The following is a 57,671-nucleotide window of genomic DNA, read 5'->3' on the forward strand; positions in this document are numbered from 1 at the left end:
GCTGGCCGACCGGCCGGCCGCTTCCCAGATCGAGATCCGGGCCTCCTGGACGCCCCGCGAGGGCATCGGCGGGGTGCCGGACACGGCCGCCCACCTGACCTCCTGGTGCGATCTGCTGGCGCAGGTCGCGGGCCTGCCGCCGGCCGGTCCGGGGGACGCGTCGGTGGTGACCCTGCCGCAGCGCAGGGGCCCGCAGTCGCGCTGAGCCGACCGCATCGTTTCGCCGGCTTGATCCCCATGGGCGCCTTGTTGACCATCTCTTTGTCGATACGGCCACTTTCCGCACTGAAAGTGCGTCCGTGCGAACCGACTCGGTCTTCGGATGATCGATCGCGTGTCCGAATTGCACGGATTGTTACTCACTAGATCGTGATCACTCTCTAAAGGCGGACGAGTTTGCTGCCGAAGACGACTGTGACCTTGAAAGCACGGTTCGTCCCGGCTTCATCCCCACAAGCCGGCCCCGTCCCCCACCCAGGAGGCCTGGTGTCCGTTCTCCTCGAGCAACCCGCAAGCCTGGTCGCCTACCGCCCGAACAAGCCGACCGCCATGGTGGTCGTGGCCGACCCGCGCGTCCGCTCCACCGTCACCCGCCATCTGTGGGCGCTCGGCGTGCGCGATGTCATCGAGGCCTCGTCCATCGCGGAGGCTCGTCCCCGCATCGGCAACCCGCGCGACATCTGCGTCGCCGACGTCCACCTGCCCGACGGCTCCGGCCTGACCCTGCTGTCCGAGACCCGCGCCGCGGGCTGGCCCAACGGCCTCGCGCTCTCCGCCGCCGACGACATCGGCGCCGTCCGCAACGCGCTGGCCGGCGGCGTCAAGGGCTACGTCGTCACCGGCACCCGCACCAACATCGGGCTCCCCACCCGACCCGGCGCCGCTCCCCTCGGCGCCGCCCGCATGCACCGCCGCCCCCCGGGTGCCCCGAGCCACCCGGGCGGCTACCGCGAACTGTCCGGACGCGAGGTCGAGGTGCTGCGGCTGGTCGCGGAGGGCCAGTCGAACAAGGCGATCGGCGTGTCCATGGGCCTGTCCGCCCTCACCGTGAAGAGCCACCTCGCCCGCATCGCCCGCAAGCTCGGCACGGGCGACCGGGCCGGCATGGTGGCCGTCGCGCTGCGCACCGGGATCATCCACTGAGCCCTCCGGATGCCCCGTCCGGAGGAACGCCGGCACATCCCCGTGAACCCGGCGTTGCCGCCGAGTGACTGGTTTACGCCCCTGCGGCGCCCGTGGACGGAACGTTCCGTCGACGGGCGCCGTGCGCACACCGATACCCTTGACAGGTGACCGACGCCCAAGACACCGCAGCAGACAGCACCCTGCGCCCCGCCGGAAGCACCCCTCCGGACGACGCCGGATCTTCTGTGACGGGGGCGCCGACTCCGCTGCTCGAACCCCGCGAGGGCATACCGCCCGTGATCGCCGACGAGGCGGCCCTCGCCGAGGTGACCGCCGCCTTCGCCGCCGGCTCCGGCCCCGTCGCCGTGGACGCCGAGCGCGCCTCCGGCTACCGCTACGGACAGCGCGCCTACCTGGTGCAGCTGCGCCGCGAGGGCGCCGGCACCGCGCTGATCGACCCCGTCGCCTGCCCCGACCTGTCCGGCCTCGGCAAGGCCCTCTCCGGTGCCGAGTGGGTGCTGCACGCGGCCACCCAGGACCTGCCCTGCCTGCGCGAGATAGGCATGGTCCCGGCGCGCCTGTTCGACACCGAACTGGCCGGCCGGCTCGCCGGGTTCCCCCGGGTCGGGCTCGGCGCCATGGTGGAGGGCGTCCTCGGCTACGTCCTGGAGAAGGGCCACTCGGCGGTCGACTGGTCGACCCGGCCGCTGCCCGAGCCGTGGCTGCGGTACGCCGCGCTCGACGTCGAACTGCTCGTCGATCTGCGGGACGCGCTGGAGAAGGAGCTGGAGCGGCAGGGCAAGCTGGAGTGGGCCCTGCAGGAGTTCGACGCGATCGCGACCGCCCCGCCCGCCGAGCCGCGGAAGGACCCCTGGCGCCGTACGTCCGGGATGCACAAGGTGCGGCGCCGCCGGCAGCTCGCCGTCGTACGGGAGCTGTGGCAGACCCGGGACCGGATCGCGCAGCGGCGCGACGTGTCCCCGGGCAAGGTGCTCAGCGACGCGGCCATCGTGGAGGCCGCGCTCTCCCTTCCGGGCAGTGTGCACGCGCTCGCCGCGCTGAACGGGTTCGGCCACCGGATGGGGCGCCGGCAGCTGGAGCAGTGGCAGGCGGCCGTGGACCGGGCCAAGGCCCTTCCCGAGTCCGCGCTGCCGCAGCCGGGGCAGCCAGTGACGGGCCCCCCGCCGCCCCGGGCGTGGGCCGACAAGGACCCGGCCGCCGCGGCCCGGCTGTCCGCCGCGCGGGCGGGGGTGTCCGCCCTGGCCGAGCAGCTGAACATGCCCCAGGAGAACCTGATCGCCCCGGACACGGTGCGGCGGATCTGCTGGGAGCCGCCGGCGTCCCCGGACGCGGACGCCGTGGGCGCCGCGCTCGCGGGGTACGGGGCACGGCCCTGGCAGGTGGAGCAGGTCACCCCGGTCCTGCTGAAGGCGCTGACGACCACGGACGCCTGACCGGCCCTTCCGCGGCACGCCGCGCGAGCTCCGCAGCGGCGGCACCCCGGCGTCTCGGGCGCCGCCGGGGCTCCGGCGGCGCGCTGCGGCCGCATGGCGGCGGCCTCACCGCGGCACGCCGCGCGAACCCCCCACATACCGTGCGGCCGGGTGGTGCCGCCGCGGAGTCCCGTCTCGCGGCAGCCACGGAGGTGCCCCCGGCGGCGGCCGAGCGGGCGATCGGCGGCATCCACGGAGGTGAACCCGGCGGTGCGCCGCCGCGTCGCCACGGCGTCCCCGGGCACGCCTGGCGAGCACCGCAGCGGCGGCGGCGCCCTGGCAGGCGGTGCGGCCGGGCCGCGGCAGCGCAGAGTCTCACCCGTGGCAGCCGCAGAGGTGGCCCGCGGGGAGCCCCAACGTCGGCGCCACGACCCTCACCCCGGCACACCCCCGCGAGCACCGCAGCGGCGGTGCGGCCGGGCCGCGGCGGCGCGGAGTCTCACCCCGCAGCAGCCGCACGGACATCCCCGACGACGCACAGCGACAGCGACACCCGGCAGGCAGCGCGGCGGGGTCGATCCGGCGCTGGGCCTCGCCACGGCAGCCACAGAGGTGCCCCGCGGGGAGCCCCGACGGCGGCGCCACCACCCTCACCCCAGCACGCCCCGCAAGCACCGCAGCGACAGCGGCATCCGGCAGGCAGCGCAGCGGGGTCGATCCGGCGCTGAGCCTCGCCGCACGGCAGCCACAGAGGTCCCCCGGCGGCCTGCTGCGACGGCGCGCCACGGCATCCCCGGCACACCGCGCGCGCACCGCAGCGGCGGTGCGGCCGGGCCGCGGCGGCGCGGGGTCTCGTCCCGCGGCAGCCGCAGAGGCATCCCCGACGGCGCGCCCGCGCGCACCGCAGCGGCGGTGCGGCCGGGCCGCGGCGGCGCGGGGTCTCGTCCCGCGGCAGCCGCACGGGCATCCCCGACGGCGCGCAGTGACAGCGGCACCCGGCAGGCAGCGCGGCGGGGTCGATTCGGCGCTGGGCCTCGCCGCACGGCAGCCACAGGGGTGCCCCGGCGGGTGCCGCGGCGGCGCGTCAGGAGGCGTGGGCCAACTGTGCAGCCGGGCCCGGCGGCGGCCGCGGGGGCGGTCGCTGTGCCTCAGCGGGCCGTGGAAGCGGAACGGGGGCATCGATATCGCGCCAAGATCCCTGGACGGCACGGTGTGACGTTCGCCGCTCCAGGCGGCAGGACTGTGCAGCTACGTTACCCATAAGTAGCATGGTTCTGAGCGCGCGCTCAGCGCCGCGCAGCAGTGCCATCCCGCACCCTGGAGGAGAGCCATCGTGCCTCGTACCGTCAGGGACGTCGTCTTCGTCGACGGCGTCCGCACCCCGTTCGGCAAGGCGGGCCCGAAGGGCATCTACCACGAGACCCGTGCCGACGACCTCGTCGTGAAGGCGATCCGGGAGCTGCTGCGCCGCAACCCCGGTCTGGACCCGAAGAAGATCGACGAGGTCGCCATCGCCGCGACCACCCAGATCGGCGACCAGGGGCTCACGCTCGGCCGCACCGCGGGCATCCTCGCCGGTCTGCCGCAGTCCGTCCCCGGCTACTCGATCGACCGCATGTGCGCCGGCGCCCTGACCGCCGTGACGACCACCGCCGGTTCGATCGCGTTCGGCGCCTACGACGCCGTCATCGCCGGTGGCGTCGAGCACATGGGCCGCCACCCGATGGGCGAGGGCGTGGACCCCAACCCGCGGTTCGTCTCCGAGAAGCTGGTCGACGAGTCCGCCCTGTTCATGGGCATGACCGCAGAGAACCTGCACGACCGCTACCCGCAGATCACCAAGCTGCGCGCCGACGAGTACGCGGTGCGCTCGCAGGAGAAGGCCGCCAAGGCGTACGCCAACGGCAAGATCCAGCAGGACCTGGTGCCGATCTCGGTGCGCCGGACCAACCCCGAGGGCGGCGAGACCGGCTGGGGCCTGGTCACCGCCGACGAGCCGATGCGCCCGGGCACCACGCTGGAGAGCCTGGCCGGCCTGAAGACCCCGTTCCGCGTGCACGGCCGGGTCACCGCCGGCAACGCGGCCGGTCTGAACGACGGCGCGACCGCGTCCATCATCGCCAGCGAGGACTTCGCCCGCGAGAACGGCCTGCCGGTCAAGATGCGCCTGGTGTCGTACGCCTTCGCGGGCGTCGAGCCGGAGGTCATGGGCTACGGCCCGATCCCGGCCACGGAGAAGGCCCTCGCCAAGGCGGGCCTGTCCATCTCCGACATCGGCCTGTTCGAGATCAACGAGGCCTTCGCCGTCCAGGTCCTGGCCTTCCTCGACCACTACGGCATCGCCGACGACGACGAGCGCGTCAACCAGTACGGCGGCGCCATCGCCTTCGGCCACCCGCTGGCCTCCTCCGGCGTCCGCCTGATGACGCAGCTGGCGCGCCAGTTCGAGGAGCAGCCGCACGTCCGCTACGGCCTGACCACCATGTGCGTCGGCTTCGGCATGGGCGCGACGGTCGTCTGGGAGAACCCGAACTTCGAGGGGGACAAGTGAGCACCACCGCCGAACTGCTGAAGGGCGCGGCCGAGCTGTTCCCGGACGAGGTCGTCACTCAGGCGCACGTACGCCACTTCGACCTCCCCCTCGGCGCGGGCAGGTTCGCCCTGATCACGCTGGACAACGGCTTCGACCACACCAAGCCGACCACCTTCGGCCCCGCCTCGCTCGCCAACCTCGACACCGCGATCGACCAGGTGGAGAAGGAGGCCGCGGACGGCGAGATCGTCGGCGCGGGCATCACCGGCAAGCCGTTCATCTTCGCCGTCGGCGCCGACCTCAAGGGCGTCGAACTGCTGAAGAGGCACGAGGACGCGCTCGCCATCGGCAAGGGCGGCCACGAGGTCTTCAAGCGCCTGTCGAAGCTGGCCGTCCCCACCTTCGCCTACTACAACGGCGCGGCGATGGGCGGCGGCGTCGAGGTCGGCCTGCACTGCACCTACCGCACGGTGTCCGCGGCCATTCCGGCGTTCTCCCTGCCGGAGGTCTTCCTCGGCCTGGTCCCCGGCTGGGGCGGCTGCACCCTGCTGCCGAACCTGATCGGCGCCGACAAGGCCGTCTCGGTGATCATCGAGAACAGCCTCAACCAGAACAGGCAGCTCAAGGGCGAGCAGGTCTACGAGCTCGGCATCGCGGACGCGATCTTCGAGGGCGCCGACTTCCTGGAGCAGTCGCTGATCTGGACGGCGGCGGTCCTCAAGGGCGAGATCGAGATCGAGCGCCCGGTGATCGACCGCGGCGAGGCCTGGGACCAGGCCGTCGCCAGGGGCCGCTCCATCGCGGACTCCAAGGTGCACGGCGCCGCCCCGGCCGCCTACCGCGCCCTGGACATCATCGCCGCCGCCAGGAACGGCGACCTGCAGCAGGGTTACGACGCCGAGGACCGGGCCCTCGCCGACCTCATCATGGGCGGTGAACTGCGCGCGGGCATCTACGCGTTCAACCTCGTCCAGAAGCGCGGCAAGCGTCCCGCGGGCGCCCCGGACAAGAACCTGGCCCGCCCGGTCACCAAGGTCGGCGTCGTCGGCGCCGGTCTGATGGCCAGTCAGCTCGCGCTGCTGTTCCTGCGCCGCCTGGAGGTGCCGGTCGTGCTGACCGACATCGACCAGGAGCGCGTCGACAAGGGCGTGGGCTACGTCCACGCCGAGATCGACAAGCTGCTCGCCAAGGGCCGTGTGAACCAGGACAAGGCCAACCGCCTCAAGGCGCTGGTGACCGGTGTGCTGGACAAGGCCGAGGGCTTCGCGGACGCGGACTTCGTCATCGAGGCCGTGTTCGAGGAGATGGGCGTCAAGCAGCAGGTGTTCGCGGAGGTCGAGGCGGTCGCCCCGGCGCACGCGATCCTGGCCACCAACACCTCCTCGCTGTCGGTGACGGAGATGGCGTCGAAGCTGCGGCACCCCGAGCGGGTCGTCGGCTTCCACTTCTTCAACCCGGTCGCGGTCCTGCCGCTGCTGGAGATCGTCCGCGGCGAGAAGACGGACGACGCCTCGCTCGCGACCGCGTTCGCCGTGGCCAAGAAGCTGAAGAAGACCGCGGTGCTCGTCAAGGACGCCCCGGCGTTCGTCGTGAACCGCATCCTGACGCGCTTCATGGGCGAGATCCAGAACGTCATCGACGAGGGCACCCCGGTCGAGGTCGCCGAGAAGGCCGTCGAGCCGCTCGGTCTGCCGATGTCCCCGCTGGTGCTGCTGGAGCTGGTCGGCCCGGCGATCGGACTGCACGTCTCCGAGACGCTGCACGGCGCGTTCCCGGACCGCTTCACGGTCTCCCCCAACCTCAAGGCGGTCGTGGAGGCGGGCAAGCGCGGCTTCTACGTCTACGACAGCGGCAAGCCGGAGCTGGACCTGGAGGTCGCCGCGCTGCTCAAGCAGGGCGACACCGCGTTGACGGAGGAGCAGGTCCGCGCCCGGGTCCTGGACGCGGTGGCCCAGGAGATCGGGCTCATGCTCGAGGAGGGCGTCGTGGCCGAGGCGCAGGACATCGACCTGTGCCTGATCACGGGCGCCGGCTGGCCCTTCCACCTGGGCGGCATCACGCCGTACCTGGACCGCGAGGGCGTCTCGGAGCGCGTCAACGGCAAGCGGTTCCTGGAGCCGGGCGTGGCCAGCGTGCCCGCGTGACGCCCCGCCGCTGAACGCCGGGTGCCCGCGCCCCTCCCCGGGGTGCGGGCACCCGGCGTCCCGGTGTCCGGCCGCGCCTTCGCGGTGGAGCGGACGTGCTCCGCCTCCCTGTGGGCCGCGAGCCGCCGGAGCCCGACCCGGGTGGCCGTGACGCCCCGGCCGACCGCCGGACGGGTGCGGGTCCCGCGCGCCGCGCGCCGTGCGCGGGGCGGACCACGGGCCGCCGGACGGGACCGCCCGGCCGCCGGGCGGTCCCGTCCGGCGGCCGGCGGACACGAGCCGTCCGTCTCGGCCACGGGTGGCCAGGCCGCCTCCCGGTCCCCCGGCCCGTGGCACCCTTGCAGCATGACCGACCGGCCGGACACCCCGCCCTCCCCCGCCCCGCTGCTCGTCGTCGTGGACGGCGCGAACGTCGTCGGCTCCCGGCCCGACGGCTGGTGGCGGGACCGCAAGGGCGCGGCCGAGCGGCTGCGGGACCGGCTGGCGAGCGAGGGGCTGCCCGGACATGCGGGGCCCGCGGAGATCGTGCTGGTGGTCGAGGGCGCGGCCCGCGGGGTGACGTCCGTACCGGGCGTGCGGGTGGAGCCGGCGCCGGGCAGCGGGGACGACCGGATCGTGGAGCTGACCGCCCAGAGCACCGGCCGGCCCCGCCTGGTGATCACCGCCGACCGGGAACTGCGGCGCCGGGTGACCGAGCTCGGCGCTCAGGTCGCCGGCCCGCGTACGGTCCTGCCCTGATCCCGGCCGCAGCTCCTGCGGCAGCCCGCGCGCCGGGCGCACGTCACCCGTCCGGCGTCCTGGCGTACAGCACCGCACCGTCCACCCGGCCCACCTCGGCGTACCGCGCGGCCAGCAGGCGGCGCAGGGTGGGGATCCGGCCGGGGGCGTACGGCTCGCCCCGGGAGTCGTCCACGACCAGCGCGGGGGCGCGCGCCGCCATCTCCCGCCGGAAGACCGGCCAGGCGCCGGGGACGGCGTACTGCTCGCCCACCCGGGGGCCGTCGCGGCCGCCGCTGTAGTTGGTGAGCAGGCCCGCGGTCAGGTAGCGGGTGGCGGGGGTGCGGCCGGCCAGCCAGTACGTCTCCGGGTGCATGCCCCAGACCAGGACCCGGTCGCCGGGCGCCGTGCGGTGGGCGAGGGCCGCCGCCAGCCGCTCGGCGTGCGCGAGATCCGGGCGGGGCACCACCAGCCCCCAGGTGAGGAAGAGGGCGCAGCAGCAGGCCGAGGTGCGGACGGCGGCCGTGTGCCGGTGCCGGGGCAGGGCGTGCAGCGCGGCGGTCGCCAGCAGGGCGAGCGGCGGGGTGAGCTGCAGGTAGTAGTGGCCGAAGAAGTGCAGGCCGAGGGCGACGGCGGCGGCCGAGGAGGCCAGCCACAGCCACAGGTCGGGCGCTCCGGCGCGCGCGGTGCGCAGGGCCCGTGCGACGGGCGGGAGCAGCCCGGCCGACGCCACGGCCAGGATCGCGGTGTTGATGAGGGCGCGGGCCAGGACGTGCAGTCCGGAGCCGCTGAAGGAGGCGTACCCGGCGGAGCCGGTCACCGTCCAGAACAGGAATCCGCCCGCGTCCGTCAGCAGCGCCGCGCCGAGCACGGGGACCGCGCACCCGGCCGTCAGCCGCAGCAGCCCGGCCCGCGTGGCGCCCCGGCGGTGCAGCAGCCAGGCCACCGGCAGCAGGACCGCACCGCCGGTCTGCTTCGTCAGGAACGCGGCGGCGACGGCGGCTCCGGCCGAGCCCCAGCGCCCGCGGTCGGCGCACCACAGGGCGGCGGCCGTCCAGGGCAGCATGAACAGCTCGAAGGCGGCCGCCTGGGCGTCCTCGGGGTTGAGCCCGACGGAGACCAGCAGGTACAGCACTCCGGCGGTGAAGCCCGCGCTGCCGCCCCACCGTCGCCGGGCGAGGGAGGCCAGCAGCGCGGCGGTGAGGAGCTGGGCGACGACGGCGAGCACCCGCAGCGGGGTGAGCGAGCCGGAGCCGCACAGCGCGAACGCGGCCTGGTACAGCCAGGGCAGCAGCGGCGGCTTGCGGTCGACGACGGTGTCGTACAGCTGCCCGCCGTGGGCCAGCAGCCGGGCCTGGACGGCGAGGTAGCCCTCGTCCGGGTTCCACAGCGGGCGGGCGAAGGAGGGGACGCGGGTGACGCAGGCGAGGACCGCCAGGAGGGGCAGCAGCCGGGTCCAGTACGCCGTCCGGGTGGTCGCGGGCCGTGCGGGGGCGAGCGGGGCGGCGAGCATGGGCAGCACGCTATCCGGCCCCGGCGCCTGTGCCGGGCGGGACATACGGGGCCGGGGCGCGGGATGCGGGCGGCTATGCGGTGCCGCCGCGCAGCATGCGGGCGGCTATGCGGTGCCGCCGCGCAGCATGCGGGCGGCTATGCGGTGCCGCCGCGCGGCGGGGGCGCGGCCTGGGCGGCCTCGGCCGCCTCCCGCCGGCCGAGACGGCTGTGGGAGCGGCCGTAGAGGAAGTAGACGAAGAAGCCGATGACCATCCAGACCGCGAACCGGACCCAGGTCTCCGCCGGCAGGTTGAGCATCAGCCACAGGGAGGCGCACACGGACAGGATCGGGACGACCGGGACCCACGGGGTGCGGAACGCCCGGTGCAGGTCCGGGCGGGTCCTGCGGAGGATGATGACGCTGAGGGCGACGACGACGAACGCGAACAGCGTGCCGATGTTCACCAGTTCGGCCAGTTCGGCCAGGCTGGTGAAGCCGGCCACGATCGCGATGACCACGCCGAGCAGGATGGTCGGCCGGTGCGGGGTCCTGAAACGCGGGTGGACGCGGGAGAAGAAGCGCGGCAGCAGTCCGTCCCGGCTCATCGCGAAGAACACCCGGGTCTGGCCGAGCAGCAGGATCATGCAGACCGTGGTCAGGCCGACGGCGGCCCCGAAGCTGATGACGCCCGCGTACCAGGGGTGGCCGATGGACTTGAACGCGTCGGCCAGCGGGGCGTCCACGGAGAGCCTGCTGTAGTGCTGCATGCCGGTGACGACGATGGAGACGGCGACGTAGAGCACGGTGCAGATGAGCAGCGAGCCGAGGATGCCGCGCGGCATGTCCCGCTGCGGGTTGCGGGTCTCCTCGGCGGCCGTGGCGACGATGTCGAAGCCGATGAACGCGAAGAACACCACCGACGCGGCGGTGAAGATGCCCATCACGCCGAAGTTGGACGGCGCCCAGCCGAACAGCAGCTGGATGAGCGGGGCCTTGAGGTTGCCGCCCGCCTCCACCGCCTGGGCCTTGGGGACGAACGGCTGGTAGTTGCGGCCGTTGACGAAGAAGGCGCCCGCGACGATCACGATGAGGACGACGGTCACCTTGATCGCGACGACGAGGGAGGTGATCCGGGCGGACAGCTTCATGCCGACGACGAGGATGGCGGTGAGCACCAGCACCAGCGCGGCGGCGAGGATGTCGAAGCCGAAGCCGGTGGCGCCGTCCCGGCCGGACAGGTAGGCCGGCAGGTGCCAGCCCCAGTTGTCCATCAGGGAGCGGATGTAGCCCGACCAGCCGACCGCCACCACCGCCGTGCCGAGCGCGAACTCCAGGACCAGGTCCCAGCCGATGATCCAGGCGGGCAGCTCGCCGAGGGAGGCGTAGGAGAAGGTGTACGCGGAGCCGGCCACCGGGACGGTGGAGGCGAACTCGGCGTAGCAGAGGGCGGCGAGCGCGCAGGCCACGCCGGCCGCCACGAAGGCCAGGGACACCGCCGGTCCGGCGTTGTTCTTGGCGACCTGTCCGGTGAGGACGAAGATGCCGGTGCCGATGATGACGCCGACGCCGAAGACGGTCAGGTCCAGCGCGGAGAGGGATTTCTTGAGCGCGTGCTCGGGTTCCTCGGTGTCCTGGATGGACTGCTCGATCTTCTTCGTCCGGAAGAGCGTGCTGCTCACGGCCTACCTCCCACACGCGTGTCGTCCTCGACATGATCGAGAGGGCTGGGGATGCGTATGCCCCGGCACAGGCAGGTTCACGCAGAAAAGCCGGTTCCGCCACCGGGAGGGCGGCGGAACCGGCTTCTGACGGGCTTGCGCCAGGACCCCCTAGTCCCGCGCGGTCTCCACGTCCACGGAGTCGACCGCCTGCGCCGTACGGTCGAACCGGCCGTCCAGCCGGGAGACCAGGCCGGTGACCTGGCGGGCGATGTCGGGCGCGGTCAGCCCGATCTCGGCGAGCACCTCGGCGCGGGAGGCGTGGTCGAGGAAGCGCGGCGGGATGCCGAAGTCGCGCAGCGGCACGTCCACGCCCGCGTCGCGCAGCGCCTGGGCGATCGCCGAGCCGACACCGCCGACGCGGCTGTTGTCCTCGACGGTGACGACGACCCGGTGACGGTCGGCCAGCGGGGCCATGGCCTCGTCGACCGGCTTGACCCAGCGCGGGTCGACCACGGTGGTGGAGATGCCCTGCTTCTCCAGGAGTGCGGCGACGTCCAGGCACATCGGGGCCAGGGCGCCCACGGAGACCAGCAGCACGTCCGGGCGGTCGGTGCCGGGCTCGCGGAGCACGTCCATGCCGCCGACCCGGCCCACGGCGGGCACGGCGGGGCCGACGGCGCCCTTGGAGAAGCGCACCACGGTCGGCGCGTCCTCGACGGCGACGGCCTCCCGCAGCTGGGCCCGCACCTGGTCGGCGTCGCGCGGCGCGGCGAGCCGGAGCCCGGGCACCACCTGCAGGATCGACATGTCCCACATGCCGTTGTGCGAGGCGCCGTCCGTTCCGGTGATGCCGGCCCGGTCCAGCACGAAGGTCACTCCGCACTTGTGCAGGGCCACGTCCATGAGGACCTGGTCGAAGGCGCGGTTGAGGAAGGTGGCGTACACGGCGAAGACGGGGTGCAGGCCGCCGTGGGCGAGGCCGGCCGCGGAGACGGCGCCGTGCTGCTCGGCGATGCCGACGTCGTACACGCGCTCGGGGAAGCGCTTGGCGAACTTGTCCAGGCCGACCGGCTGAAGCATGGCCGCGGTGATGGCGACGATGTCCTCGCGCTCCTCGCCGAGCTTCACCATCTCCTCGCCGAACACGGAGGTCCAGTCGGCGCCGGAGGAGGCGATGGGCAGGCCCGTGTCCGGGTGGATCTTGCCGACGGCGTGGAAGCGGTCGGCCTCGTCCTGGAGGGCGGGCTGGTAGCCGCGGCCCTTCTCGGTGAGGCAGTGCACGATCACCGGTCCGCCGAACCGCTTGGCGCGGGCCAGCGCCGACTCCAGCGCCTCGATGTCGTGTCCGTCGATCGGGCCGACGTACTTCAGGCCCAGGTCCTCGAACATGCCCTGCGGGGCGATGAAGTCCTTCAGCCCCTTCTTGGCGCCGTGCAGGGTCTCGTACAGCGGCCTGCCGACGACGGGGGTGCGGTCGAGGATGTCCTTGGTCCGGGCGAGGAAGCGCTCGTAGCCGTCGGTGGTGCGCAGGGTCGCCAGGTGGTTGGCGAGGCCGCCGATGGTCGGCGCGTAGGAACGCTCGTTGTCGTTGACGACGATGACGAGCGGACGGTCCTTGGCCTCGGCGATGTTGTTGAGCGCCTCCCAGGCCATGCCGCCGGTCAGGGCGCCGTCGCCGATGACGGCGGCCACGTGGCTGTCACGTTTCAGCAGCTGGTTGGCCTTGGCGATGCCGTCCGCCCAGCCCAGCACGGTCGAGGCGTGGCTGTTCTCGATGACGTCGTGCTCGGACTCGGCCTGCGAGGGGTAGCCGGACAGGCCGCCCTTCATCTTCAGGCGGGAGAAGTCCTGCCGGCCGGTGAGCAGCTTGTGCACGTAGGACTGGTGACCGGTGTCCCACAGCACCTTGTCCTTCGGGGACTCGAAGACCCGGTGCAGGGCGATGGTCAGCTCCACCACACCGAGGTTGGGACCCAGGTGCCCGCCGGTCTTGGAGACCTCCTGGACGAGGAAGCTCCGGATCTCCTCCGCCAGCTGGTCCAGCTCCTCCAGGCTGAGCCGGTCCAGATCGCGCGGTCCCGTGATGCGGGTCAGCAGCGGCACCCGTGCCTCCTTGCAATAGAGCTGATCGAGCTTTCGCCGGGCTCGCCCGAGTCTAATGTTCCGGCCCGACGGCACATGACAGCGCCCGGCACCTTTCCGGTGCCGGGCACAGTGAGAAAACTCAAGGGGGGCACGGGGAACCGCGGGCGCCGGCACCGGTGGCCGGCGCCCGCGGCCGCCCCGTGGCCCGGGCGGCTCCGGGGCGTCAGGCGCGCCCGGCCGTCTTCTGCGTCTTGCGGGTGATGGAGTCGATCACCACGGTGGTCAGCAGGACCGCGGCGGTGATCATGTACTTCACCGGCTCCGCGATGGACTCCAGCTGGAGGCCGTACTGGATGGAGACGATGACCAGCACACCCAGCAGGGCGTTCCAGGTGCGACCGCGTCCGCCGAAGAGCGATGTGCCGCCGATGACGGCCGCGGCGATCGCGTTCATCAGCAGGTCGCCGGTACCGGCGCTCTGGTTGGCGGAGGCGATCTTCGAGGCCAGGAACAGACCGCCGATCGCCGCGAACCCGCCGGAGACGGCGAACACGGAGATGCGGACCGCGGTGACGTTGATGCCGGCGCGGCGGGAGGCCTCGACGCTGCCGCCGAGCGCGAAGATCTTGCGGCCGTAGGTGGTGCGCCGCAGCACGAAGTCCGTGGCGACCAGCAGGGCAAGGAAGATGACCGTGGCCAGCGGCAGGCCCTTGTACTGGTTGTACATGAACGCGGCGGCGAAGGAGACCACGGCCAGCAGCGCCGTGCGCAGCAGGGTGTCGCTGAGCGGCCGGGACGGGACGCCCGCGGCCTCCCGGCGCCGGTTGCCGAGGAAGGAGCTGACGAAGAACAGCGCCACCACGACGACCGCCAGGCCGTAGGCGGCGGCGACGTCGGTGAAGGTGTACGTGGTCAGCTGGCCGATCAGACCGTCGCTGTCGAGGTTGATCGTGCCGTCCTCGCCCAGCACCTTGAGCATGAAGCCGAGCCAGAACAGCAGGCCGGCCAGGGTGACGGCGAAGGCGGGGGCGCCGAGCACCGCGAAGAAGAAGCCGTGCAGCGCGCCGATGGCGGCGCCGGCGGCGATGGCGACAAGCACGGCCATCCACTCGGGCCAGCCCTGGTTCACCGTCAGGACGGCGGCGAGGGCGCTGGCGGCGCCGCTGACCGAGCCGACCGACAGGTCGATCTCGCCGAGCAGCAGCACGAAGACGATGCCGACGGAGATCATGCCCGTGCCGACCATCGTGACCGTGATGTTGCTGATGTTCTGCGCGGAGAGGAACTCGGAGTTGAGGACCTGGAAGATGATGCAGATGATCGCGAGGCCCAGGACGACCGGCAGGGAGCCCAGCTCACCGGCCTTCATCTTGCGCTTGAACTCGCTCCAGTAGCCGAGCAGGCCCTGCTCGCGCACGAGGAGACGCGGGTCGACGGCGGTGACCGCGGCGGCCGCGGCCTCCGGGTTGACGACCGGGGCGTCCTGCGGCTCCGGCGTCTTGTCGAGGTTCGCGGAGGTCTTGTCGATGCTCACTTGGAAACCTCCCCGTTCGTGCGCGCCGCACGGCGGGTCACGGCGTTGTCGGTGGCGCCCGTGATGGCGGAGATGATCTCCTCCTGCGAGGTCGTCTTGACCTCGAAGACGCCGTTGTTGCGGCCGAGGCGCAGGACGGCGACCTTGTCGGCCACCGCCTTCACGTCCGCCATGTTGTGGCTGATGAGGATGACGGCGTGGCCGCGCTCGCGCAGCCGCTCCACCAGGTCGAGGACCTGGGCGGTCTGCTCGACGCCGAGGGCGGCGGTGGGCTCGTCCAGGATCACCAGCTTGGGGTCGCCGAGCATGGAGCGGGCGATGGCCACGGTCTGGCGCTGGCCGCCGGAGAGCGAGGCGATCGGGATGCGGACGCTCGGGATGCGGATCGACAGCGTGGTGAGCAGCTCGCGGGAGCGGCGCTCCATCTCGACCTCGTCCAGGACGCCCCACTTCCTCAGCTCACGGCCGAGGAAGAGGTTGCCGACGACGTCGATGTTGTCGCACAGCGCGAGATCCTGGTAGACCGTCGCGATGCCCAGGGCCTGGGCGTCGTGCGGGCGGCTGATCGACACGGGCTTGCCATCCCACTCGATGACGCCCTCGTCGATGGGGTGCACGCCGGCGATCGTCTTGACCAGCGTGGACTTTCCGGCGCCGTTGTCGCCCACCAGGGCGACCACCTCACCGGCGTGGACCTCAAGCTCTACGTCGGTGAGCGCCTGGACGGCACCGAATCGCTTGGAGACCCCGCGCAACGCCAGCACGGGCGTAGCGGACACGTGAACCATCTCCTTCGCCGCCTGACCCGGCGGGAGGTTGTGCAGAAGTTTGGGGGAGTTCCGTCCGGCGCCCCGCGCCGAGCTTGCGGGGCTGTGTGATGCGCGAGGCGCCGGAGGAGCCTGGGGCGGCCGGCGGCCTTCCCCCCGGGTGTCCGGGTACGGACGCCCGGGCCGGGGAAGGGGCCGCTGACCGCTTACTTGTTGAGGCCGAGCTTGTCGCAGGCGGCCTTGTACTTGCCGGTGCAGATCTCGGCGGCGGTGTAGACGCCGTCCTTGATGACCGTGTCCTTGATGTTGTCCTTGGTCAGCGAGGTGACCGGAACCAGCACCGCCGGGACGTCCTTGGCGGAGTTGCTGGAGACCTTGTCCTTGGCGACGGAGTCGAGCGACTTGCCCTGGGCGAGCGCGACGGCCATCTCGGCGGCGGCGTCGGCCTCGGGGGCGTACGGCTTGTAGACGCTCATGTACTGCTCACCGGCGACGATGCGCTGCACACCGGCCAGCTCGGCGTCCTGGCCGGTGACCGGGACCTTGATGCCGGCGGCGTTGAGGGCGGTGATGATGCCGCCGGCCATGCCGTCGTTGGCGGAGTAGACGCCCGCGATGTTCTTCTTGCCGACCGAGGAGATCGCCGCCTCCATCTCGGAGTTGGCGTTGTCCGGCGACCACTCCTTGGTGTCGTACTCCTTGGCGACGGTGACCTTGCCGTCGAGGACGGAGTGGGCGCCCTTCTTGAACTGGGCGGCGTTCGGGTCGGTCACCGAGCCGTTGATCATGACGATCTTGCTGGACTTCTCGGCCTTGTCGCCCAGCGCCTTCAGCAGGGCCTCGCCCTGGGTCCTGCCGACCTCCTCGTTGTCGAAGGAGGTGTACGCGCTGATCGGGCCCTCGGCGAGGCGGTCGTAGGCGACGACCTTGATGCCCTGGTCGACCGCCTTCTTGACGGAGTTCTGGATGGCCTTGGCGTCCACCGCGTCCAGGATGAGGACGTCCACCTTGTTGGTGATCATGGTGTCGACCTGCTGGGCCTGCAGGTTCGCGTCCTGGCGGGCGTTGTTGTACTGGACCTCCGCCTTGCCGTTCGTCAGCTCCTTGATCTTCTTCTCGATCAGCGGCTTGTCGAACTTCTCGTAGCGGGCGGTCTTGTTCTCCGGCAGGAGCAGGCCGACCTTGATGTCGTCGCCCTTCTTGGCCGAGCCGGAGGAAGAGCTGTCCCCGCCCTTCGACTCCTTGGCACTGCCACAGGCAGCGAGCGAGACGGCCATCGCACCAGCGGCAACGGCAACGGCGGCACGACGCATACGTGCGTTCACTTCGTAAACCTCCCTGACGAGGCCGCGTCGTTGCGGCCGAGGTGGCTGGAAGTCAACTCGGCCACACGTGCGACGTCAAGAAGTAAATCCTTAACGAGATGGCAACGGTGCCATCCGTTCTCTAAGTGAAGGCAGGGGTCGCCGCAGGCAGCGCACCCTCCAAAAGGGTCGAATCGCCCATCTCGCTGAGGGCGAGGGCGAGCGCTCCGAGCACCTCCGCCCGGCCACCGAGTGCCCCGGGGAGAACGGACAGCTGCCGCGCCGCGCTGGGGATCGCATAGCGGCCGACGGACTCCCTGATGGGCCCGAGCACCAGCTCACCGGCCTCGGCGAGATCACCGCCGAGGACCACCCTGCTCGGGTTGAGCAAGTTGCAGAGATTGGCCACTCCACTGCCGATGTGGCGGCCGACGTCGGCGATCACCCGACGGCAGCCCGGGTCACCGTCCCTGGCCAGCCGTACGACGCCTTCCATCGTCAGGTCGGTGCCGTGGCTGGGCTGGAGCAGCGGGAGCACATAGCGTGCGGCCGCGAACGTCTCCAGGCAGCCGCGGTTCCCGCAGCGGCAGACCGGGCCGGATTCATCGAGTGTAATATGTCCTATTTCGCCCGCGGTGCCGCCGGGGCCGCGATAGATTTTCCCGTCGATCACCAGGCCGGCGCCGACACCGCTCGCGACCTTGATGTACGCGAGGTCGCGCACCCCTTTGCCGCTGCCCCAGACCAGCTCGCCCAGGGCGCCGAGATTGGCGTCGTTGTCCACGTGGACGGGCACGCCGAGCCGCTCGCGCAGCTCCTCGGCGGGCTTGGTGCCGCCCCAGCCGGGCAGGATCGCGGTGGACCCCAGCGTCCCCGACTCCACGTCGATCGGCCCCGGCACGCCGAGCCCCACGCCGGCCACCTTGGACCGGGTGACCCCCGTTGCCGCGATCAGGCGAGTGACCAGTCGTTCGGCCCGGTCGAATCCCTGGTCGGCGGAGGCGTCGACGTCCAGCGGCTCGGACTCCTCGGCCAGCACCTGGTGGGCGAGGTTCCCGACCGCGACGCGCAGATGCGTGTGGCCGAAATCGACCCCGATCACGATGCCGGCGTCCCCGCTCAGGCTGACGCTGCGGGCCCGCCGCCCGCCCGCCGACGTGGGCGTGACCTCGACGGTTCCGCCGTCCTTCAGCTCCCGCACGATGTTGGAGACGGTCGCGGCGGACAGACCGGTCGTCCGCGCGATCTCCGCCTGCGTGAGGGACCCGGCCAGGCGTACGGCCCGGACGACCCGCTCCAGGTTGGCTCGGTGCAGTGACGACTGCGACCCTGGAGTCTCCACGACGACCTCCTGAGCGCGGGGCCGCTTCGATGAGGCCCCGTGTATGTCCAACTAGTGAACTCTAAGCTGAGCCGTTCGGGGTTACTCCCGTCAAGAGGTTGAACCGTTTCCGAGTATCCGGACAGCCCGCGCGGACGCCGCCCCCGATCCCCGGGACGGCGTGCGGGCGGGCGGTCGCGGTACGGGCCTATTTCAGGGTCGCCGAGGTCAGCCCCGCCTGCACCTGGCGCTGGAAGGACAGGTACACCACCAGCATCGGCACCATCGCGATGGTCACACCCGCGAACAGCACGGGCAGGTCGGAGGCGTACCCCTGCTGCTGGTTCAACTGGATCAGGCCCTGGGTGAGGACGTACCGCTCGGGGTCGGAACCGCTCTGGGGCTGCATGAGGACCGTCGGCAGGATGAACTGGTTCCACTGGCCCAGCGTGTTGAAGATCCCGACGCTGATCAGTCCGGGCTTCGCCATTGGCAGCATCACCTGGAAGAAGGTCCGGGTGTGCGAGGCGCCGTCGAGGACCGCCGCCTCGAAGACCGCCGTGGGCAGGGTCCGGAAGAAGGCGTGCATGAAGAACACCGTGAACGGCATCGAGTAGGCGACGTAGACCAGGATCAGCCCTTGGTAGGTGTTGAGCATGTCCAGCCGCTTGACCATGAAGAACAGCGGGACCAGGGCCAGGAACACCGGGAACATCGCGCCGGCCACGAAGAAGTAGTACAGCAGCCGGTTGCCCCGGAAGCGGTAGCGGGCCAGCACGTAGGCGGCCATCGAGCCGAAGAGCATGGTCAGCGGCACGGAGAACACCAGGACGATCACGGTGTTCAGGAAGTAGTCGCCGATGCCCTTGTCCCAGGCGCGGCGGAAGACGTCCGGGGACCAGTGCTGCGGCCAGCCGAAGGCCGAGCCGCCGATCTGGGCGTCGGTCTTGAAGGAGCTGAGCACCAGCCACAGCAGGGGCAGCACGACCAGCAGGGCCCACAGGGCGAGGAAGCCGTGGGAGAAGACGTTCAGGACGACGCCCTCGCCGCGCCGGTCGCCGCGCCGGGCGGGAACCCCGGCGGCGGGCCGCTCGGCCGGAGCGGGGGCGGTCTCCTTGGTGGGTGCGCTCATGGTCGTCCCTTGCTCAGAACTCGATGCGCTCGCGGCGGGTGGCGCGCAGCGTGACCACGGACAGGACCAGCGTGAGCAGCAGCATGACGACACCCATCGCGCAGGCGTAGCCGCTCTTGCCGTAGTAGAGGAAGTTCCGCATCATCACCGTCGACATCACGTCGCTGTGGTGGTCGGGACCGCCGCCGTAGGCGCCCATGTTCTGGGTCATCGAGGCGACCAGTACGAACATGTCCATGGCGACGATGCCGAGGTAGACCCAGGCGGTCTGCACGGCGTCCCACAGCAGCGGCAGGGTGATGCGGAAGAAGGACTGGCCGCGGCCCGCCCCGTCGATCAGGGCGGCTTCGTAGATGTCCCGGGGCACGGACTGCATGGCGGCCGAGAACAGCACCAGGTAGAAGCCGACGCCGTGCCACACCACGACGAGCATCAGCGCCCACAGCACCATGTCCGGCTCGTTGAGCCACTCCACCGGGTGGTCGGCGTCGGCGAGTCCCAGTCCGATCAGCGTGCCGTTGAGCAGACCGCCGCCGTCGCTGCGGTACACGGCGTTGAACAGCACCGCGAGAATCGCCAGGGACAGCACCTGCGGGAAGAAGTAGAGGATCTTGTAGAACGACGATCCGGCGACGCCCCGGACCGCGCCGGCCCGGCCCCGTCCGCCCGCGTTCAGCATGAAGGCGAAGAACAGGGCGAGCAGGATCGTGATCACCGGGATGAAGACCAGGAAGAGGATGTTGTGCCAGATGGCCTGGCGGAAGACGTCGTCCTCCCACAGCGCCCGGTAATTGTCGAGACCGACGAAGCGGAAGGTCTGCGACTGCCCCTTCCAGTCGGTCAGCGAATAGCCGAACGTCTGGAGGTAGGGCCAGATCACGAAGATCAGATAAAGCGCCACGGGAATGAGGAGAAACCCCGCGACGAACCGGTACTGCCCTTTGCGCATCGGCGTCCCTGCCCTTGGTGTCTCCGGTCGGCGCCGGCGCCCCCGGAAGGGGGCGCGGGGCGTTGTCACTATGCGGCTTCCGCCGCGCGGGGGCGTCACGCCACGACGGACCGGCGCCCGCGGTCACACCCGCACGCACCCTCGCGGCGCACCGGCGCCCGGAGGGACTAGTCCCGGTGGTTCTTCTTCGACGCGGGGTCCTTGGCCTGCTTGTCCACCGCGGCCTGACACCTCTTCAGCCACTCCTTCGGCTGAATGCGCTTGGCCATCAGTTCGTTGGAGGCGGCCTCCAGGGCGGTCCCCATCTCGCTGTACCACTCGGTGTAGAGGTAGCGGAAGGTGTGGTCGCCGGCCGCCTTGGACGCCTCGACCGTGGACTGGGTGCCCGGGCGCAGCCGGACGCCCGGATCGACGCCGTCCTTGAGGATGGTCAGGGAGTTCGCCTCCTTGGCGAACAGCGTCGACCACTCCTTGGAGAGCATGCGCCGCAGGAACTCCTGGGCCGCCGGCCGGTTGTGCGCCTTCGCCGGGATGATGAAGGGCTCCCCCGAGCCGGCCCGGATGGCCTCGAAGGGCAGCGCGCTGCCGGGCAGCAGCGGCATCGGCAGGAACTTCATGTCGAAGTCCGGCGGAGTCTGCTTGAGCTGCTCGTTCTCCAGCCAGGAGCCGCAGGTGATGAACGCGGCCTTGTACTGGTTCCACCGGGTCTGCGACTCGGTGTGGGTCAGGCCGTTGGTGCCGGGCATCAGGTAGCCCTTCTCGACCACCTCGTACACGGCCTCGACGGCGGCCTGGGCCGCCTCGGAGCCGACGAACGCCCTGGGATCGAGGTTGTCGATGGCCTTCATGGCGTCCAGACCGCCCTTCTTGGCGATCAGGTCCATGATGGCGACGTTGATGTAGTAGGGGAACTTGCCCTGGTGGGCGAGACCGCCGATGCCCTGCGACGTGGCGTCCTTGCAGACGGCGAGGAAGTCGTCCCAGGTCTTCGGCTCCTGCCAGCCCTTGTCCCGGAACAGCTTGCCGGAGTACCACAGGCCCCACACCGTGTAGATGTAGTTGAGCGCGACGACCTTGCCCTCCTGCATGCCCGGGTCGAGCGTGCCGGGGATCAGGGTGTCGCGGACCTTCTTGGCGGGGTCGTCGACCGAGGGCGCGTCCAGCACCTCGGTGAGGTCCAGCAGCTGGCCGTTCCGGTAGAGGACGTCGACCTTGATCTGCTGGGCGCCGGAGTCGTCGACGACGTCCGGCGGGTTGCCGGCGTTGAAGCGCGGCTGCAGCTTGCCGGTGATCTCCTGGGTGCCGGTGTGGGTGGAGGTGATGCCGAGTTCCTCCCTGAAGTCGGCCTCCCACGCCTTGGCGTAGTCGTCGCCGTACCCGCCCTTGAAGACGACGACGTCGAGCTTGCTGTTCTTCTCGGCGCCGAAGGGGTTGTCCGCGGACGTCTTCCCCTTGGTGCCGCCGCCGTCCGGGCCGCCGTCCCCGCCGCCGCTGGCGCACGCGGCCAGCAGGCCCATCGCCGGCACGCCGAGCAGGCCGAGGGCGGCGGACCGTTTCATCAGATCGCGGCGGTCTACACCTGCAAGACCGTGGTTCTCTCCGGAAGTGGATCCCATGCTCAAGTCCTCGCCTTCTCCAGGACTCAGGCGGTGAACCGGATCCTCCCCGGCACCGCGGTCGGGTGAAGCTGGGTGTGCAGGAAGTGCGGAACGCGTGTTTCGCCGGACGTGCGTTCTGTACCGGGCGCGGACAGGTATAGTCCATTTTCCGCCGCCGGAGCAAGATCGAATACAAGGTTCGCAATGGGTCTTTTCCGAGTTGAGACCTCGCGGGAATATGCGCCGCCGATGTGTGCCGCGCGCCGGGAAATCGCGCCATTAATGCCTGAATGCCACAGCCAACACCCTTGACATCACGGGTCACTTGACGACCTACTGGTTCCTGCGCCCGGTAACTGACAACGTTGTCCTCGTGGCGGCGCAGGAGGGGAAATCCGTAGATGCAGCGGAGAACTCGGCACAGATGGGGTCCGGCGGTCGTCCTCACGGCCGCCTTTGTCATGGCCGTCGGCGCTCAGGGGGCGGCGGTCGCCCTGCCCGAAAGGGCTCCGGCGCCCGACCGTGAGTTCGCCTCCTCGTTCGAGGCGGACGATCCGGCGCCGGACTGGCTGAACACCGTCGACACCGGCCCCGACGGCCGCAAGCACGCCTCGGGCGTCGACGGCGGGTACACCACCGGCATCCCGGGCAATGTGACCGACCATGTCACCGAGGTCCGGGCGAGCGGCGAGAACGCGGGCGCCGGCGAGGTGAAGGAGAACCTCGTCGACGGCGAGCCCGGCACCAAGTGGCTGACCTTCGCATCCACCGGCTGGGCGGAGTTCGAGCTGGACAAGCCCGCCAGGATAACGACCTACGCGCTCACCTCGGCCAACGACTACGACGAGCGCGACCCCAAGGACTGGACCCTGCGCGGCTCCAGCGACGGCAAGGAATGGAAGACGATCGACACCCGCTCGGGCGAGAGCTTCCCCGAGCGGTTCCGGACGAAGTCCTACGACCTCGCCGAGCCGGCCGAGTACCGGCACTTCCGGCTGGAGGTGACGGGGAACAACGGCGCCCCGGGCGTCCTGCAGATCGCCGACGTGCAGTTCTCCACCGGCAGCGCAGGCGGTCCGGTGCCGCAGGACATGCTGACGCTGGTCGACCGGGGCCCGAGCGGCTCACCGACCGCCAAGGCGCGGGCCGGTTTCACCGGAAAGCGGGCCCTGCGCTACGCCGGACGGCACACGGCGGCCGGCCGCGCGTACTCCTCCAACAAGGTCTTCGACGTGAACGTGAAGGTCGGCCGCGACACCCAGCTGTCGTACCGCGTCTTCCCCTCGATGGCCGACGGCGACCGCGACTACGACGCCACCAACGTCTCCGTCGACCTCGCCTTCACCGACGGCACCCGGCTGAGCGGCCTGGGCGCGCGGGACCAGCACGGCTTCCCGCTCTCACCGCGCGGGCAGGGGGCGTCGAAGGCGCTGTACGTCAACCAGTGGAACAACGTGGCCGCGCGGATCGGCTCGGTGGCGGCCGGGAAGACCGTCGACCGGATAGTGGTGGCGTACGACTCCCCCGACGGCCCGGCGAAGTTCCGCGGCTGGATCGACGACGTGTCCCTGAAGCCGGTGCCGCCCGCGAAGCCGAAGGCGCACCTGGCGGACTACGCGCTGACCACCCGCGGCACCAACTCCAGCGGCAGCTTCTCGCGCGGCAACGACTTCCCGGCGACGGCCCTGCCGCACGGCTTCAACTTCTGGACGCCGGTCACCAACGCCTCCTCGCTGAGCTGGCTCTACGAGTACGCGCGGGCCAACAACGCCGACAACCTGCCGACGGTCCAGGCGTTCAGCGCGAGCCACGAGCCGAGCCCCTGGATGGGCGACCGGCAGACGTTCCAGGTGATGCCGTCGGCCGCGTCCGGCACCCCGGACACCGGCCGGGAGGCCCGCGCGCTGCCGTTCCGGCACGAGAACGAGACCGCGCGGCCCTACTACTACGGCGTCCGGTTCGAGAACGGCCTGAAGGCCGAGATGGCCCCGACCGACCACGCGGCCGTGCTCCGCTTCACCTACCCCGGCGACGACGCGAGCGTCTTCTTCGACAACGTCACGGATCAGGCGGGCCTCACGCTCGACCGGGAGCACGGGACCGTCACCGGCTACTCGGACGTGAAGTCGGGCCTGTCCACCGGCGCGACCCGGCTGTTCGTGTACGGCACGTTCGACAAGCCGGTGACGGACGGCGCAGCCGGCGGGGTGAAGGGCTACCTGCGCTTCGACGCGGGCGCCGACCGCACCGTGACCCTGCGCCTGGCGACCTCGCTGATCAGCCTCGACCAGGCGAAGGACAACCTGCGCCAGGAGATCCCCGACGGCACCTCCTTCGACGCCGTCAAGGCGCACGCCCGGCACGTCTGGGACGGCCTGCTCGGCAAGGTCGAGGTGGAGGGCGCGACCCCGGACCAGCTGACCACGCTGTACTCCGGCCTGTACCGGCTGTACCTGTACCCCAACTCCGGTTTCGAGAAGGTCGACGGCAGGAACCGCTACGCCTCGCCGTTCTCCCCCATGCCGGGCCCGGACACCCCGACGCACACCGGCGCGAAGATCGTCGACGGCAAGGTGTACGTCAACAACGGCTTCTGGGACACCTACCGGACCACCTGGCCCGCCTACTCGTTCCTGACGCCGTCCCAGGCGGGCGAGATGGTCGACGGGTTCGTGCAGCAGTACAAGGACGGCGGCTGGACCTCCCGCTGGTCCTCCCCCGGCTACGCCGACCTGATGACCGGCACCTCCTCGGACGTGGCGTTCGCCGACGCCTACGTCAAGGGCGTGAAGTTCGACGCGAAGGCGGCGTACGAGGCGGCGGTGAAGAACGCCACCGTCGTCCCGCCCGCCTCGGGCGTCGGCCGCAAGGGCATGAGCACCTCGCCCTTCCTCGGCTACACCCCCACCGACACGCACGAGGGCCTGTCCTGGGCGATGGAGGGCTACGTCAACGACTACGGCATCGCCCGGATGGGCCAGGCGCTGTACCGGAAGACGGGCGAGAAACGCTACCGGGAGGAGTCGCAGTACTTCCTCAACCGGGCCCGCGACTACGTGAAGCTGTTCGACTCCCGGGCCGGCTTCTTCCAGGGCCGGGACGCCGAGGGCCGCTGGCGCGTGGACTCCGCGAAGTACGACCCCCGCGTGTGGGGCTACGACTACACCGAGACCAACGGCTGGGGCTACGCCTTCACCGCCCCGCAGGACAGCCGGGGCCTGGCCAACCTGTACGGCGGCCGGCAGGGCCTCGCCGACAAGCTCGACGAGTACTTCGCCACGCCGGAGACCGCCTCCCCGGACAACGTCGGCTCCTACGGCGGGGTCATCCACGAGATGACCGAGGCCCGCGACGTCCGCATGGGCATGTACGGGCACTCCAACCAGGTCGCGCACCACGTCATCTACATGTACGACGCGGCCGGCGAGCCCTGGAAGGCGCAGGCGTACGTGCGCGAGGCGCTCTCCCGCCTCTACACCGGCAGCGAGATCGGGCAGGGCTACCACGGCGACGAGGACAACGGCGAGCAGTCGGCCTGGTACCTCTTCTCCGCGCTCGGCTTCTACCCGCTGGTCATGGGCAGCGGCGAGTACTCCATCGGCTCCCCGCTGTTCAAGAAGGTCACCGTGCACCTGGAGAACGGCCGCGACCTGGTCGTCAGGGCGCCGCGCAACAGCGCGAAGAACGTCTACGTGCAGGGCGTCATGGTCAACGGCCGCCCCTGGACGTCGACGTCGCTCCCGCACTCGCTGCTGGCCAAGGGCGGGGTCGTGGACTTCTTCATGGGCTCCGAGCCGTCGACGTGGGGCACGGGCGAGAAGGCCGCGCCCGTCTCCATCACCCGCGACGACAAGGTGCCGGCGCCCCGCGCGGACGTCCTGAAGGGTGAGGGCGCCCTGTTCGACGACACCTCGGCGACGAGCGCGACGGTCACCTCCGCCGGCCTGCCGCTTCAGGGCGCCGTGAAGGCGGTGCAGTACACGCTGACCTCGGGGGCGGACCGCGCGAAGGCGCCGACCGGCTGGACGCTCCAGGGCTCCGCCGACGGCACCGCCTGGCGCACCCTGGACCGCCGCTCGGGCGAGAGGTTCGCCTGGGACCGCCAGACCCGGGCCTTCACCGTCGCCGCTCCGGGCCGGTACGCGCAGTACCGCCTCGTCCTGGACGGCGAGTCGACCCTGGCGGAGGTGGAGCTGCTGGCCTGACCGGCCGGGCCGGACGGCCCGCGGACCGAGCGACAGGGAGCGGCCCGCCCCCGGGAAGCCGGGGCCGGGCCGCTCCGGTGCGCCGGGACCCGGTCCGTCGCGAGCGGCTGACAAGGATGTCGCGCCGCATCTCGCCGCTCACGCCGTGCAGTCCCTCACCCGCCCGGCCCGCGGACAGCCGGCGCGGCACTGCCGCCGGCCGCCCGAGCTGAGAGCGGGGCCCGGCGTTCCGCCCGCCGGAGGTCCACCCGTGGCACGGCTGCCGTGGGACGGGGCGGCGACCTCGTGGTGCGGCTGTCCTGGAGCGAGCGGCTCCGGGCGCGGCGCCGCGCGGTCCGGGTACCGGACGCGCGGATCAGGGTCGTGCGGATCCAGCCCGACTGGTGGCGCGCGCTGCGCGGCGCACCGGAGGGAGGCGGGCAGGGGCCTGCCCGCTGCCCGGGTGAGCTCCGGCGTCCCGGAGGACGAGGCGGGGTGTGGGCGAGCGCCGGGGAGCGTGCTGGGGGAGACTTGACAGGGGTCGGCTCAAGTCCTAAGCCGATGGATAGGCGGCCCGGTCCGCGGCCGCGGGTCGCGGTGGGTGAGGAGGTGACCCGCATGAGGGAGCCGGACCTGTACGCGGTGCTGGGCGTGGAGCCCTCGGCCACGACCCGGGCGATCATCTCCGCCTTCCGCCGCAGGGCACGGGAACTGCGGCCGGACACCCGGGTGGACGCGGTCACCGCAGCCCGGTTCGGCTCGGTGACCGCGGCGTACGAGACGCTCCGGGACCCGGTGCGGCGCGCGGCCTACGACCGGGCGCGCCGGCGGCCGTCCCGCGGCCCCGCCGGTCTTGCGCAACCGGACCGGCCTGCCCGCGGCCACCCCGTCGTACCGGGCGCCGCGGCTCCCGAGCCGCCGCTGCGCGCGGGCCCGGTGCACTGGGAACCCGGTGGGCGCACCACCCGGTGAGCGGCCCTGCCGGCACGAGTGAGGACGAGAGGGGAGAACGCAGATGGCGCGTCCGGTCGGTATCGACCTCGGTACGACGAACTCGGTGGTCTCCGTCCTGGAGGGCGGTGAGCCCACCGTCATCACCAACACGGAGGGAGGGCGGACCACGCCGTCGGTCGTGGCGTTCGCCAAGAACGGCGAGGTGCTGGTCGGCGAGGTGGCCAAGCGGCAGGCCGTGACGAACGTGGAGCGCACCGCGCGCTCGGTCAAGCGGTACATGGGCGACCACGCCTGGCGGTTCCCCGAGCACGGGGACATCGACGGCAAGCGGTACACGGCGCAGGAGATCTCCGCGCGCGTGCTGCAGAAGCTGAAGCGCGACGCGGAGGCGTACCTCGGCGAGGACGTGACGGACGCGGTGATCACCGTGCCCGCCTACTTCGACGACGCCCAGCGCCAGGCGACCAAGGAGGCCGGGGAGATCGCGGGCCTGAACGTCCTGCGGATCATCAACGAGCCGACGGCGGCGGCGCTGGCGTACGGCCTGGACCGGGAGAACGACCAGACGGTCCTCGTCTTCGACCTGGGCGGCGGCACCTTCGACGTGTCGCTGCTGGAGATGGGCGAGGGCGTCATCGAGGTGAAGGCCACCAACGGCGACACACGGCTCGGCGGCGACGACTGGGACCAGCGGCTCGTGGACCACCTGGTCCAGCGGTTCAGGAACAACTACGGCGTCGACCTGTCCCGGGACAAGATGGCCGTGCAGCGGCTGCGGGAGGCGGCGGAGCGGGCGAAGATCGAACTGTCCTCCTCCAGCGAGACCTCGATCAACCTGCCGTACATCACGGCGTCCGCGGAGGGCCCGCTGCACCTGGACGAGAAGCTCACCCGGACCCAGCTGCAGCAGCTGACCGCGGATCTGCTGGAGCGCTGCAAGACGCCGTTCCACAACGCGGTGAAGGACGCCGGGATCAAGGTGTCCGACATCGACCACGTCGTCCTGGTGGGCGGTTCGACGCGGATGCCGGCCGTCACGGAGCTGGTGAAGGAGCTGACCGGCAAGGAGCCGCACAAGGGGGTGAACCCGGACGAGGTGGTGGCCGTCGGCGCCAGCCTGCAGGCCGGTGTGCTCAAGGGCGAGGTCAAGGACGTCCTGCTGCTCGACGTCACCCCGCTGTCCCTCGGCATCGAGACCAAGGGCGGCATCATGACCAAGCTGATCGAGCGGAACACCACGATCCCGACCCGGCGCTCGGAGATCTTCACCACGGCCGAGGACAACCAGCCCTCGGTGACGGTCCAGGTCTACCAGGGCGAGCGGGAGATCGCCGCGTACAACAAGAAGCTCGGCATGTTCGAGCTGAGCGGCCTGCCGCCGGCGCCCCGCGGGGTGCCTCAGGTCGAGGTGGCGTTCGACATCGACGCCAACGGCATCATGCACGTCTCCGCGAAGGACCTCGGCACCGGCAGGGAGCAGAAGATGACGGTGACCGGCGGTTCGGCGCTCCCCCGCGACGACATCGACCGGATGGTCCGGGAGGCGGAGCAGCACGCGGAGGAGGACCGCAGGCGACGGGAGGCCGCGGAGACGCGGAACCAGGCCGAGCAGCTCGTCTACTCCACCGAGAAGCTGATCAGGGACAGCGGCGACCGGATCCCGGCCGACGCGAGGACCGAGACGGAGGCGGCGCTGGCCGACCTGAAGGAGAAGCTGAAGTCGCAGGACACGGCGGCGATCCGGCAGGCCCTGGACCGTGCGGCGCTGGCCGCCCAGAAGATCGGTACGGCGCTGTACGAACGCTCGCGCGGCGAACAGGACGCGCACAGCGGCGCCGGCGGCACGGCGGCCGCCTCCGGCGGGGACGACGAGGTGGTGGACGCCGAGGTCGTGGACGACGACAAGCCGGAGGCGGGGTGACGATGGACGGACTGCGGACGCGCGGCACGGGTGAGGCGGAGCGCCTGCTCGAGGAGCGCACCGCCGACGTGCAGCGGGTGAAGGCGGAGTACGACAACTACCGCAAGCGGGTGCGGCGGGACCGCATGGCCGTGCGCGAGATCGCCGTCGGCAACGTGCTGACCGCCCTGCTGCCGGTGGTGGACGCGGTGGACCGGGCGTGCGCCCACGAACCGCTGACCCCCGGCCTGCGGGACGTCCGCGACACGCTGCGCACGCAGCTGGGCTCGCTGGGCCTGCAGGCGTTCGGGGAGCGGGGCGAGCCGTTCGACCCGGCGTGCCACGAGGCGGTCGTGCACCGTGCGGCGCCGGGCGCCGAAGGGCTGGTCTGCGCGGAGGTCCTGCGCCCCGGCTACCGGGTCGGCGACCGCCTGCTGCGTCCCGCGCGGGTGGTTGTCGCCGGGCCGTCGTGACCGGAACGCGCCGCCCGGTGCGGCGCGGTCCGTCTGTCCAGCTCGTGAACGACCGTAGCCACCCGGTGGACACCGGTGCTACAAATGCCGCATGTCGGACGCATCTGCCCGATTTCAGCGCATCGCATGGCGCGCCGTGATCGGCAAGAGTCCCCGGAGCGTCGCCGGCCAGGTCTTCCTGCTGCAGGTGGCGCTGGTCGTCCTGCTCGTGCTCGGTGCCGTCCTGGCGCTCGTCCTGCAGTCGAGGCGGGACACCAGTACCGAGGCCCGGCGGCGGTCGGTGGCCGTCGCCCAGACCTTCGCCCACTCCCCGGGCCTGCTCCAGGCCCTGCGCAGCCCTGATCCCTCCCGGGTCCTGCAGCCGCTGACCGAGGCGGGGCGCAGATCCGCGGGCGTCGACTTCATCGTCGTCATGGACACCCACGGCATCCGCTACACCCATCCGCTGCCCAGCCGGATCGGCCACCGGTTCGTGGGGCGGATCGGGCCGTCGCTGGCCGGGAGGGTGTACACGGAGAGCGTCCACGGCCCGCTGGGCCACGAGGTGCAGGCCACGGTGCCCGTCGACGACACGCACGGCAAGGTGGTCGCCCTCGTCTCGGCCGGGCTGAAGGTCAAGAACGTCACCAGCGAGCTGGACCGGCAGCTGCCGATCATCCTGGCCGCGGGGGCCGGGGCGCTGGTGGTGTCGACGGGCGGCACGGCGCTGGTGGGCAGGAGGCTGCAGCGGCAGACCCACAGCCTGGCCCCGGACGAGATGACCCGTATGTACGAGCATCACGACACGGTCCTGCACTCGGTGCGGGAGGGCGTGCTCATCATCGGTGCGGACGGCCGGCTGCTGCTCGTCAACGACGAGGCGAGACGGCTGCTGGAGCTGCCCGCCGACGCCGAGGGGCGCCAGGTGCGGGACCTGCCCGGCCTCGACCCGTCGACGGTGTCGCTGCTCGCCTCCGGGCGCGAGGCCAGCGACGAGGTGCACTTCGCCAAGGGCCGCCTCCTGGCGGTCAACCAGCGGCCCACCGACCGTGCGGGAGGGCCCGGCGGCACCGTGGTGACGCTCCGCGACTCCACCGAGCTGCAGGCGGTGTCCGGCAGGGCGGAGGTCGCCAGGGAGCGGCTGGAGCTGCTGTACGACGCCGGGCTCGGCATCGGCACCACCCTGGACGTGGTCCGCACGGCCGACGAGCTGGCGCATGTCGCCGTCCCCCGGTTCGCCGACTTCGTCACCGTCGACCTGGCCGACGCCGTGCTCCAGGGCGAGGAGCCGGCTCCGGCGGCGACGGAGATGCGGCGGGTCGCCGTGGGCGGCATCCGGGACGACCATCCCCTCTACGAGGAGGGCCGGCTGATCGAGTTCCTGCCCTCCACCCCGCAGGCCCGCGGTTACGGCGCCGGGCGCTCCATGCTGGTGACCGACCTGTCGGCGGCCGAGGGCTGGCGCGCGCAGGACCCGGAGCGGACCCGGCAGATCCTCGACTACGGCATCCACTCGCTGATCGCCGCGCCGATCCGGGCCCGCGGCGTCGTGCTGGGCATGGCCAACTTCTGGCGCGCCAAACGGGAGCCGTTCGACGCGGAGGAGCTGTCCCTGGCGGAGGAGCTGGTGGCGCGTGCCGCGGTCAGCATCGACAACGCCCGCCGGTACACCCGCGAACACGCGCTCGCGGTCACCCTGCAGCGCAGCCTGCTGCCGCGGGCCCTGCCCGTGCAGAGCGCCCTCGACGTCGGCTACCGCTATCTGCCCGCGCAGTCGGGGGTGAGCGGCGACTGGTTCGACGTCATCCCGCTGCCCGGCAGCCGGGTGGCGCTGGTCGTCGGCGACGTGGTGGGGCACGGTCTGCACGCGGCCGCGACGATGGGCCGGCTGCGGACCGCGGTGCACAACTTCTCCACGCTCGACCTGCCGCCCGACGAGCTGCTCGGCCACCTCGACGACCTGGTCGGCCGGATCGACCAGGACGAGGCCTGCGCCCGGGGCGGCGTGGAGATCGCGGGCGCCACCTGCCTGTACGCGATCTACGATCCGGTGACCCGCCGCTGCGTCATGGCCCGTGCCGGGCACCTGGCGCCCGCGCTGGTCCGGCCCGACGGCTCCGTCGTCTTCCCCGACCTTCCGGCCGGGCCCCCGCTGGGCCTCGGCGGCATGCCGTTCGAGACGGCGGAGCTGGAACTGGCCGAGGGGAGCCAGCTCGTGCTGTACACCGACGGCCTCGTCGAGGACCGCACCCGGGACCTGGACGAGGGCATGGAGATGCTGCGCCGGGCCCTGGCGGACCACCCCGGCCGGCCGCCGGAGGAGAGCTGCCGGGCGGTGCTGGAGCGGCTGCTGCCCGAGCGTCCCGGGGACGACGTCGCGCTGCTCGTCGCGCGCACCCGCGCGCTGCCGGCCGACCGGGTCGCCGACTGGGACGTGCCGCGCGATCCGGCCGCCGTGTCCGGGATGCGCGGCGCCGTCTCCGGCAAGCTGGAGGAGTGGGGACTGGCCGAGCTGGGCTTCGGCATGGAACTCGTGCTGAGCGAGCTGATCACCAATGCGATCCGCTACGGCTCCGACCCGGTGCACGTGCGGCTCATCCACGACCGCACGCTGATCTGCGAGGTGGCCGACGGCAGCAGCACCTCGCCGCATCTGCGGTACGCGGCGACGACCGACGAGGGCGGCCGGGGCCTGTTCCTGGTCTCGCAGCTCGCGGAGCGCTGGGGCACCCGGTACAACCCGCACGGCAAGGTGATCTGGGCCGAACTGGCGCTGCCGAACGTCCCGGACTGCCCGGACGACTGACCCGGCGGGCGTCGGGCGACGCGCGAAGGGCCGCACCCCCGGTGACGGGGGTGCGGCCCTGGACGGCCCGGCCGTGCCGCTTGCGCGCGGAGCAGGCCGCTACTTGCGGATCAGGCTGCGCAGCACGTACTGCATGATGCCGCCGTTGCGGTAGTAGTCGGCCTCACCGGGGGTGTCGATGCGGACGACCGCGTCGAACTCGACACCGGTGTCGGTGGCGACCTTCACCGTGCGCGGCGTGCGGCCCTCGTTGAGCTCGGTGACGCCGGTGATGGAGAAGGTCTCCTCGCCGGTCAGGCCGAGGGACTCCGCGGAGGCGCCCTCCGGGAACTGCAGCGGCAGGACGCCCATGCCGATGAGGTTCGAGCGGTGGATGCGCTCGTACGACTCGGCGATGACGGCCTTGACGCCGAGGAGCGCGGTGCCCTTGGCCGCCCAGTCGCGGGACGAGCCGGAGCCGTACTCCTTGCCGGCCAGGACGACCAGCGGGATGCCGGCGGCCTGGTAGTTCTGCGAGGCGTCGTAGATGAAGGAGACCGGGCCGCCCTCCTGCGTGAAGTCACGCGTGTAGCCGCCCTCGGTGCCCGGCGCGATCTGGTTGCGCAGGCGGATGTTGGCGAACGTGCCGCGGATCATGACCTCGTGGTTGCCGCGGCGGGAGCCGTAGCTGTTGAAGTCGCGGCGCTCCACACCGTGCTCGGTGAGGTACTTGCCCGCCGGGGTGTCGGCCTTGATCGCGCCGGCCGGGGAGATGTGGTCGGTGGTGACCGAGTCGCCCAGCTTGGCGAGGACGCGGGCGCCGGAGATGTCGGTGACGGGCTCCGGGTCCATCTGCATGCCCTCGAAGTACGGGGGCTTGCGGACGTAGGTGGACTGCGGGTCCCACTCGAAGGTGTCGCCGGTCGGGACCGGGAGCGACTGCCACTGGGCGTCGCCGGCGAAGACGTCGCTGTAGGACTTGGAGAACATGTCCTCGCCGATGGCGCTGGCGACGACCTCGTTCACCTCGGCCTCGGAGGGCCAGATGTCCTTGAGGTAGACCGGGTTGCCGTCCTGGTCGGCGCCCAGGGGCTCACGGGTGATGTCCACCTTCATCGAGCCCGCGATAGCGTACGCGACGACCAGCGGCGGGGACGCCAGGTAGTTCATCTTGACGTCGGGGTTGATCCGGCCCTCGAAGTTGCGGTTGCCGGACAGGACCGAGACGACGGCCAGGTCGTTGTCGTTGACGGCCTTGGAGACCTCCTCCGGCAGCGGGCCGGAGTTGCCGATGCAGGTGGTGCAGCCGTAGCCGACGAGGTTGAAGCCCAGCTTGTCCAGGTACGGGGTGAGGCCGGCCTTCTCGAAGTAGTCGGTGACGACCTTCGAGCCCGGGGCGAGGGTGCTCTTCACCCACGGCTTGCGGGTGAGGCCCTTCTCGACCGCCTTCTTGGCGACGAGGGCCGCGCCGATCATGACGTACGGGTTGGAGGTGTTGGTGCAGGAGGTGATGGCGGCGACCGTCACCGCACCGTGGTCCAGCTCGTAGGTGGTGCCGTCGGCGGCGGTCACCTGGACGGGGTTGGACGGCACGGCGCCGTTGCCCTGGCCGTGCTGCGGGGCGCCGGCGCCGTTCTCCTGGTGGCCGTAGGCGGGGGCGTCGGAGGCCGGGAAGGACTCGGCGCTGGCCTCGTCGACCGGGGAGGCGGCGGCGTCCGGCGTCTGCCCGGCAGGCGCCTCGACGTAGTTGAGGACGTCCTTGGCGAACTGCTGGGCGGCCTCGGCGAGGACGATGCGGTCCTGCGGGCGCTTGGGGCCGGCGATGGACGGGACGACCGTGGACAGGTCCAGCTCGAGCTTCTCGGAGAAGTCGGGCTCGGCCGCCGGGTCCAGCCACAGGCCCTGCTCCTTGGCGTAGGCCTCGACCAGGGCGACCTGCTGCTCGCTGCGGCCGGTCAGGCGCAGGTAGTTCAGGGTCTCGTCGTCGATCGGGAAGATCGCGGCGGTGGAGCCGAACTCCGGCGACATGTTGCCGATGGTGGCGCGGTTGGCCAGGGAGGTCGCGGCCACGCCCTCGCCGTAGAACTCGACGAACTTGCCGACCACACCGTGCTTGCGGAGCATCTCGGTGATGGTGAGCACGAGGTCGGTGGCGGTGGTGCCGGGCTGCAGCTCGCCGGTGAGCTTGAAGCCGACGACGCGCGGGATCAGCATGGAGACCGGCTGGCCGAGCATGGCGGCCTCGGCCTCGATGCCGCCGACGCCCCAGCCGAGGACGCCGAGGCCGTTGACCATGGTGGTGTGCGAGTCGGTGCCGACCAGCGTGTCCGGGTAGGCCTTGCCGTCGCGGACCATGACGACACGGGCCAGGTGCTCGATGTTCACCTGGTGGACGATGCCGGTGCCCGGCGGGACGACCTTGAACTCGTCGAAGGCGGTCTGGCCCCAGCGCAGGAACTGGTAGCGCTCCTTGTTGCGGCCGTACTCCAGCTCGACGTTCTGCTTGAAGGCGTCGTTCGTGCCGAACTTGTCGGCGATGACGGAGTGGTCGATGACCAGCTCGGCCGGCGCCAGCGGGTTGATCTTGGCCGGGTCGCCGCCCAGCTCCTTGACGGCCTCGCGCATCGTGGCCAGGTCCACGACGCAGGGGACGCCGGTGAAGTCCTGCATGATCACGCGGGCCGGCGTGAACTGGATCTCCTGGGAGGGCTGGGCCTGGGAGTCCCAGGTGCCGAGGGCGCGGATGTGGTCGGCGGTGATGTTCGCGCCGTCCTCCGTGCGGAGCAGGTTCTCCAGCAGGACCTTGAGGCTGTACGGCAGCCGGGCCGAGCCCTCCACCTTGTCCAGCCGGAAGATCTCGTACGACTCGCCGCCCACCTGCAGCGTGCTGCGGGCGTCGAAGCTGTTCGCCGACACGACAGTCTCCTTCATTGATGTGCGCGTACCACCGTCAATCGTGCCGCCACGCCGTCTCGGCCGGTCCGCTGAGGTCAGGCTAAGTTAGGTAGCCCTTACTGGCTGGCGGCTGCGGTGCGCCTCGGCAGATATCTCGATGTCGAGATAACTCTAGTACATGAGGGCCGACAGGTCATGCCCGGACCTCGCCGGATCCCCGCTCCGCCGGGCAGCCGTGCGGCCGTGCCGCCGGGCGGGGGCGCCGCCGGGCGGGGCTGCCGGCGCACCGCCGGGAGGGGGCGCCGGCGCGCGGGGGGCGAGGCCGGCGCGAGGCGGCGACGACCGCCACGCGGCAGGACGTCGGCCCTGAGCGCCCATCAGTTCGCGAGGCGGGGGTAACCGGACCTGGAGGACGCGTACGGACGCGTATGGACGCGGACGGACGCGGACGGACGCGGACGGACGCGTACCGCGAGTCCCGCGAAAGGAGCCACGATGCCCCTCACGTTCCGCAAGAGCTTCCGCATCCTCCCCGGGGTGCGCCTGAACATCAACAAGCGGTCCTGGTCCCTCACCACCGGCGGGAAGCACGGCCCCCGCCACACCCGCAGCAGCAACGGGCGCCGTACGACGTCGATGGACCTGCCTGGGCCGTTCGGGTGGCGCCGCACCCGCTCGACCAGGGAGCGTTGACGGCCCGTCACCCGAACGGCCCCCCCAAGAGGCGCCATCTCATATCTGAGATAGCCTCAACCTCATGTCAGACGACTACCTCGTACGCATCGGCAAGCTCATCCGTGACGCCCGGCAGCACCGGGGCTGGACCCAGGCGCAGCTCGCGGAGGCGCTCGGCACCAGTCAGAGCGCGGTCAACCGCATCGAGCGCGGCAACCAGAACATCAGCCTTGAGATGATCGCCCGAATCGGCGAAGCCCTGGACAGCGAGATCGTGTCGCTGGGCTATGCGGGTCCGATGCATCTGCGTGTGGTCGGCGGCCGCCGGCTGTCCGGCGCCATCGACGTCAAGACCAGCAAGAACGCCTGCGTGGCCCTGCTGTGCGCCTCGCTGCTGAACAAGGGGCGCACGGTGCTGCGCCGGGTGGCGCGGATCGAGGAGGTGTACCGCCTGCTGGAGGTGCTCAACTCCATCGGCGTGCGCACCCGTTGGATCAACGACGGCGTCGACCTCGAACTCGTGCCGCCGGCCGAGCTGGAGATGGCGGCGATCGACGCGGAGGCCGCCGTCCGCACCCGCTCCATCATCATGTTCCTGGGTCCGCTGCTGCACCGCATGGACCGCTTCAAGCTGCCCTACGCCGGCGGCTGCGACCTGGGCACGCGGACCATCGAGCCGCACATGATCGCGCTGCGCCGGTTCGGCCTCGACGTCGCGGCCACCGAGGGGCAGTACCACGCCCGGGTGGACCGCACCGTCCGCCCCGACCGGCCCATCGTGCTGACCGAACGCGGCGACACGGTGACCGAGAACGCGCTGCTGGCCGCCGCCCGGCACGACGGCGTCACCGTCATCCGCAACGCCTCCTCCAACTACATGGTCCAGGACCTGTGCTTCTTCCTGGAGGCGCTGGGCGTCAAGGTGGAGGGCATCGGCACCACCACCCTCACCGTGCACGGCGTGCCCAACATCGACGTGGACGTCGACTACTCCCCCTCCGAGGACCCGGTCGAGGCGATGAGCCTGCTGGCCGCGGCCGTGGTGACGGAGTCGGAGCTGACGGTGCGCCGGGTGCCGATCGAGTTCCTGGAGATCGAGCTGGCGGTCCTGGAGGAGATGGGCCTGGACCACGACCGGTCCCCGGAGTACTTCGCGGACAACGGCCGCACCCGCCTGGTCGACCTGACGGTCCGCCCCTCCAAGCTGGAGGCGCCGATCGACAAGATCCACCCCATGCCGTTCCCCGGCCTGAACATCGACAACGTCCCGTTCTTCGCGGCCATCGCCGCGTCCGCGCAGGGCCAGACCCTCATCCACGACTGGGTCTACGACAACCGCGCGATCTACCTGACCGACCTCAACCGCCTCGGCGGGCGCCTGCAGCTCCTGGACCCGCACCGGGTGCTGGTCGAGGGCCCGACCCGCTGGCGCGCCGCCGAGATGATGTGCCCGCCGGCCCTGCGTCCCGCGGTGGTCGTCCTGCTGGCGATGATGGCGGCCGAGGGCACGTCGGTGCTGCGCAACGTGTACGTCATCAACCGCGGTTACGAGGACCTCGCCGAGCGCCTGAACTCCATCGGCGCGCAGATCGAGATCTTCCGGGACATCTGACGCCTTCGAAGGAGCGCCGCCACACCCGTCCTGAGCTGCATGAGCGCGAGGAGGGAGGGGGCGTGGCGGCGCCTGGGACTTTTTCCGGGACTTCTGGCCGCGACCGAAGCATTCCGGTCGCCGCGCCCTCCACGTGACCGGGTTCGATGAACTCCGTGCGTCTGGCGCGGCTCGGTGCGGCCCTGCGGAGTGCGGGCCGGACGTGGGCTGGGCAGCCGCGGGATCAGGGGGAGTCGGCGGGGACGGGCGAAAGCCGGTAGGCGCCCTCGTGCGTGACGACGCGGCCGGCGGTGGGTGGCGCGAAGTGGGTGCCCAGGACGAGGGTGTCCGTTCCGGCGAGCGAGCCGAGCAGCGTGCGGCGCGTCGCCTCGGACCGCTCGGGCTCGATGTCGACGCAGGCCCCGATCTCGGGGTGGGCGAGCTGAACGGGGTGGTGGACGCAGTCGCCGGTGATCAGAGCCGTCTCGCCGCGGCTGGTCAGCTCAAGGGCGATGTGGCCGGGGGTGTGCCCGGGGGTGGGGATCAGGCGCAGGCCCGGGACGACCTCGACGCCGTCGGCGGGGACGTCGACGAGGTCGAGCAGCCCGGCTTCCTCCACCGGGATCACGGAGTCGCGGAACATCTGCCGGCGCGCCTCCTCCATGTTGTACCCGGCCCAGAACTCCCGCTCGACGCGCGAGGTGAGGTAGCGGGCGTTGCGGAAGGTGGGCACCCACTCTCCGTTCACCTCACGCGTGTTCCAGCCGACGTGGTCGGCGTGCAGGTGGGTGAGGATCACCAGGTCGACGGAGTCCGGGGGGAATCCTGCGGCGGTGAGGCCTTGAAGGTAGTCGGTGTCCAGGTTGTGCCAGGCGGGGTTGGCCCGCTGCTTGCCGTTGCCGATGCCGGTGTCCACCAGGATGCGCAGCCCGTCCACGGTGAACGCGAAGCTGTGGCTGTCGAGGTGCAGGATGCCCTCGTCGTCGGCGAAGTGGGGGCGCAGCCAGTCCTGTCCGGCGACGACGTCCGGGGTGGCGCCGGGCAGCAGCCACGGTCCGGTGGCGGGCGGCAGGAGGATCTCGTCGATGCGGTGGACGGTGATGTCGCCCACGGTCCAGGAGGGCGCGGCGGTCGTGTCGGCGGCCGGTGGTGCGGTCATGATCGGTCCTCTCCTCTGGTCTCGTCACGGGAGGTTGCCGTGCGCGCTGTCGGCTGTCCTGCGCCCCGGCACGGCGAGTGCCGCCAGGGCCGCGACGGCGAGCAGGGCGGCGGCGATGGTGCAGGCGTGGGCGGTGGTACCCAGCCCGTAGTGCTGGGTGGCGGCTCCGGCGGCGATGGCGGGCAGGCTCATGGACAGGTAGCCGAGGACGTGGTAGGCGGCCAGGGTGGCGGCGCGGTCCCGCTCGTCGAGCGAGGTGAGCGTCATGCGCAGCGCCCCTTGGGAGACGGCCCCGAAGGCGACTCCGGCCAGGGCCGCGCCGCCGTGGACGGCGAGCAGGCCGGCGCCGTGCAGACCGAGCAGGCTCAGGGCCGCGGACGGGATGACGGCCGCGCTTCCGCCGGCGGCGGCGGCGCGCGGCGCCGTGCACCGCAGGGTCCACACGGTGAGCGTGGCCGCGGCGGTGAGCACGAAGAAGACCATGCCACCGGCCGCCTGTGAGGCGCCTGGGGCCACGAGGTGCACGAGCGCCGGCCCGAGGGAGGAGTAGAAGCCGCCCAGGGCCCACACGGCGACGACGGCGGTGCCGACCGCCGGCAGGGCGCTGCGCACCGACGGCGGCACGGCGAGGTGGGGGCGCAGCGACCGCAGGACGCCGGCGTGCGGGCGGGCCGTCTCCGCGGTGCATGTGACCGCGATCGCCTGGGCGGTGAAGAGGACCGCCAGCAGGACGTACACCGTGACCGTGGGCGCGGGGCCGAAGCGGACGAGGAGGGCGGAGGCCAGGACGCCGGTGGCCATGCCCGCCACCGGGGCGATGCTGTTGGTCAGGGCGGGCCGGCCCGGACGCAAGGGGTCCTGAAGGTCGAGCAGGGCCGCTCCCGCGGCGCTGGTGGCCGCGCCGGTGGCTGCTCCCTGCAGGATCCGGGCGGTGACCAGCGCTCCGGCGCCGTCTGCCGATGCCAGCAGCACCATGGACGCGGCCTCCAGCAGCAGGGCGCCCACCAGGACGGGGCGCCGCCCGAGGTGGTCGGAGAGCCCACCGGTGGTGAGCAGGGCCAGCAGCAGCGTCAGGGAGTAGGCGCTGAAGACCACGGTGACGGTGAGCGCGGACAGGTCCCAGTGTTCCTGGTAGCGGGGGTAGAGGGGTGTCGGCGCACTGGAGGCCGCGAGGAGCGCGGCAAGGATCGAGGCGTGCAGGACGAAGGACGCCGTGCGGTGGGCGGCCCGGGCGCCGGCACCCGGGTGGCTGGATCGCGCAGGTGCGCGTGGCGTGACGGTGGGCACGGGACTCACTCCTCGGCGCTAAACGCAATGGATTTGCGTTAAGCCACCGTAGCCTCTAAGGTCGGCTAACGCAAAACTTTAGCTTTTATCGTTATGGGTGCCCGGCACCTCCAGCTCCCGAGGAGAGAAGGTCCATGTCCTCCGTCGAACTCACCCCGCCGGAAGCGGCCCGCTGGGCCGCCCGCGCCGGCCTCCCGCTGCCGGCCGACCGCCACGCCGCGGTCGCGGCCACCGCCCACCACATGCACTCCGTCGTCGCGGTCCTGCGGGAGCTGGACTTCGGGGACACGCCGCCCGCCCCCGCCTACCGCGCCGAACAGGAGAACCGCGATGCAGCCGTATGAACTGCCCCTGGCCGCTGCAGCCGACGCGATCCGGGCTCGGCGGCTGTCCCCCGTCGAACTGGCCGACTCGGTCCTGCAGCGCATCGAGCAGGCGGAGCCGCACCTTCAGGCGTATGTCACCGTCACCGCCGAGCACACCCGCCGGGCCGCGCGCGAAGCCGAGAGCGACATCGCGGCCGGCCGCTACCGCGGTCCGCTGCACGGCATCCCGATGGCTCTCAAGGACGTGATCGACGTCGCCGGCACGGCGACGTCGGCCGGCTCCCGCGTCAGGGCGAACCATCGCGCGCAGGCCGACAGCGCCGTCGCCGCCCGCCTGGCCGCGGCCGGCGCGGTTCTGGTCGGCAAGACCCACACCCATGAGTTCGCCTACGGGCTGACCACCCCGCAGACCAACAACGCCTGGAACACCGGCCGGGTCGCCGGCGGTTCCAGCGGCGGGTCCGCCGTCGCCGTCGCCGCGGGCACCGCGACGTTCGCGCTGGGCACCGACACCGGCGGATCGATCCGGGTGCCCGCCGCGCTCAACGGGGTCGTCGGCCTCAAACCGACGTACGGCCTCGTCCCCCGCCAGGGCGTTACGCCGCTGTCCTGGTCACTGGACCACGTCGGCCCGATCACCCGCACCGTCGAGGACGCGGGCCTGGTCCTGACCGCCCTGGCCGGACACGACCCGCGCGACCCCGCGTCCCTGCCCACCCCGGCCGTGGACCACCGGCCGGGCGCGGGCACGGACCTGACGGGGCTGCGCGTAGGCGTGCCGCGCACCTACTACTTCGACCGCGTCGACGCGGAGGTGGAGGCCGCCGTCCGGCGTGCCGTCGACCAGCTTCAGTCGCTCGGCGCACGGCTCGTCGAGGTCGAGATCCCCATGACCCGCTACATCCAGGCCACCCAGTGGGGCCTGATGGTGCCCGAGGCGACCGCCTACCACGAGAGCACCCTGCGCACGGTCCCCGAGCTCTACCAGGCCGACGTCCGCATCCTCCTCGAGGCCGGCGGACTGATGCCGGCCGGAGACTACCTGCGCGCCCAGCGCGCCCGCACCCTCATGCGACAGGAATGGGCACGCATGCTGCGGGAGGTCGACCTGATCGCCGCTCCCACCGTCCCTGTGACCGCGGTCGAGGCCGGCCAGGAGACGATCACTTGGGCCGACGGCACGGTCGAGGGCGTCTCCGACGCCTACGTACGCCTCTCGTCCCCTGCCAACATCACCGGGGTGCCGTCCCTGTCCGTCCCGGTCGGCCACGACGCGGCGGGCCTGCCGATCGGCATGCAGTTGCTGGGGCGACCGCTCGGAGAGAGCGTGCTCCTGCGGGCCGGCCACGCCTACGAGCAGACCCAGCCCGCCCGCGAGCTCGCGCGCGTGGTGTGAACGAGCGCTCGGGCCCGGCCTCACCACGCGGCCGGCCGGAAGCGGCGTTCGGCTCCGATCGGCCGGGCGCCGCACGAAGGAGGCCTTCCTGCGGTAAGGGGTGAATCGCCAGACGCAAATGATTTTGCTTAAAGTGGGATTCCATGAGCAGGCAGATGGTGCGCCCCGGGGGGCGCAGCGCCCGGGTTCAGGCGTCGGTCCATGCCGCCGTACGTGAACTCACGTCGGAGGTGGGCCGGGACGCCCTGACGGTACCGCTGGTCGCCCAGCGGGCCGGCGTGACGCCGTCGACCATCTACCGCCGCTGGGGGAACCTGCAGGAGCTGCTGTCGGACGTAGCCGTCGAGCGTCTGCGGCCCGACACCGCGCCCCAGGCACACGGAACCCTGGCGTCCGACCTGACGGCCTGGGCCGAGCAGTTCCTCGACGAGATGGCCTCCCCCACCGGCCGCGCCTACACGCGTGACGCCCTGCTCGGCGACCCGGACGGCAGCAACGCCGGTCAGTGCTCGGCCTACGCCGCCGACCAGATCAGCCTCATCCTCACCCGAGCGGCCGAACGCGGTGAGAAGACGCCCGGCGTCGAGACGGTCATCGACCGCGTCGTCGCGCCCCTGATGTACCGCATCCTCTTCCGCCCGGACCGACTCGACGCCGCGTACGCGCGCCGACTCGTCGCAGAGGTCCTCGGCCGGACCGGCCCGTGACCAGGCGGCCGCGCTGACGCGCCCCCTCCGGCAGTGGTTCCGACATCCGGGCGGCCCGGTACGGCGCCGGTCAGCCGGCGGCGTACCGGACCGGCGCCGGTCAGCCGGCGACGACGGCTTCGGCCGCCGCCACCGCGCAGACGCGGGCGGCGCCGTAGGTGGCGATGTGCAGGGTGCCGCGCGGCGGGGCCTGCGGCAGGCCCATCTCGACCACGACGGTGTCGGGCCGGGCGGCGAGCAGGGTGTCCAGCGCCGAGCGCATCCAGGCGTGCCGGTGCTCGTCGCGGACCACGGCGACGATCCGGCGCCCGCCGGCCGCGGCGAGGACGGCGGCGCCGGCGCCCTCGCCGGTGAAGGAGCCGGAGGCGCTGCCGGGCAGCAGCCGCTCCAGTTCGGCGGTGACGCCCCAGGGGGTGCAGTCGCCGACGGCGATGTTGGGCGTGGGGTTGAACCGGGCGATGTAGACCGGCCCGGTGACCGGTGCGGGGGCGCCCGCGCGGGTCACGGTGAGCGCGCGGCGGGCGGCGACCAGGCCGATCTCCGGGTCGGGCGGGGTCCTCGCCCCCTCGCCGCGTGCCGCGGCGGTCCAGGCGGCCAGCTCCCGCACCCGGGCCGCGGCGTCGGCGAGGCGCTCCTCGGGCAGTTCCCCGGAGCGTACGGCGGCCACCAGCGCGTCCCGCAGGCCGAGCACCGTGCCCTCGTCGCACAGTCCGCCGCCCACGCAGATGGCGTCGGCGCCGGCCGCGATCGCGAGGACCACCCCGTGCTCCAGGCCGTAGGTGGCGGAGACGGCCCGCATCTCCATGCCGTCGGTGACGATGAGGCCCTGGTAGCCGAGTTCGCCGCGCAGCAGGTCGGTGAGGACGCGGCGGGACAGGGTGCCGGGGCGGTCCGGGTCGAGGGCGGGGACGAGGATGTGGGCGCTCATGACGGCCCGGGTGCCGGCGGCGATCGCCGCCCGGAACGGGGGCAGTTCCCGCTCGTACAGGGTGTCGGCGTCGACGTCGATGCGGGGTACGGCGTGGTGGGAGTCGACGTTGGTGTCGCCGTGGCCGGGGAAGTGCTTGGTGCAGGCGGCGACGCCGGTGGACTGCAGGCCCTCGACCCAGGCCGCGGTGTGCCGGGCCACCAGGTCGGGTCCGGCGCCGAAGGAGCGGACGCCGATGACGGGATTGTCGGGGTTGGCGTTGACGTCGGCGGAGGGCGCCCAGTCGAAGGTGATCCCGCAGGCGGCCAGGCGCCGGCCCAGCTCACGGGCGACCGCCCGGGTGAGGCCGGGGTCGTCGACGGCGCCGAGGGCGTGGTTGCCGGGGAAGGAGGATCCGGTGCGCACGTCGAGCCGGGTGACGTCGCCGCTCTCCTCGTCGATGGCGACCAGCAGGTCGTCGCGCTCGGCGCGCAACTGGGCCGTCAGCGCGGTGACCTGCTCCTCGCTGACGACGTTGCGTCCGAACAGGGCGACGGAGACGAGGCCCTCGCCGAGGCGGCGGCGCACCCAGTCGGGCGCGGTGGTGCCGTCGAACCCCGGCTGCAGCACCGCGAGGGCGTCCCGGGCGAGGGCGTCGCCCGCGGCGGAGCCGCTGCCGGACGCGGCGGTGGCGATGGTGGTCATCGGGACGTCATCCCTTCACGGCGCCGTCGGTGAGACCGCTGACAGCCTTGCGTTGCAGGAAGATGAAGAGGAGCAGGATGGGCAGCGCGAACAGGGACGAGGCGGCCATGGTGGCGCCCCAGTCGTCGCCGAAGGCGGTCTGGAACTGCGACAGCCACAGCGGCAGGGTCTGCTTCTCGACGTCCTTGTTGAGGATGAGGACGAGCGGGAACTCGTTCCAGGCGGTGATGAAGCCGAACAGCGAGGTCGCCATCAGGCCGGGCGCGAGCAGCGGGAAGATCACCTTGACGAAGGCCTGCGTGCGGGTGCATCCGTCGACCATCGCGGACTCCTCCAGCTCCTTCGGCACGGCGGCGACGTAGCCGCGCAGCGTCAGGATGGTCAGGGGCAGCACCATCATCGTGTAGAAGACGGTGAGCGGGACCAGGCTGTCGAGCATGTCGCCGTCACGGACGATCATGTAGATGGCGATGATCATGACCTCCCAGGGGGCCATCTGCGCCAGCATGAACGTCACGATGAGACCGCGCCGGCCGCGGAACCGCATCCGGGCGAGGGCGAACGCGGCGAACAGGGCGATGACGAGGGAGAACACGACCGACAGGACCGTGACGGTGACGGAGTTGAGCACCAGGGTCCAGAAGTGGTCGGCGTCGACCGCCTTCTGGAAGTGGTCGAGGGTGGCGTGGGCCGGGAACCACACCGGGTCCTCGGCAATGATGTCGCCGGTCGGCTTGAAGGCCGTCGCGAACATCCAGTAGACGGGGAACACGAAGCCGGCGAAGAGGACGACGGCGGTCGCGTTGGGCCACAGACGGCCGATGAGCGAGCGCTTCACAGCTCGTCCTCCTCTTGCTTGAGCACCATGCGCAGGTAGTACGAGGTGATGACGAGCAGCACCAGGATGGTCAGGAAGGAGATCGCCGCGCCGAGCCCGAAGTGCTGGTTGCCGACGCCCTCGACGTAGGCGTAGATCGGCAGGGTCTCGGTGAGGTGGTCCGGGCCGCCCTCGTTCAGCGCGAAGATCTGCGCGAACGCCTTGAAGATCCAGATGACCTCCAGGAAGGTCGTGGCGTACAGGAACGGCCGCAGGAAGGGCAGGGTGACCGAGGTGAAGCTCTGCCACGCGCCGGCGCCGTCCAGGGACGCGGCCTCGTACAGCTCCCGCGGGATCGTCGTGGTCGCCGCGTAGAGGTTGATCGCCACGAAGGGTACGGACTGCCAGACGAGGAGCAGGGTGACCACGGCGAAGGTGGAGAACTGGGTCTGCAGCCAGTTGTGGTCGGCCATGGAGTGCCAGCCCAGCCTGTCCAGCACCCAGTTGACGACGCCGAAGCGCTGGGCGAACAGCCACTGGTAGACGGTGGTGGCCGCGATGACCGGCATGGCCCAGGCGAGGACGAGGCCCAGCATGAGCAGCAGGCGCATCTTCTTGCCGAGGCGGGCGAGCAGCAGCCCGACCAGGGTGCCGCACACCATGATCAGTACGACGTTGGCGGCGGTGAAGAGGACGGACCGCTCGACGACGTGCCAGAACTCCCCGCCGGTCAGCACCTCCCGGTAGTTGTCGACGCCGTTCCACTCGGTGAGGTGCTGGATGAGCTGCCGCGGGTTGAGGTTCTGGAACGACAGCATGCCGTTCTTGACCAGGGGCCAGCCGAGCAGCACGACGGTGGCCAGCAGCGCGGGCAGCAGGAGCAGGTAGGGGGCGGCGGCGCGCCGGGACGCGGCCCGAGGGGTGCGGTCGTCGCCCCGCGGCGGGCCCGGCACCCGGGCCGTGCGGACAGCGGGCTCCCCGGCCGTGTCCGTGCCTTCGGTCTGCACTGACATGAGTTGCCATCTCTTCCGTGGCCGTACGGAACCGCGGCCGTACAGGACCGCGGCCGTACGAGACCGTGGCCGTGCGCACGGCACGGCACAGGCGGGTGCCGGGAGCGCCCCTCGCGGCGCTCCCGGCGCGGGTCTAGTTCTGCTGGGCCAGGCGCTTGTTGATCTCGCCCTCGACCTGCTTGGCGGCGGCCGCCGGGGACTTCCCGTTCAGGACGGCGGTCATGTACGACTTGATCGGGTTCGGGTTGTTCTCCACCGCGCCCCACTCGGGGATCAGCGGGGTGGTGCCGCCGACCGCGGCGCCCGGGGCGATGGCCTCCGCGACGGGGTTGCCCTTGAGGTTGCTCTCCAGGGCCTTCTTGTTCGGGATGACGCCGTTGAGCTTGGCCAGTTCGCCCTCGTACCGGTCGGACAGGGCGATCTTCAGGAACTCCTCGGCCAGGGCCTGCTTCTTGCTGCCGGCGGCGACGGCGAGGTTGGAACCGCCGAGGAAGACGCTCTCCGGCTTGTCCGCGCTCTCGCCGGGGATGGGGAAGTAGCCGAGGTCCTTCTCGATGGCCTTGTTGGCCTGGACGGCGGTGGCGGCCTCCCAGCCCATGCCGATGAAGGCGCCGGTCCTGCCCTTGGCGAAGACCTGGGCCTGCTGCGGGGTGGCCTCGTCCTTGTCCTTGGGGGCCTCGGAGTAGGAGGCGTACTTCTTGTAGATCTCCATCGCCTTGGCGACCTTCGGGTCGCCGAGGTTGGAGACGTACTTGTCGCCGTCCTTCTTCACCAGGTCGGCGCCCTGACCGATGGTCAGGCCGTCGAAGAAGTACCAGTTCTGGCCGGGCAGGTAGAGCGGTTCGGCGTCGGTCTTCTTGCCGATGGTCTCCAGGTCCTCGAAGAACTCGTCCCGGGTCTTCGGGGTGTCCTTGATGCCGGCCTTCGCCCAGATCTTCTTGTTGTAGACGACCACGCGGCTGGTGAAGTACCAGGGGGCGGCGTACTGCTTGCCGTCGTAGACCGAGGACGTGGAGACGGAGGGCGTCCAGTCCCGGCCGATCTCCTGCTTGAGGTCGCTCAGGTCGGCGAGGCCGCCGGTGGCCGCGTAGGCCGGGGTCTGGGTGTTGCCGACCTCCAGCACGTCCGGCGGGCTGGACTCGGAGAGGGCGGTGGTGATCTTCTGCTGGATCCCGTCCCACTTCTGGGTCTCGAACTTCAGCTTGGCGCCGGTCTTCTTCTCGAACGCGGCGGTGACGTCCTTGACCCACTGGTCCGGCGTGGAGCCGTCCATCGCCCAGACCCTCAGGGTCTGGCCCTTGAAGCTGTCCGGTCCCGCGTTCTTGCCGCTGTCGTCGCCGTCGTCTCCGCCGCACGCCGACACGGAGACCATCATGCCCGCGACCACGATCGCGACCGCAAGATTGCGCTTCACGCCACCCTCCTCAGGGATGCTGCTGACCCCCACGCCCGCTGCGGTGACCTGCGCACGACGCTGTTGCACGTAGGGCTCGGGACCTGGCCACTAATGGTGTAGACCAGTACGGTGGAGCTTGGCCTAGACCTTTTTGGGTGTCAAGGGTGGTTCGGGAAGCCGGTCCCGGCCGTTACGAGAAAGTCACCGGAGTGCGTCCGTCCGCGTTCCGCCCGCCGTCCGCGCCGTCATCCGGATCAGAGCACAAGGGAGTTGGTCGCCATGAACGGGAGTTCACCGGCACAGCCGGGAAGGCAGGCATGACCACGGACGTCAGCGGTGCCCAGCCGCACGGGCGGGCGCCCGGCCGCACCGCGCGGGTGCCGAAGTACTACCGGATCAAGCAACAGCTCCTGGCCATGGCGGACGCCCTGCAGCCCGGCGCGGCGATGCCCGCGGAACGGCTGCTCGCGGTCCGGTTCGACACCTCCCGGACCACCGTCCGGCAAGCCCTGCAGGAACTGGTGGGCGAGGGACGGCTCGACCGGATCCAGGGCAAGGGCACCTTCGTCGCCCAGCCCAAGCTGTACCGGACGCTCCAGCTCACCTCGCACACCGAGGACATGCTCGCCCAGGGCCTCGCCCCCGCCTCGCAGACGCTGGACGTCGCCGAGGCCCCCGCCGACGAGAAGCTGGCGGGCCTGCTCGGCATCGGCGCCGGCGAACGGGTGCTGCGCATCGAGCGGTTGCGGCTGGCCGGCGGCGAACCGATGGCGATCGAGACGACCCACCTGTCCGTACGGCGCTTCCCCGGCCTGCGCCGGTCCCTCGCCGCCTGCCCGTCGCTGTACACGGTGCTCGCCGAGGTGTACGGCGTCCGTCTCGCCGAGGCCGACGAGACCATCGAGACCTCGCTGTCCACCCCGCGCGAGGCGCACCTGCTCGGCACCGACGTGGGGCTGCCGATGCTGCTGCTGTCCCGGCACTCGCGGGACGCGCGGGGCACTCCGGTGGAGTGGGTGCGCTCGGTGTACCGGGGTTCGCGGTACAAGTTCGTCGCCGCGCTGCGCCGCCCCGGCCCCGGCGGTCCGGCGGAGGGGTGCCCCGCCGGACCGGGAGGGGCGGCCGCGCCTGACCCCAGGAGGGATCGGACGTCGGCCGCGGATCAGCCGGCGGGGTGACCGGCGCGGCCGGCGGCGGGAGCGGCGACGGTCTCCTCCGTCAGGGTGACGTCCTGGTCCGTCACCGCGTGGAAGGCGGGGAGCAGGAGGATGCCCGAGGGGCGCAGCTCGGTGAGGGTGGCCTGGACATGCGCCGCCCCCGCCTTCGGCTGCCCCGTCCCCGACGCGCCCTCCTTCGTCCCCTTGCCGTGCGCGGCCCTGCCCTTCGGCTGCTTGCCCTTCGTCTCTTTGCCCTTCTGCTGCGTGCCCTTCGACCGGCCCTTCGCCTGCTTGCCCTTCGCCTGCTCGGCCTTCCGCTCCCCGGCCTTGCGCTCCCCGGCCTTCGGAGCCTTCTCCTCCTTCGACGCCTTGTCGTCCGACTTCGCCGCCCCGGGCGTCCCCGCCTTCAGCGCGTCCGTCTCCAGCGTCCGGTCCGGGAGCTTCCCGGAGTTCTCCCAGCGGTGCTCGGCACCGTCGCAGCGGGCGACGCCGCCGCCGACGCCGTACTGGAAACGGGGATCGCCCTGGCTGACCGACGAGCTGATGAGCACCGGTCCGGTGCCGCCGGTGCAGCGGTAGCTGCCGGAGAGCGTCACCGTGCCGTCGGGGGCGACGCGGCCGACGGGGTCGACGGTGATGAACTCGGCGGGGTCGGCGCCGGCCGGGCCGGCGGCGGCGCACAGCAGGGCAGCGGTGCCGAGGGCCGTGGCGAGGAAGGGGCGTACGGGCATGGGATACCTCCCGGATTGCGTGGGGTCCATGGTTCCCACTCGTACCGGGCGGTCACTCCGGCGGACGTGACCGTCACCCCAACGGGGGCGCGTCATGGGCCCGTCCGGGAGAGGCACGGGTCCGCCGCCCCCGACGCGCGGCCGGCGCACGGCCGATGCGGGGTGTGCGTTCCGCCGGCGCACCGGCGGGGAGCCCCGGATGCCGACGACCTAAAATGATCAACGTGTCCGAGCAGCACGCCCCCAGGTCCCTCATCGTCACGCTCTACGGCGCGTACGGCCGCTTCATGCCCGGCCCGGTGCCCGTCGCCGAGCTGATCCGGCTCCTGGCCGCGCTCGGCGTGGACGCGCCCTCCGTGCGCTCCTCGGTGTCCCGGCTCAAACGGCGCGGTCTGCTGCTGCCCGCCCGCACGGAGTCCGGCGCGGCCGGGTACGGACTGTCCGCGGAGGCACGGCAGTTGCTGGAGGACGGCGACCGGCGCATCCACCCGACCGCCCCCGCCGAGGACGAGGGCTGGGTGCTCGCGGTGTTCTCGGTGCCGGAGTCGGAGCGGCAGAAGCGGCACGTCCTGCGGTCGCGGCTGGCCCGTCTGGGCTTCGGCACGGCGGCCCCCGGCGTGTGGATCGCCCCGGCCAGGCTGCACGAGGAGGCGGAGCACACGCTGCACCGGCTGAAACTGGATCCGTACGTGGACTTCTTCCGCGGCGAGCACCTGGGTTTCGCTCCGACGGCCGAGGCCGTGTCCCGGTGGTGGGACCTGGCCGCGATCGCCAAGGAGCACGAGCGCTTCCTGGACGTGTACGCCCCCGTGCTGCACGCCTGGCAGCAGCGCCCCGGCACCCCGCCGCCCGAGGAGGCGTACCGCGACTACGTCCTGGCCCTGGACTCCTGGCGCCGCCTCCCCTACACCGACCCGGGGCTGCCCGCCCACCTGCTGCCCTCCGGCTGGCCGGGCGTCCGCTCGGCGGAGGTCTTCCGGGGTCTGCACAACCGGCTGCGGGACGCGGGGGCGCGGTTCGCGGGCCTGTGACCCGGCCCGCCGCCCGCGCGGCAGGGGCCGGAACGGCGCCGGGGCCGGAGCCGTCGCACGGTCACCGGTCGGCGACGGCGGGGGCGACGGCGGGGTGACAGGGGGGCCGGGCGGGGGAAGGCGGACGCGGGCCGGGGTGAGCCGCCGCGCACCGGGGCGGACGGTCCCGGGCGAAGCCCGCCGACGGCCTGGGCGGCCGGGCCCGTACCATTCCTAGGGTCGAAAGCAGGACAGCCTGCTCCATGAACGGACTCGCTTTGCACGAACGCCCCGCCGAACCGGCCTCCTGGCGCATCGCGCTGCCGCACACCGCCGCCGCGGTGCCGGTGGCGCGTGCGCTGGTGCGCTCGGCCCTCACCGACGTGGAGCACACGGCCGACTGCGACACGGCGGAGCTGCTCACGGCCGAGCTGGTGGCCAACGCGGTGGAGCACACCGCCGGTCGCGGCCCGATAGAGCTGGTGGTGGAGCTGCGGCCGACGGGCTGCCAGGTCGAGGTGCACGATCCGGATCCGGCGCCGCCCGGCCATCTGACCCGGCCGGTGATCGAGGAGCCCGACGTCTGGCAGGAGGGCGGACGCGGGCTGCTGCTGATCCGCGCCCTCAGCTCCTCCTGCGGTCACCGCCCCACCCCGTCGGGCAAGGCGGTGTGGTTCAGACTGCCTGCCGTTCCCGCTCAGCGGCGTCCGGCGTGACGCCGTCCGGCGCGGCGCCGGCCAGCGTGGAGTGCCGGCGGCCGTAGCCGGCGTAGATCAGCAGGCCCACCGCGAGGAACACGGCGAACTGGAGCCAGGTCTGCCAGCCGGTCTCGTACATCAGGTACAGGCAGAAGGCGACGCCGAGCAGCGGGGCCACGGGGTAGAGGGGCACGCGGAAGCTGCGGCTGAGGCCCGGCTCGCGGCGGCGCAGGGCGATCACCGCGAGGTTGACGGCGGCCATGACGGCGAGCGTGCCGATGGTGCACAGGTTCATCACCGCGTCGAGGGAGGCGAAGGCCGCCGGGACGGCGAAGACGACGGCGACGATCAGCGTGCCGGCGACCGGCGTGGACGTCCTCGGGGAGACCTTCTCGAAGACGCGCGGGATCAGGCCGTCGCGGGACATCGACATCAGGATGCGGGTCTGGCCGTACATCACGGCGAGGACCACGGAGGCGATGGCGACGACCGCGCCGAAGGCGATGACGCCGCCGCCGACGGTGGAGCCGGTGACCTCGTTGACGACGTAGGACAGGGCCGCGGGGCGTCCGGCGACCTGGTCGCCGCCGACGGCGCCGATGGCGGCGAGCGCGACCGCGCAGTAGAGGAGAGTCACGATGCCCATGCACACCATGATCGCGACGGGGATGTCGCGGCGCGGGTTCTTCGCCTCCTCGCCGGCCGTGGTGATCGCGTCGAAGCCGATGTAGGAGAAGAACGCGGCGGTGGTGCCCGCGCCGATGCCGCCGAGGCCGGCCGGGGAGAACGGGGTGAGGTTGCCGTCCTTGAAGGCGCTGTAGCCGATGGCGCAGAAGGCGAGCAGGATCGCCAGCTTCACGGCGGCCATGGCGGCCGTCGCGCGGGCGCTCTCCCGGACGCCGCGCACCAGCAGCACGGAGGCCAGGGCGATGACGATCACCGCCGGGAGGTTGACGATCCCGCCCTCGCCGGGGCCGGCCGACAGGGCGGCCGGGAACTGCAGTCCGGTGAGGCTGTGCAGCAGCTCGTTGACGTACTGGCTCCAGCCGACGGCGACGGCCGAGATGGAGACGCCGTACTCCAGGAGCAGGCACCAGCCGACCAGGAAGGCGGTGGACTCGCCGAGGCCGGCGTAGGCGAAGGAGTACGAGGAGCCGGAGACCGGGATCGCGCCGCCCAGCTCCGCGAAGGAGAAGGCGGTGAAGACGCAGGTGAGCGCGGCGAGGACGAAGGAGAGGACGACGGCCGGGCCGGCCTGGGCGACGGAGTCGGAGAGGCCGACGAAGATGCCGGTGCCGACGATGGCGCCGACGCCGAAGCAGATGAGCTGGAAGAGGCCCATCGTGCGCTTGAGGCCGTGTCCCTCGCGGTCGGCGCCGGATTCGGCGACGAGCAGGTGCGGGGGCTTGATACGGGGAGCGGGCATGCGGGTGGTGCTCGTTTCTGGTGGTGCGGGCAGCCGTGGTGGGGCTGCGGGCGGCGGTCCCGGAAGGGGTGGGTCCGGGCCGCCGGTCAGGATACGGCTGGTCAGGCGAGTGTGGCTACCAGCACTGCCTTGATCGTGTGCAGGCGGTTCTCGGCCTCGTCGAAGACGACCGAGTGGGCGGATTCGAAGACCTCGTCCGTCACCTCCAGCGACCGCAGGCCGTAGGCGTCGTGGATCTCCCGCCCCACCGTGGTGCCGAGGTCGTGGAAGGCCGGCAGGCAGTGCAGGAACTTGACGTCCGGGTTGCCGGTGGCGCGCAGCACGTCCATGGTCACGGCGTAGGGGGCGAGGGCGGCGATCCGCTCCTTCCACACCTCCTTGGGCTCGCCCATGGAGACCCAGACGTCGGTGGCGACGAAGTCGGCGCCGGCGACGCCCTCGGCGACCTCCTCGGTGAGGGTGATGCGGGCGCCGCTGGACGCGGCGAGGCCCCGGGCGCGGTCCACGACCTCCTGGGCGGGCCAGTAGGACTTCGGGGCCACGATCCGCACGTCCATGCCGAGCAGGGCGCCGGTGACCAGGTAGGAGTTGCCCATGTTGAAGCGGGCGTCGCCGAGGTAGGCGAAGGCGATCTTCCGCAGCGGCTTGGCGCTGTGCTCGGTCATGGTGAGCACATCGGCGAGCATCTGGGTGGGGTGCCAGTCGTCGGTGAGGCCGTTGTAGACGGGCACGCCGGCGTACGCGGCCAGCTCCTCGACCTTGGCCTGGCTGTCGCCCCGGTACTCGATCGCGTCGTACATCCGGCCGAGGACCCGGGCGGTGTCCCTGACGGACTCCTTGTGCCCGATCTGCGAGCCGGAGGGGTCGAGGCAGGTGGTGTGGGCGCCCTGGTCGGCGGCGGCGACCTCGAACGCGCAGCGGGTGCGCGTCGAGGTCTTCTCGAAGATCAGCGCGATGTTCCTGCCCCGCAGGTACGGCGTCTCGGCACCGGCCTTCTTGGCGGCCTTCAGCTCGGCGGCCAGCTCGACCAGACCGCGGAACTCCTCCTCGGTGAAGTCCAGCTCCTTGAGGAAGTGGCGGCCGGCGAGGGCGGTCGGCACTGTCGCCATGGGGGCGCTCCAGACGTACGACGACACAAGACCCTGGAAGTCTATACGACCATCCACATTTCTATACGGCGTCCCGTTCGACGGGGCAGCTCATGCACCGGGGACCGCCCCGGCCCCGGCCGAGCTCGCTGCCCGGGATCTCGATCACCTCGATGCCCTGCTTGCGCAGATGGGTGTTGGTGGTCACGTTCCGCTCGTAGGCGACGACGACGCCGGGCTCGACGGCGAGGACGTTGCAGCCGTCGTCCCACTGCTCGCGTTCGGCGGCGTGCACGTCCTGCGTGGCGGTCAGCACGCGGATCTCGCCGAGGCCGAGCGCGGCGGCGATCGCGCGGTGCATGTGCTCCGGAGGATGGTCGGTGACCTTCAGCTCCCGCTCCCCGGCCCCCGGTTCGATGGTGTAGGAACGGAGCATGCCCAGGCCGGCGTACTGGGTGAAGGTGTCCCCGTCGACCATGGTCATGACCGTGTCCAGATGCATGAAGGCACGCCGCTTCGGCATGTCGAGCGCCACGATCGTACGCGCCGAGCCGGCCGCGAACAGTTTGTGCGCCAGCATCTCCACGGCCTGCGGGGTGGTGCGCTCGCTCATCCCGATGAGGACGGCCCCGTTGCCGATCACCAGCACGTCGCCGCCCTCGATGGTGGAGGGGTAGTCGACCTGGCCGCGGGACCAGATGCGGAACGTTTCGTCACGGAACTGCGGATGGTGGCGGTAGATCGCCTCGAAGTGGACGGTCTCGCGCTGCCGGGCGGGCCAGCGCATGGCGTTGATGGAGACGCCGTCGTAGATCCACGCCGAGGTGTCCCGGGTGAAGAGGTGGTTGGGCAGCGGACGCAGCAGGAAGTCGTCCAGTTCCATGACGTGGAAGCGGACCGAGGTCGGTTCGGCGTGGGCGTCCAGGAACTCCCGCTTGGTCATGCCGCCCACCAGGGCTTCGGCCAGTTCGGACGGCGGCATCCGGTCGAAGGCGGCGCGCAGGTGGTCGGTGGCGAGCGGGCCGTACTCCTTCTCGTCGAAGACGCGGTCCAGCACCAGTGCGCGGGCCTCGGGGATCTCCAGGGTCTCGGCGAGCAGGTCCCCGAAGAGGTGGACGACGACCCCGCGGTCACGCAGGACGTCGGCGAACCCGTCGTGCTCGGCGCGCGCCCGGCGCACCCAGAGCACGTCGTCGAACAGGAGGGCGTCCTTGTTGCTGGGGGTGAGCCTCTTGAGCTCCAGATCCGGCCGGTGCAGGATGACGCGGCGCAGCCGCCCGGCCTCGGAGTCGACATGGAATCCCATGTCTCCATCCTGACCGCCAGGGCCCCCCTTCATCCTCCGTGCGGCCGTTTTACGCCCCCCGCTTCTCGTCCTCGTGACGACAACCGGTCCGCGGGGGGCGGCGGCGCCGCCGCGGACCGTCGGGCGCCGGGCGGCGGGCGGCGACGGCTACCGGCGACCGGCGACCGGCGACGGCGACCGTATCGGCGTGGGGAGCGACGCCCTTCCGCTCCCCTGGGTGCGTGCGTACAACGTCGCCTGCCGGCTACGGCACTCGTCGCCCGCCTGCGGCCAGCACGGCGGCGAGGAGTCCCGGAAAGCGGGCGTCCAGCTCGGCGCGGCGCAGAGCCATCAGACGCGCCTTTCCGATCCGCCGTGTCCGGGTGATCCCGGCTTCGCGCAGGATGCGCCAATGATTGGACAGCGTCGATCTGGGCACGTCCACACCGTCCGGGCTGCACGCACACTCACCGTTCTCGGCCATTCGGCGGACCAGTTCCAACCGGACCGGATCGCCCAGGGCGCGGAGCACCGCAGCCAGATCCCAGTCCGCGTGGTCGGGCTGTCCCACCGGCCCTCCTCGTCTTCGACCGTGTGCCACCCGTAGTATGCAGATCGCTTCGATATTTCGGGAAAACCGAAATGATCTAGGAGATGGCCGTGACGGTCCTTGCCACCCTTGCCCGTGTCTACGTCGACGACCTGGACGTGGCATTGCCGACCTTCGTCGAGCTGACCGGCGAGCAGCCACGGCTGCGGTTCACCTACCGCGGTCTGGACCTCGCGAGCGTCGGCGGCTATCTGCTCCTGGCAGGTTCCGAGGAAGCCCTGGCGCCTTACCGCGGCACCCACGCCACCGCGATCGTCGAGTCCATCGACCGGATCCTGAGCCTCACCGAGCGACACGGCGGAGAGATCCTCGACGGCCCCAACGAGGTCCCCACCGGCCGGAACCTGACCGTGCAGCACCCCGGAGGCGCGGTCATCGAGTACGTGCAGTTCCACGCGGCCGCGCGATCCGCCTTCGCGTGAGCCTGACCCGGTCGACCTGAACGGGCACATGCGGGCGCGCCGTCGAGACCGGTGAACGCCGCAGGCTCACCGATCGCCGGCCACCGCCGAGCCGCCGGCGGCCGGGACCAGCGGCTCGGCGGTGGGCGGGGCCAGGGCCTCGCGGCCGGCCGGGCGGGCGGGCGGTGGCGGAACGGTCACAGGCGGGGGTCCACCGGCTCGGACTCCAGCGCCAGCACGCCGAACACCGCCTCGTGCACCCGCCACAGCGGCTCCCCGTCCGCGAGCCGGTCCAAGGCCTCCAGGCCGAGGGCGTACTCGCGCAGGGCGAGGGAGCGCTTGTGGTTCAGCACGCGCCGGCGCAGCCGGGCGAGGTTGTCCGGCCGGGTGTACTCGGGGCCGTAGACGATCCGCAGGTACTCACGGCCCCGGCACTTGAGGCCGGGCTGCACCAGGCGCCCGTCCGCGCCGCGGACCAGCGCGCCGACCGGCTTGACGACCATGCCCTCGCCGCCGCGTCCGGTCATCTCCAGCCACCAGTCGACGCCCGCGCGCACCGACTCCGGGTCGCCGGTGTCGACGTACAGCCGCCGGGTGGTCTGCAGCAGTCCGCTGCCGTCGTGCTCCACCATCCGGTCGATCAGCGCGAGTTGCGCGTCGTGCGGCAGGGCGGCGAGGCTGCGGCCCTGGACGGCGAGGATCTGGAAGGGGGCGAGCCGGACCCCGTCCAGGCCCTCGGTGGTCCAGCAGTAGCGGCGGTAGGCGGTGGTGAACGCGGCGGCGTCCGCGGCGCGTTCCCGCTGGCGGGACAGCAGCCCGGCCACATCGGCGCCGCGCGCGGCCGCCGCCTCCAGGGCGGCGAGCGCGCCCGGGAACACCGCCGCGGAGGCCGCGCCCACGGCCGCGTACTGGCTGCGCAGCAGACCCGACGCCTTCAGTGACCACGGCATCAGCTCGGCGTCCAGCAGCAGCCAGTCCGTGCCGAGTTCGTCCCACAGGCCGGCGCCCGTGATCGCCGCGCGCAGACGGCCGAGGACCTCCTCGGTCGTCTCGGGGTCGTCGAGGAACGGCCGCCCGGTGCGGGTGTACAGCGAGCCGGTGGGACCGTCCGTCCCGAACCGCTCGCGCGCCGCCTCCGCGTCCCGGCACACCAGGGCCACGGCGCGCGAGCCCATGTGCTTCTCCTCGCACACCACGCGCGCGACCCCGTCCCGCGCGTACTGCGCGAAGGCCTCCCGCGGGTGCTCCAGGTAGCCCTCGGCCTGCGAGGTCTCGGTGGGCGCCATGGTCGGCGGCAGGTACGGCAGCAGGCGCGGGTCGGTCGCGAAACGGCTCATGACCTCCAGGGCCGCCGCCGCGTTCTCCTCCCGGATCGCGACCCTGCCCGCGTGCCGGGTCTCCACGGCCCGGCGGCCGTGCACGTCCGCCAGGTCCAGCGGCCGCCCGTCGTGCCCGCCGGGCGCCTCCACGCGCAGCGGCCTCACCGGCTCGTACCAGACCTGCCGGGCGGGCACGTCGACCAGTTCCCGCTCCGGCCAGCGCAGCGCGGTCAGCTTGCCGCCGAAGACGGCGCCGGTGTCCAGGCAGATGGTGTTGTTGAGCCAGGTGGCCTCCGGCACGGGCGTGTGCCCGTAGACCACGGCCGCCCGGCCCCGGTAGTCCTCCGCCCACGGGTAGCGCACCGGCAGCCCGAACTCGTCGGTCTCGCCGGTGGTGTCGCCGTACAGGGCGTGCGAGCGGACCCGGCCCGAGGTGCGGCCGTGGTACTTCTCCGGCAGGCCGGCGTGGCAGACCACGAGCCGGCCGCCGTCCAGGACGTAGTGGCTGACCAGCTGGTCGATGAACTCCCGTACCTCGGCGCGGAACTCCTCGCTCTCGGTCTCCATCTGCGCGATGGTCTCGGCGAGCCCGTGGGTGGGCTGGACCCTGCGGCCCTTGAGGTGGCGGCCGTACTTGTTCTCGTGGTTGCCGGAGACGCACAGCGCGTCGCCGGACTTCACCATCGCCATCACGCGGCGCAGCACGCCGGGGCTGTCCGGGCCGCGGTCGACCAGGTCCCCGACGAACACGGCGGTCCGGCCCTCGGGGTGCACGCCGTCGGCGTAGCCCAGCCGGGCCAGCAGCGCCTCCAGTTCGGCGGAGCAGCCGTGCACGTCGCCGATGATGTCGAAGGGGCCGGTGAGGTGGGTGAGGTCGTTGTGGCGCTTCTCGGTGACGACGGTGGCGCTCTCGGCCTCCTCCACCCCGCGCAGCACGTGCACGGTGCGGAAGCCCTCGCGTTCCAGGTGGCGCAGCGACCGGCGCAGTTCGCGGATGTG

The 57,671-nt window shown here is 71.9% G+C and carries 42 protein-coding genes and 2 pseudogenes (2 of these 44 only partly in view); 20 read left to right on the forward strand and 24 right to left on the reverse strand.

From position 1 onward, the window contains the following. The 6 genes from ABZ261_RS01290 to ABZ261_RS01315 form a co-directional block, all read left to right on the forward strand. Positions 1–205: the final stretch of a DUF3000 domain-containing protein gene (locus ABZ261_RS01290; RefSeq protein WP_356854498.1), read on the forward strand. The gene continues 467 nt to the left of window position 1, outside the view; only the last 205 of its 672 coding nucleotides appear in the window; its start codon lies off the left edge, out of view; it ends in the stop codon at positions 203–205. A 281-nt stretch (positions 206–486) separates the two neighbouring features. Further along, positions 487–1,143 carry a response regulator transcription factor gene (locus ABZ261_RS01295; RefSeq protein WP_023545949.1) on the forward strand — a complete coding sequence of 219 codons (657 nt, stop codon included), beginning with the start codon at positions 487–489 and terminating at the stop codon, positions 1,141–1,143. A gap of 146 nt (positions 1,144–1,289) precedes the next feature. Further along, on the forward strand, positions 1,290–2,579 hold the full coding sequence (locus ABZ261_RS01300) for a ribonuclease D (RefSeq protein WP_356854499.1): 1,290 nt from the start codon (positions 1,290–1,292) through the stop codon (positions 2,577–2,579). A 1,312-nt stretch (positions 2,580–3,891) separates the two neighbouring features. Continuing rightward, positions 3,892–5,109 (forward strand): acetyl-CoA C-acyltransferase, encoded by a 1,218-nt coding sequence (locus tag ABZ261_RS01305; RefSeq protein WP_356854500.1) that lies wholly within the window; start codon positions 3,892–3,894, stop codon positions 5,107–5,109. Continuing rightward, positions 5,106–7,235: a 3-hydroxyacyl-CoA dehydrogenase NAD-binding domain-containing protein gene (locus ABZ261_RS01310; RefSeq protein WP_356854501.1), complete on the forward strand. Its 2,130-nt coding sequence runs from the start codon at positions 5,106–5,108 to the stop codon at positions 7,233–7,235. Before ABZ261_RS01305 ends, ABZ261_RS01310 begins: the two co-directional genes overlap by 4 nt. A 345-nt stretch (positions 7,236–7,580) precedes the next feature. Continuing rightward, positions 7,581–7,973 carry an NTP pyrophosphohydrolase gene (locus tag ABZ261_RS01315; protein ID WP_356854502.1) on the forward strand — a complete coding sequence of 131 codons (393 nt, stop codon included), beginning with the start codon at positions 7,581–7,583 and terminating at the stop codon, positions 7,971–7,973. A gap of 43 nt (positions 7,974–8,016) precedes the next feature. On the opposite strand, the gene ABZ261_RS01320 is transcribed toward ABZ261_RS01315, so the two are convergent. The 10 genes from ABZ261_RS01320 to ngcE form a co-directional block, all read right to left on the reverse strand. After that, positions 8,017–9,465 (reverse strand): glycosyltransferase family 39 protein, encoded by a 1,449-nt coding sequence (locus ABZ261_RS01320; RefSeq protein WP_356854503.1) that lies wholly within the window; start codon positions 9,463–9,465, stop codon positions 8,017–8,019. Positions 9,466–9,602: 137 nt separating this feature from the next. Next, complete coding sequence (locus ABZ261_RS01325; RefSeq protein ID WP_356854504.1) at positions 9,603–11,126, reverse strand: amino acid permease; 1,524 nt, start codon at positions 11,124–11,126, stop codon at positions 9,603–9,605. 150 nt (positions 11,127–11,276) lie between these two features. Beyond that, a complete protein-coding gene (gene dxs, locus ABZ261_RS01330) occupies positions 11,277–13,211 on the reverse strand; it encodes a 1-deoxy-D-xylulose-5-phosphate synthase (RefSeq protein WP_356854505.1) in 1,935 nt (644 codons plus the stop codon). Between the two features lie 205 nt (positions 13,212–13,416). Next, complete coding sequence (locus ABZ261_RS01335; RefSeq protein WP_356854506.1) at positions 13,417–14,727, reverse strand: sugar ABC transporter permease; 1,311 nt, start codon at positions 14,725–14,727, stop codon at positions 13,417–13,419. Then, positions 14,724–15,515 (reverse strand): ATP-binding cassette domain-containing protein, encoded by a 792-nt coding sequence (locus tag ABZ261_RS01340; RefSeq protein ID WP_356854507.1) that lies wholly within the window; start codon positions 15,513–15,515, stop codon positions 14,724–14,726. The genes ABZ261_RS01335 and ABZ261_RS01340 overlap by 4 nt, the downstream gene beginning before the upstream one ends. Before the next feature lie 185 nt (positions 15,516–15,700). Then, a complete protein-coding gene (locus tag ABZ261_RS01345; protein WP_356854584.1) occupies positions 15,701–16,807 on the reverse strand; it encodes a substrate-binding domain-containing protein in 1,107 nt (368 codons plus the stop codon). A gap of 133 nt (positions 16,808–16,940) precedes the next feature. Further along, entirely contained in the window at positions 16,941–18,140 is a 1,200-nt protein-coding gene (locus tag ABZ261_RS01350; protein WP_356854508.1) for an ROK family transcriptional regulator, read from the reverse strand. A gap of 187 nt (positions 18,141–18,327) precedes the next feature. After that, positions 18,328–19,251, reverse strand: coding sequence for a carbohydrate ABC transporter permease (locus tag ABZ261_RS01355; protein WP_356854509.1), 924 nt, complete (start codon positions 19,249–19,251; stop codon positions 18,328–18,330). Between the two features lie 13 nt (positions 19,252–19,264). Continuing rightward, positions 19,265–20,200 carry a sugar ABC transporter permease gene (locus ABZ261_RS01360; RefSeq protein WP_356854510.1) on the reverse strand — a complete coding sequence of 312 codons (936 nt, stop codon included), beginning with the start codon at positions 20,198–20,200 and terminating at the stop codon, positions 19,265–19,267. 167 nt (positions 20,201–20,367) lie between these two features. Beyond that, the gene (gene ngcE, locus ABZ261_RS01365) at positions 20,368–21,816 is read right to left on the reverse strand and encodes an N-acetylglucosamine/diacetylchitobiose ABC transporter substrate-binding protein (protein ID WP_356854511.1); all 1,449 of its coding nucleotides are present in this window, start codon (positions 21,814–21,816) and stop codon (positions 20,368–20,370) included. Positions 21,817–22,199: 383 nt separating this feature from the next. Between ngcE and ABZ261_RS01370 the strand changes: the two genes are divergently transcribed. The 5 genes from ABZ261_RS01370 to ABZ261_RS01390 all read left to right on the forward strand — a co-directional run bounded on the left by ABZ261_RS01370 (position 22,200) and on the right by ABZ261_RS01390 (position 32,094). Further along, positions 22,200–26,003, forward strand: a complete 3,804-nt coding sequence (locus tag ABZ261_RS01370; protein ID WP_356854512.1) for a GH92 family glycosyl hydrolase — start codon at positions 22,200–22,202, stop codon at positions 26,001–26,003. A 597-nt stretch (positions 26,004–26,600) separates the two neighbouring features. Beyond that, complete coding sequence (locus ABZ261_RS01375) at positions 26,601–26,954, forward strand: J domain-containing protein (RefSeq protein ID WP_356854513.1); 354 nt, start codon at positions 26,601–26,603, stop codon at positions 26,952–26,954. A 43-nt stretch (positions 26,955–26,997) separates the two neighbouring features. After that, positions 26,998–28,857, forward strand: coding sequence for a molecular chaperone DnaK (gene dnaK, locus ABZ261_RS01380; RefSeq protein WP_356854514.1), 1,860 nt, complete (start codon positions 26,998–27,000; stop codon positions 28,855–28,857). Positions 28,858–28,859: 2 nt separating this feature from the next. Continuing rightward, entirely contained in the window at positions 28,860–29,309 is a 450-nt protein-coding gene (grpE, locus tag ABZ261_RS01385) for a nucleotide exchange factor GrpE (protein ID WP_356854585.1), read from the forward strand. Positions 29,310–29,400: 91 nt separating this feature from the next. Beyond that, complete coding sequence (locus ABZ261_RS01390; protein ID WP_356854515.1) at positions 29,401–32,094, forward strand: SpoIIE family protein phosphatase; 2,694 nt, start codon at positions 29,401–29,403, stop codon at positions 32,092–32,094. Positions 32,095–32,193: 99 nt separating this feature from the next. Here the strand turns inward: ABZ261_RS01390 and ABZ261_RS01395 are convergent, their stop codons facing one another. Next, entirely contained in the window at positions 32,194–34,989 is a 2,796-nt protein-coding gene (locus tag ABZ261_RS01395) for an aconitate hydratase (RefSeq protein WP_356854586.1), read from the reverse strand. A 474-nt stretch (positions 34,990–35,463) separates the two neighbouring features. Between ABZ261_RS01395 and ABZ261_RS01400 the strand changes: the two genes are divergently transcribed. Then, the gene (locus tag ABZ261_RS01400; protein WP_356854516.1) at positions 35,464–35,661 is read left to right on the forward strand and encodes a DUF4236 domain-containing protein; all 198 of its coding nucleotides are present in this window, start codon (positions 35,464–35,466) and stop codon (positions 35,659–35,661) included. 64 nt (positions 35,662–35,725) lie between these two features. Beyond that, a complete protein-coding gene (locus tag ABZ261_RS01405) occupies positions 35,726–37,255 on the forward strand; it encodes a UDP-N-acetylglucosamine 1-carboxyvinyltransferase (RefSeq protein WP_356854517.1) in 1,530 nt (509 codons plus the stop codon). A 223-nt stretch (positions 37,256–37,478) separates the two neighbouring features. On the opposite strand, the gene ABZ261_RS01410 is transcribed toward ABZ261_RS01405, so the two are convergent. Together ABZ261_RS01410 and ABZ261_RS01415 are read right to left on the reverse strand one after the other, a co-directional pair. After that, positions 37,479–38,393, reverse strand: a complete 915-nt coding sequence (locus ABZ261_RS01410; RefSeq protein WP_356854518.1) for an MBL fold metallo-hydrolase — start codon at positions 38,391–38,393, stop codon at positions 37,479–37,481. Positions 38,394–38,417: 24 nt separating this feature from the next. Beyond that, positions 38,418–39,680, reverse strand: a complete 1,263-nt coding sequence (locus ABZ261_RS01415) for an MFS transporter (protein ID WP_356854519.1) — start codon at positions 39,678–39,680, stop codon at positions 38,418–38,420. Between the two features lie 134 nt (positions 39,681–39,814). On the opposite strand from ABZ261_RS01415, the gene ABZ261_RS01420 reads away from it, so the two are divergent. The 3 genes from ABZ261_RS01420 to ABZ261_RS01430 all read left to right on the forward strand — a co-directional run bounded on the left by ABZ261_RS01420 (position 39,815) and on the right by ABZ261_RS01430 (position 42,109). Next, positions 39,815–40,024 (forward strand): hypothetical protein, encoded by a 210-nt coding sequence (locus ABZ261_RS01420; RefSeq protein WP_356854520.1) that lies wholly within the window; start codon positions 39,815–39,817, stop codon positions 40,022–40,024. Next, the gene (locus tag ABZ261_RS01425; protein ID WP_356854521.1) at positions 40,011–41,402 is read left to right on the forward strand and encodes an amidase; all 1,392 of its coding nucleotides are present in this window, start codon (positions 40,011–40,013) and stop codon (positions 41,400–41,402) included. The genes ABZ261_RS01420 and ABZ261_RS01425 overlap by 14 nt, the downstream gene beginning before the upstream one ends. A 143-nt stretch (positions 41,403–41,545) precedes the next feature. Continuing rightward, complete coding sequence (locus tag ABZ261_RS01430) at positions 41,546–42,109, forward strand: TetR/AcrR family transcriptional regulator (protein WP_356854522.1); 564 nt, start codon at positions 41,546–41,548, stop codon at positions 42,107–42,109. Positions 42,110–42,209: 100 nt separating this feature from the next. Here the strand turns inward: ABZ261_RS01430 and ABZ261_RS01435 are convergent, their stop codons facing one another. From ABZ261_RS01435 to ABZ261_RS01450, 4 genes are all read right to left on the reverse strand, one after another. Beyond that, positions 42,210–43,721: a glycoside hydrolase family 3 protein gene (locus tag ABZ261_RS01435; protein ID WP_356854523.1), complete on the reverse strand. Its 1,512-nt coding sequence runs from the start codon at positions 43,719–43,721 to the stop codon at positions 42,210–42,212. Positions 43,722–43,728: 7 nt separating this feature from the next. Further along, positions 43,729–44,559, reverse strand: a complete 831-nt coding sequence (locus tag ABZ261_RS01440; RefSeq protein WP_356854524.1) for a carbohydrate ABC transporter permease — start codon at positions 44,557–44,559, stop codon at positions 43,729–43,731. Beyond that, complete coding sequence (locus tag ABZ261_RS01445) at positions 44,556–45,551, reverse strand: sugar ABC transporter permease (RefSeq protein ID WP_356854525.1); 996 nt, start codon at positions 45,549–45,551, stop codon at positions 44,556–44,558. Before ABZ261_RS01445 ends, ABZ261_RS01440 begins: the two co-directional genes overlap by 4 nt. Positions 45,552–45,684: 133 nt before the next feature. After that, positions 45,685–46,965 (reverse strand): extracellular solute-binding protein, encoded by a 1,281-nt coding sequence (locus ABZ261_RS01450; protein WP_356854526.1) that lies wholly within the window; start codon positions 46,963–46,965, stop codon positions 45,685–45,687. Positions 46,966–47,264: 299 nt separating this feature from the next. On the opposite strand from ABZ261_RS01450, the gene ABZ261_RS01455 reads away from it, so the two are divergent. Then, positions 47,265–48,125, forward strand: a complete 861-nt coding sequence (locus ABZ261_RS01455; RefSeq protein ID WP_356854527.1) for a GntR family transcriptional regulator — start codon at positions 47,265–47,267, stop codon at positions 48,123–48,125. On the opposite strand, the pseudogene ABZ261_RS01460 reads toward ABZ261_RS01455, so the two are convergent. Continuing rightward, positions 48,110–48,265: pseudogene (locus ABZ261_RS01460) on the reverse strand (DUF6299 family protein); the annotation flags it as partial. The gene ABZ261_RS01455 and the pseudogene ABZ261_RS01460 overlap by 16 nt on opposite strands. Before the next feature lie 237 nt (positions 48,266–48,502). Further along, positions 48,503–48,835: pseudogene (locus ABZ261_RS01465) on the reverse strand (DUF6299 family protein); the annotation flags it as partial. Positions 48,836–49,050: 215 nt separating this feature from the next. Between ABZ261_RS01465 and ABZ261_RS01470 the strand changes: the two are divergent. After that, positions 49,051–49,866, forward strand: coding sequence for a PaaX family transcriptional regulator C-terminal domain-containing protein (locus ABZ261_RS01470; protein WP_356854528.1), 816 nt, complete (start codon positions 49,051–49,053; stop codon positions 49,864–49,866). 242 nt (positions 49,867–50,108) lie between these two features. Continuing rightward, positions 50,109–50,561 (forward strand): ATP-binding protein, encoded by a 453-nt coding sequence (locus ABZ261_RS01475; protein ID WP_356854529.1) that lies wholly within the window; start codon positions 50,109–50,111, stop codon positions 50,559–50,561. Here the strand turns inward: ABZ261_RS01475 and ABZ261_RS01480 are convergent. The 4 genes from ABZ261_RS01480 to ABZ261_RS01495 form a co-directional block, all read right to left on the reverse strand. Further along, positions 50,521–51,969: an amino acid permease gene (locus tag ABZ261_RS01480; protein ID WP_356854530.1), complete on the reverse strand. Its 1,449-nt coding sequence runs from the start codon at positions 51,967–51,969 to the stop codon at positions 50,521–50,523. The genes ABZ261_RS01475 and ABZ261_RS01480 overlap by 41 nt on opposite strands. A 101-nt stretch (positions 51,970–52,070) precedes the next feature. Then, entirely contained in the window at positions 52,071–53,078 is a 1,008-nt protein-coding gene (gene argF / locus ABZ261_RS01485) for an ornithine carbamoyltransferase (protein ID WP_356854531.1), read from the reverse strand. Positions 53,079–53,139: 61 nt separating this feature from the next. Further along, complete coding sequence (locus ABZ261_RS01490) at positions 53,140–54,363, reverse strand: arginine deiminase (RefSeq protein ID WP_356854532.1); 1,224 nt, start codon at positions 54,361–54,363, stop codon at positions 53,140–53,142. 244 nt (positions 54,364–54,607) lie between these two features. After that, positions 54,608–54,913 carry a helix-turn-helix domain-containing protein gene (locus ABZ261_RS01495; protein WP_356854533.1) on the reverse strand — a complete coding sequence of 102 codons (306 nt, stop codon included), beginning with the start codon at positions 54,911–54,913 and terminating at the stop codon, positions 54,608–54,610. An 89-nt stretch (positions 54,914–55,002) separates the two neighbouring features. Between ABZ261_RS01495 and ABZ261_RS01500 the strand changes: the two genes are divergently transcribed. Continuing rightward, positions 55,003–55,374 (forward strand): hypothetical protein, encoded by a 372-nt coding sequence (locus ABZ261_RS01500; RefSeq protein WP_356854534.1) that lies wholly within the window; start codon positions 55,003–55,005, stop codon positions 55,372–55,374. 176 nt (positions 55,375–55,550) lie between these two features. On the opposite strand, the gene ABZ261_RS01505 is transcribed toward ABZ261_RS01500, so the two are convergent. Then, on the reverse strand, positions 55,551–57,671 hold the 3' portion of the coding sequence (locus ABZ261_RS01505) for a polynucleotide kinase-phosphatase (RefSeq protein WP_356854535.1). The gene runs 420 nt beyond the window's last position; 2,121 of the gene's 2,541 nt are visible here — the last part of the coding sequence; the start codon falls outside the window, past its right edge; the stop codon is at positions 55,551–55,553.

Origin of the sequence: Streptomyces sp. NPDC006193, assembly GCF_040613915.1 — a bacterium.
GTDB lineage: Bacteria > Actinomycetota > Actinomycetes > Streptomycetales > Streptomycetaceae > Streptomyces.

What these genes read in the sequence shown, in the direction of transcription:
- ABZ261_RS01420 (WP_356854520.1), top strand. Translation starts at nt 39,815, where the DNA reads ATGTCCTCCGTCGAACTCACCCCGCCGGAAGCGGCCCGCTGGGCCGCC.
- ABZ261_RS01480 (WP_356854530.1), bottom strand. Translation starts at nt 51,969, where the DNA reads ATGCCCGCTCCCCGTATCAAGCCCCCGCACCTGCTCGTCGCCGAATCC.
- ABZ261_RS01405 (WP_356854517.1), top strand. Translation starts at nt 35,726, where the DNA reads ATGTCAGACGACTACCTCGTACGCATCGGCAAGCTCATCCGTGACGCC.
- ABZ261_RS01355 (WP_356854509.1), bottom strand. Translation starts at nt 19,251, where the DNA reads ATGAGCGCACCCACCAAGGAGACCGCCCCCGCTCCGGCCGAGCGGCCC.
- ABZ261_RS01375 (WP_356854513.1), top strand. Translation starts at nt 26,601, where the DNA reads ATGAGGGAGCCGGACCTGTACGCGGTGCTGGGCGTGGAGCCCTCGGCC.
- ABZ261_RS01425 (WP_356854521.1), top strand. Translation starts at nt 40,011, where the DNA reads ATGCAGCCGTATGAACTGCCCCTGGCCGCTGCAGCCGACGCGATCCGG.
- ABZ261_RS01490 (WP_356854532.1), bottom strand. Translation starts at nt 54,363, where the DNA reads ATGGGATTCCATGTCGACTCCGAGGCCGGGCGGCTGCGCCGCGTCATC.
- ABZ261_RS01400 (WP_356854516.1), top strand. Translation starts at nt 35,464, where the DNA reads ATGCCCCTCACGTTCCGCAAGAGCTTCCGCATCCTCCCCGGGGTGCGC.
- ABZ261_RS01470 (WP_356854528.1), top strand. Translation starts at nt 49,051, where the DNA reads ATGATCAACGTGTCCGAGCAGCACGCCCCCAGGTCCCTCATCGTCACG.
- ABZ261_RS01410 (WP_356854518.1), bottom strand. Translation starts at nt 38,393, where the DNA reads ATGACCGCACCACCGGCCGCCGACACGACCGCCGCGCCCTCCTGGACC.
- grpE (WP_356854585.1), top strand. Translation starts at nt 28,860, where the DNA reads ATGGACGGACTGCGGACGCGCGGCACGGGTGAGGCGGAGCGCCTGCTC.
- ABZ261_RS01475 (WP_356854529.1), top strand. Translation starts at nt 50,109, where the DNA reads ATGAACGGACTCGCTTTGCACGAACGCCCCGCCGAACCGGCCTCCTGG.
- ABZ261_RS01320 (WP_356854503.1), bottom strand. Translation starts at nt 9,465, where the DNA reads ATGCTCGCCGCCCCGCTCGCCCCCGCACGGCCCGCGACCACCCGGACG.
- ABZ261_RS01370 (WP_356854512.1), top strand. Translation starts at nt 22,200, where the DNA reads ATGCAGCGGAGAACTCGGCACAGATGGGGTCCGGCGGTCGTCCTCACG.
- ngcE (WP_356854511.1), bottom strand. Translation starts at nt 21,816, where the DNA reads ATGGGATCCACTTCCGGAGAGAACCACGGTCTTGCAGGTGTAGACCGC.
- ABZ261_RS01340 (WP_356854507.1), bottom strand. Translation starts at nt 15,515, where the DNA reads ATGGTTCACGTGTCCGCTACGCCCGTGCTGGCGTTGCGCGGGGTCTCC.
- ABZ261_RS01430 (WP_356854522.1), top strand. Translation starts at nt 41,546, where the DNA reads ATGAGCAGGCAGATGGTGCGCCCCGGGGGGCGCAGCGCCCGGGTTCAG.
- ABZ261_RS01315 (WP_356854502.1), top strand. Translation starts at nt 7,581, where the DNA reads ATGACCGACCGGCCGGACACCCCGCCCTCCCCCGCCCCGCTGCTCGTC.
- dnaK (WP_356854514.1), top strand. Translation starts at nt 26,998, where the DNA reads ATGGCGCGTCCGGTCGGTATCGACCTCGGTACGACGAACTCGGTGGTC.
- ABZ261_RS01360 (WP_356854510.1), bottom strand. Translation starts at nt 20,200, where the DNA reads ATGCGCAAAGGGCAGTACCGGTTCGTCGCGGGGTTTCTCCTCATTCCC.
- ABZ261_RS01445 (WP_356854525.1), bottom strand. Translation starts at nt 45,551, where the DNA reads ATGTCAGTGCAGACCGAAGGCACGGACACGGCCGGGGAGCCCGCTGTC.
- argF (WP_356854531.1), bottom strand. Translation starts at nt 53,078, where the DNA reads ATGGCGACAGTGCCGACCGCCCTCGCCGGCCGCCACTTCCTCAAGGAG.
- ABZ261_RS01455 (WP_356854527.1), top strand. Translation starts at nt 47,265, where the DNA reads ATGACCACGGACGTCAGCGGTGCCCAGCCGCACGGGCGGGCGCCCGGC.
- ABZ261_RS01345 (WP_356854584.1), bottom strand. Translation starts at nt 16,807, where the DNA reads ATGCGTCGTGCCGCCGTTGCCGTTGCCGCTGGTGCGATGGCCGTCTCG.
- ABZ261_RS01435 (WP_356854523.1), bottom strand. Translation starts at nt 43,721, where the DNA reads ATGACCACCATCGCCACCGCCGCGTCCGGCAGCGGCTCCGCCGCGGGC.
- ABZ261_RS01390 (WP_356854515.1), top strand. Translation starts at nt 29,401, where the DNA reads ATGTCGGACGCATCTGCCCGATTTCAGCGCATCGCATGGCGCGCCGTG.